The organism is Microcystis wesenbergii FACHB-1317 (genome assembly GCF_014696875.1).
Classification (GTDB): domain Bacteria; phylum Cyanobacteriota; class Cyanobacteriia; order Cyanobacteriales; family Microcystaceae; genus Microcystis; species Microcystis wesenbergii_A.
Genome location: NZ_JACJQV010000196.1, coordinates 1 through 45,826 on the forward strand (window position 1 = coordinate 1; position 45,826 = coordinate 45,826).

The 45,826-nt window shown below is 42.4% G+C and carries 48 protein-coding genes and 2 pseudogenes; 22 read left to right on the plus strand and 28 right to left on the minus strand.

All coding sequences use genetic code 11. The features are described 5' to 3' along the window. Positions 1-182: 182 nt before the first annotated feature. Entirely contained in the window at positions 183-428 is a 246-nt protein-coding gene (locus H6F92_RS19740; protein ID WP_190359173.1) for a UPF0175 family protein, read from the minus strand. 710 nt (positions 429-1,138) lie between these two features. Here H6F92_RS19740 and H6F92_RS19745 point away from each other — a divergent pair. Then, positions 1,139-3,784, plus strand: a complete 2,646-nt coding sequence (locus H6F92_RS19745) for an efflux RND transporter permease subunit (RefSeq protein ID WP_190359174.1) — start codon at positions 1,139-1,141, stop codon at positions 3,782-3,784. A 182-nt stretch (positions 3,785-3,966) separates the two neighbouring features. On the opposite strand, the gene H6F92_RS19750 is transcribed toward H6F92_RS19745, so the two are convergent. The 5 genes from H6F92_RS19750 to H6F92_RS19770 all read right to left on the minus strand — a co-directional run bounded on the left by H6F92_RS19750 (position 3,967) and on the right by H6F92_RS19770 (position 9,735). Then, entirely contained in the window at positions 3,967-5,391 is a 1,425-nt protein-coding gene (locus H6F92_RS19750; RefSeq protein ID WP_190359175.1) for an FAD-binding domain-containing protein, read from the minus strand. A 211-nt stretch (positions 5,392-5,602) separates the two neighbouring features. After that, the gene (locus H6F92_RS19755; protein WP_190359176.1) at positions 5,603-6,295 is read right to left on the minus strand and encodes a Uma2 family endonuclease; all 693 of its coding nucleotides are present in this window, start codon (positions 6,293-6,295) and stop codon (positions 5,603-5,605) included. A gap of 130 nt (positions 6,296-6,425) precedes the next feature. Beyond that, positions 6,426-7,097, minus strand: coding sequence for a ParB N-terminal domain-containing protein (locus H6F92_RS19760; RefSeq protein WP_190359177.1), 672 nt, complete (start codon positions 7,095-7,097; stop codon positions 6,426-6,428). Continuing rightward, the gene (locus H6F92_RS19765) at positions 7,098-8,447 is read right to left on the minus strand and encodes a ParA family protein (RefSeq protein WP_190359178.1); all 1,350 of its coding nucleotides are present in this window, start codon (positions 8,445-8,447) and stop codon (positions 7,098-7,100) included. A 346-nt stretch (positions 8,448-8,793) separates the two neighbouring features. Continuing rightward, complete coding sequence (locus H6F92_RS19770; protein ID WP_190359179.1) at positions 8,794-9,735, minus strand: serine hydrolase; 942 nt, start codon at positions 9,733-9,735, stop codon at positions 8,794-8,796. A gap of 110 nt (positions 9,736-9,845) precedes the next feature. On the opposite strand from H6F92_RS19770, the gene H6F92_RS19775 reads away from it, so the two are divergent. From H6F92_RS19775 to H6F92_RS26235, 6 genes and pseudogenes are all read left to right on the plus strand, one after another. Further along, positions 9,846-10,508 (plus strand): 4'-phosphopantetheinyl transferase family protein, encoded by a 663-nt coding sequence (locus H6F92_RS19775; protein WP_190359180.1) that lies wholly within the window; start codon positions 9,846-9,848, stop codon positions 10,506-10,508. A gap of 95 nt (positions 10,509-10,603) precedes the next feature. Beyond that, positions 10,604-11,737 carry a glycosyltransferase family 4 protein gene (locus H6F92_RS19780; protein WP_190359181.1) on the plus strand — a complete coding sequence of 378 codons (1,134 nt, stop codon included), beginning with the start codon at positions 10,604-10,606 and terminating at the stop codon, positions 11,735-11,737. Between the two features lie 55 nt (positions 11,738-11,792). Further along, positions 11,793-12,086 (plus strand): ATP-dependent Clp protease adapter ClpS, encoded by a 294-nt coding sequence (gene clpS, locus H6F92_RS19785; RefSeq protein WP_002765336.1) that lies wholly within the window; start codon positions 11,793-11,795, stop codon positions 12,084-12,086. 2 nt (positions 12,087-12,088) lie between these two features. After that, positions 12,089-12,373, plus strand: coding sequence for a DUF2103 domain-containing protein (locus tag H6F92_RS19790; protein WP_002732155.1), 285 nt, complete (start codon positions 12,089-12,091; stop codon positions 12,371-12,373). A gap of 5 nt (positions 12,374-12,378) precedes the next feature. Next, entirely contained in the window at positions 12,379-14,325 is a 1,947-nt protein-coding gene (locus tag H6F92_RS19795; protein ID WP_190359182.1) for a pentapeptide repeat-containing protein, read from the plus strand. A gap of 69 nt (positions 14,326-14,394) precedes the next feature. Next, positions 14,395-14,610 (plus strand): annotated as a pseudogene (locus H6F92_RS26235) (DUF2442 domain-containing protein); the annotation flags it as partial. 107 nt (positions 14,611-14,717) lie between these two features. Here the strand turns inward: H6F92_RS26235 and H6F92_RS19805 are convergent. From H6F92_RS19805 to H6F92_RS19825, 5 genes are all read right to left on the minus strand, one after another. Beyond that, on the minus strand, positions 14,718-15,758 hold the full coding sequence (locus H6F92_RS19805; protein ID WP_190359183.1) for a sulfate/molybdate ABC transporter ATP-binding protein: 1,041 nt from the start codon (positions 15,756-15,758) through the stop codon (positions 14,718-14,720). 80 nt (positions 15,759-15,838) lie between these two features. Further along, entirely contained in the window at positions 15,839-16,681 is an 843-nt protein-coding gene (gene cysW, locus H6F92_RS19810) for a sulfate ABC transporter permease subunit CysW (protein WP_002797969.1), read from the minus strand. A 41-nt stretch (positions 16,682-16,722) separates the two neighbouring features. Beyond that, entirely contained in the window at positions 16,723-17,565 is an 843-nt protein-coding gene (cysT, locus tag H6F92_RS19815; RefSeq protein ID WP_190359184.1) for a sulfate ABC transporter permease subunit CysT, read from the minus strand. A gap of 19 nt (positions 17,566-17,584) precedes the next feature. Beyond that, positions 17,585-17,926, minus strand: a complete 342-nt coding sequence (locus H6F92_RS19820; RefSeq protein WP_002768372.1) for an NIL domain-containing protein — start codon at positions 17,924-17,926, stop codon at positions 17,585-17,587. Between the two features lie 11 nt (positions 17,927-17,937). Beyond that, a complete protein-coding gene (locus H6F92_RS19825) occupies positions 17,938-18,981 on the minus strand; it encodes a sulfate ABC transporter substrate-binding protein (RefSeq protein WP_190359185.1) in 1,044 nt (347 codons plus the stop codon). 170 nt (positions 18,982-19,151) lie between these two features. Between H6F92_RS19825 and H6F92_RS19830 the strand changes: the two genes are divergently transcribed. Next, the gene (locus H6F92_RS19830) at positions 19,152-19,931 is read left to right on the plus strand and encodes a Crp/Fnr family transcriptional regulator (protein ID WP_190359186.1); all 780 of its coding nucleotides are present in this window, start codon (positions 19,152-19,154) and stop codon (positions 19,929-19,931) included. Positions 19,932-19,950: 19 nt separating this feature from the next. Here the strand turns inward: H6F92_RS19830 and rnc are convergent, their stop codons facing one another. Then, positions 19,951-20,628: a ribonuclease III gene (rnc, locus tag H6F92_RS19835; RefSeq protein ID WP_190359187.1), complete on the minus strand. Its 678-nt coding sequence runs from the start codon at positions 20,626-20,628 to the stop codon at positions 19,951-19,953. Between the two features lie 58 nt (positions 20,629-20,686). Between rnc and H6F92_RS19840 the strand changes: the two genes are divergently transcribed. From H6F92_RS19840 to H6F92_RS26850, 10 genes are all read left to right on the plus strand, one after another. Continuing rightward, positions 20,687-21,253, plus strand: a complete 567-nt coding sequence (locus H6F92_RS19840; protein WP_190359188.1) for a hypothetical protein — start codon at positions 20,687-20,689, stop codon at positions 21,251-21,253. A gap of 459 nt (positions 21,254-21,712) precedes the next feature. Next, on the plus strand, positions 21,713-22,741 hold the full coding sequence (locus H6F92_RS19845) for a chlorophyll a/b binding light-harvesting protein (protein ID WP_002787228.1): 1,029 nt from the start codon (positions 21,713-21,715) through the stop codon (positions 22,739-22,741). Positions 22,742-23,007: 266 nt separating this feature from the next. After that, positions 23,008-23,520 (plus strand): flavodoxin FldA, encoded by a 513-nt coding sequence (gene fldA, locus H6F92_RS19850; protein WP_002760221.1) that lies wholly within the window; start codon positions 23,008-23,010, stop codon positions 23,518-23,520. A gap of 132 nt (positions 23,521-23,652) precedes the next feature. Beyond that, positions 23,653-24,396, plus strand: a complete 744-nt coding sequence (locus tag H6F92_RS19855; RefSeq protein WP_190359189.1) for an alpha/beta hydrolase — start codon at positions 23,653-23,655, stop codon at positions 24,394-24,396. Between the two features lie 19 nt (positions 24,397-24,415). Next, positions 24,416-24,775 carry a hypothetical protein gene (locus H6F92_RS19860; protein WP_002787222.1) on the plus strand — a complete coding sequence of 120 codons (360 nt, stop codon included), beginning with the start codon at positions 24,416-24,418 and terminating at the stop codon, positions 24,773-24,775. Positions 24,776-24,865: 90 nt separating this feature from the next. Next, a complete protein-coding gene (locus tag H6F92_RS19865; RefSeq protein WP_190359190.1) occupies positions 24,866-25,225 on the plus strand; it encodes a hypothetical protein in 360 nt (119 codons plus the stop codon). 164 nt (positions 25,226-25,389) lie between these two features. Then, positions 25,390-25,695, plus strand: a complete 306-nt coding sequence (locus H6F92_RS19870; RefSeq protein WP_190359203.1) for a hypothetical protein — start codon at positions 25,390-25,392, stop codon at positions 25,693-25,695. Positions 25,696-25,827: 132 nt separating this feature from the next. Further along, entirely contained in the window at positions 25,828-26,388 is a 561-nt protein-coding gene (locus tag H6F92_RS19875) for a Crp/Fnr family transcriptional regulator (RefSeq protein WP_002742223.1), read from the plus strand. Between the two features lie 11 nt (positions 26,389-26,399). Continuing rightward, the gene (locus H6F92_RS19880; RefSeq protein ID WP_002742221.1) at positions 26,400-26,651 is read left to right on the plus strand and encodes a hypothetical protein; all 252 of its coding nucleotides are present in this window, start codon (positions 26,400-26,402) and stop codon (positions 26,649-26,651) included. A 48-nt stretch (positions 26,652-26,699) separates the two neighbouring features. Continuing rightward, entirely contained in the window at positions 26,700-26,888 is a 189-nt protein-coding gene (locus H6F92_RS26850; RefSeq protein ID WP_265795866.1) for a hypothetical protein, read from the plus strand. Here H6F92_RS26850 and H6F92_RS19885 read toward each other — a convergent pair. The 9 genes and pseudogenes from H6F92_RS19885 to H6F92_RS19925 all read right to left on the minus strand — a co-directional run bounded on the left by H6F92_RS19885 (position 26,858) and on the right by H6F92_RS19925 (position 35,048). Further along, positions 26,858-27,841: a methyltransferase domain-containing protein gene (locus tag H6F92_RS19885; RefSeq protein WP_190359191.1), complete on the minus strand. Its 984-nt coding sequence runs from the start codon at positions 27,839-27,841 to the stop codon at positions 26,858-26,860. The two genes, H6F92_RS26850 and H6F92_RS19885, sit on opposite strands and share 31 nt — an antisense overlap. 116 nt (positions 27,842-27,957) lie before the next feature. Beyond that, positions 27,958-28,266, minus strand: a complete 309-nt coding sequence (locus tag H6F92_RS19890) for a DUF5132 domain-containing protein (protein ID WP_002742215.1) — start codon at positions 28,264-28,266, stop codon at positions 27,958-27,960. A gap of 237 nt (positions 28,267-28,503) precedes the next feature. Next, positions 28,504-28,668, minus strand: a complete 165-nt coding sequence (locus H6F92_RS19895; protein ID WP_002742213.1) for a hypothetical protein — start codon at positions 28,666-28,668, stop codon at positions 28,504-28,506. Beyond that, positions 28,665-29,690, minus strand: a pseudogene (locus tag H6F92_RS19900) (HAD-IC family P-type ATPase); the annotation flags it as partial. The gene H6F92_RS19895 and the pseudogene H6F92_RS19900, both read right to left, overlap by 4 nt. A gap of 77 nt (positions 29,691-29,767) precedes the next feature. Beyond that, a complete protein-coding gene (locus tag H6F92_RS19905) occupies positions 29,768-31,012 on the minus strand; it encodes a P-type ATPase actuator domain-containing protein (protein WP_242030199.1) in 1,245 nt (414 codons plus the stop codon). Positions 31,013-31,023: 11 nt separating this feature from the next. Then, the gene (locus tag H6F92_RS19910; RefSeq protein ID WP_002742210.1) at positions 31,024-31,572 is read right to left on the minus strand and encodes an HMA2 domain-containing protein; all 549 of its coding nucleotides are present in this window, start codon (positions 31,570-31,572) and stop codon (positions 31,024-31,026) included. A gap of 124 nt (positions 31,573-31,696) precedes the next feature. After that, positions 31,697-31,936: a FeoC-like transcriptional regulator gene (locus tag H6F92_RS19915; protein WP_002742208.1), complete on the minus strand. Its 240-nt coding sequence runs from the start codon at positions 31,934-31,936 to the stop codon at positions 31,697-31,699. Positions 31,937-32,045: 109 nt separating this feature from the next. Continuing rightward, entirely contained in the window at positions 32,046-34,370 is a 2,325-nt protein-coding gene (gene feoB, locus H6F92_RS19920; RefSeq protein ID WP_190359192.1) for a Fe(2+) transporter permease subunit FeoB, read from the minus strand. Between the two features lie 42 nt (positions 34,371-34,412). Further along, positions 34,413-35,048: a FeoA family protein gene (locus H6F92_RS19925; protein ID WP_190359193.1), complete on the minus strand. Its 636-nt coding sequence runs from the start codon at positions 35,046-35,048 to the stop codon at positions 34,413-34,415. Between the two features lie 113 nt (positions 35,049-35,161). Here H6F92_RS19925 and H6F92_RS19930 point away from each other — a divergent pair, with 113 nt between their 5' ends. Both H6F92_RS19930 and H6F92_RS19935 read left to right on the plus strand, forming a co-directional pair. Continuing rightward, positions 35,162-35,476 carry a hypothetical protein gene (locus H6F92_RS19930; protein WP_190359204.1) on the plus strand — a complete coding sequence of 105 codons (315 nt, stop codon included), beginning with the start codon at positions 35,162-35,164 and terminating at the stop codon, positions 35,474-35,476. Next, on the plus strand, positions 35,469-37,334 hold the full coding sequence (locus H6F92_RS19935) for an ABC transporter ATP-binding protein (protein WP_190359194.1): 1,866 nt from the start codon (positions 35,469-35,471) through the stop codon (positions 37,332-37,334). The genes H6F92_RS19930 and H6F92_RS19935 overlap by 8 nt, the downstream gene beginning before the upstream one ends. A gap of 239 nt (positions 37,335-37,573) precedes the next feature. On the opposite strand, the gene H6F92_RS19940 is transcribed toward H6F92_RS19935, so the two are convergent. Continuing rightward, entirely contained in the window at positions 37,574-38,971 is a 1,398-nt protein-coding gene (locus H6F92_RS19940; protein ID WP_190359195.1) for an amidase, read from the minus strand. A gap of 154 nt (positions 38,972-39,125) precedes the next feature. Between H6F92_RS19940 and pyrR the strand changes: the two genes are divergently transcribed. Next, positions 39,126-39,659 carry a bifunctional pyr operon transcriptional regulator/uracil phosphoribosyltransferase PyrR gene (gene pyrR, locus H6F92_RS19945; protein WP_190359196.1) on the plus strand — a complete coding sequence of 178 codons (534 nt, stop codon included), beginning with the start codon at positions 39,126-39,128 and terminating at the stop codon, positions 39,657-39,659. Positions 39,660-39,869: 210 nt separating this feature from the next. Here the strand turns inward: pyrR and H6F92_RS19950 are convergent, their stop codons facing one another. The 3 genes from H6F92_RS19950 to H6F92_RS19960 all read right to left on the minus strand — a co-directional run bounded on the left by H6F92_RS19950 (position 39,870) and on the right by H6F92_RS19960 (position 43,543). Further along, a complete protein-coding gene (locus H6F92_RS19950; RefSeq protein ID WP_190359197.1) occupies positions 39,870-40,652 on the minus strand; it encodes an endonuclease/exonuclease/phosphatase family protein in 783 nt (260 codons plus the stop codon). A 205-nt stretch (positions 40,653-40,857) separates the two neighbouring features. Beyond that, positions 40,858-42,474 (minus strand): ABC transporter substrate-binding protein, encoded by a 1,617-nt coding sequence (locus H6F92_RS19955; protein ID WP_190359198.1) that lies wholly within the window; start codon positions 42,472-42,474, stop codon positions 40,858-40,860. 529 nt (positions 42,475-43,003) lie between these two features. Continuing rightward, on the minus strand, positions 43,004-43,543 hold the full coding sequence (locus H6F92_RS19960) for a pentapeptide repeat-containing protein (RefSeq protein ID WP_190359199.1): 540 nt from the start codon (positions 43,541-43,543) through the stop codon (positions 43,004-43,006). Between the two features lie 69 nt (positions 43,544-43,612). On the opposite strand from H6F92_RS19960, the gene H6F92_RS19965 reads away from it, so the two are divergent. After that, positions 43,613-44,230 carry a DedA family protein gene (locus H6F92_RS19965; RefSeq protein WP_190359200.1) on the plus strand — a complete coding sequence of 206 codons (618 nt, stop codon included), beginning with the start codon at positions 43,613-43,615 and terminating at the stop codon, positions 44,228-44,230. A gap of 56 nt (positions 44,231-44,286) precedes the next feature. On the opposite strand, the gene H6F92_RS19970 is transcribed toward H6F92_RS19965, so the two are convergent. From H6F92_RS19970 to H6F92_RS19980, 3 genes are all read right to left on the minus strand, one after another. Beyond that, complete coding sequence (locus H6F92_RS19970) at positions 44,287-44,589, minus strand: RNA recognition motif domain-containing protein (RefSeq protein ID WP_190359201.1); 303 nt, start codon at positions 44,587-44,589, stop codon at positions 44,287-44,289. Positions 44,590-44,885: 296 nt separating this feature from the next. Next, the gene (locus H6F92_RS19975; RefSeq protein ID WP_190359202.1) at positions 44,886-45,527 is read right to left on the minus strand and encodes a PEP-CTERM sorting domain-containing protein; all 642 of its coding nucleotides are present in this window, start codon (positions 45,525-45,527) and stop codon (positions 44,886-44,888) included. A gap of 98 nt (positions 45,528-45,625) precedes the next feature. Beyond that, on the minus strand, positions 45,626-45,826 hold a 201-nt coding region (locus H6F92_RS19980; protein ID WP_190356372.1), incomplete at its 5' end, for a transposase.

Here is a 45,826-nt window from a genome sequence, read left to right on the forward strand (position 1 = left end):
AGACTTAATAGAAGGGATTGAATTGGCTATGTTAGAAGTTACTCAAAAAGATATTCGCAATTGGTTTACTCACTGTTGCTACTGTACCTCATAAGTCAGAGAATTGCTATAAATATCTTTTAAGATTGACAGATAACCAACAAGAGCAAGACTGCTGAGAGGAGAAGTATCGCTAATAATAATCATAGCCAACCTGTCTCTTTTAAATGCTTAATATCTTCCTGAAACTCAGCAACATCATAGTGAATACAAATTCCTCGTTCAGAAAGCAGCCGTTGAAACCTGATTTGATTAATACCTAATAACTCACTTGCTTTTCCTAAGCTAATCTTATCTTGTTGGAATAACATAATAACAATTTCCTTCAACAGTTCATCCTCTGATAAACCACTTGCTTTAATCACTTCTTGGGAAATAACTAGAGTCATATTTTCTCCGTATTTTGATAAGAATTATACAAATGCTATCCTATGTACCCCTTGCAAGTCCAGAAAACGGGTTTCTCGAAGAAACCCGTTTTCTAAATAAAGGCAATCACTCTCCCCAATTCATAATTCATAATTCCCCTCTCCCGTATCATACTTTGTGCTTTTTGTCAAAAAAACTTTTTTTTTGCAATAAAAATACACAAAAAAAAGATCATCGTTGTGGGTGAAAATGACTGATTTACCCGTCTTAATTAGGATCACCTTCTAGGTGTGGCAAGGGTTTCAACCATTGCTGCCCAAAAAAGCACAGAATAACCCACTATGAAATTCTATCAAATCGCTGTACCCAGCATAACGTCGTTGTTAAATAAAAATCTTTCTCAATTAATTCTTAAGAATCTATAAATATTGCGGAATGTTAATTTAAATATTCTCAAGTTTTTGCAGTCAATAAATAATTTTTACTTATCTTTGTCGGAAAATAGAACTCCTGCAAAAATCCAACATCTACCATGGGGTTAGGAGTCAGTTATCAGTTATCAGTTATCAGTTATCAGTTATCAGTTATCAGTTATCAGTTATCAGTTATCAGTTATCAGTTATCAGTTCACTGAGAAAACTCCCCACACCCCACACCCCACACCCCACACCCTACACCCCACACCCTACACCCTACACCCTACACCCCACACCCCACTTATTCAACAAAGATGAAAGAATCATGGCGAGAACGTCTGAATATCTCTCGAATAGCGATTAATGCACCGAGGTTAACCATTGCTTTCTGGTTAGCGGTGGCCATGGCGGGAATTTTAGCTTTTAGTTCCTTAAAATACGCTCTTTTCCCCGATATCAGCTTTCCAGTCGTAATAATTAACGCTCAAGCGGATTTAGCTACTGTCATCACCACGGAACAGCAATTAACTAAACCCCTAGAAAATCCCCTTTTCTCTCTCCCCGGTCGTCGTGATATTTCTTCGACTACTGCCCCCGGACAGTCAGTAATCAGTATTTTCTTTAAAATTGGCACAAATTTAGACAAGGCCACCGCAGCAGTTAAACAGGCTATCTCGCAAGTCCCTTTACCCCCTCAAGCTACTACGGAAGTTATCCCCGTTGATTTAAATGAGTCGGCAACAGTCACCTATGCGCTGGTGAGTGAGCAGAAAACTATAGAAGAATTAAGCCAAATCGCCCAAGATAATTTAATTCCACCCTTAAAAGCTCTCCCAGGTACGGCTAAAGTTAATTTACTCGGTCAAGGTACAGTTAGGGAAGATAATCCCCATAAAAGCTTAACCCGACCATTACCCACGCTGGTGCGCTTTAATGGCCAAGAAGCGATCGCAGTGCAGGTAATCAAAAAAGGTGCCGCCAATAGTCTCGATCTGGCCGCGGTCGCAGAAAAACTGGTTAAAGACATAGCACAAAAACTGCCCGATGTCAAGATAATTTTAGCTGAAACCCAAGCGGAATATATTCGCGCTGCCCTACAAGGCACGATCGATGATTTACTCTTGGCAGTTTTGCTGTCAGTGCTGGTGATATTGATATTTTTAGGCAGTTTCGCCGCTACAATCATTTCTGCTCTGGTTATCCCCCTATCTCTTTTGGGGACTTTCATTATCATGGCCATCTATGGGTTTAATCTGGAAACCCTGACGCTGCTGGCTCTCGCTTTGGTGATTGGCATTGTCGTGGATGATGCGATCGTGGATGTGGAGAATATTTCCCGTTTAATCGACGCGGGGGAAACCCCGAAAAATGCGGCACTCAAGGGGACAAGGGAGATCGGATTAGCTGTGACTGCTTCCACTTTAACCATTGTTGCCGTGTTTATACCCGTGGCTTTTATGGGGGGTGCGGTGGGACAGTTTTTTCAACCCTTCGGTTTAACTGTCTCGGCTGCGGTGATTTTTTCTCTGTTGATCGCCAGAACTTTATCGCCAGTTTTGGCAGTATATTGGCTGAAACCGCAGTCACGGGCAAAAATGACGAAACAAAAGCGACCGATTGAAAACGCCTATCGACGGCTCTTAAACTGGTCACTGCGTCATCGTTTGCTGGTCATTGCTATTGCCCTAATTACCTTTTTTGCGGGTATTGCCTTGATTCCTTTCATTTCTAGGGGATTTATTCCCCGACTCGATCGCGGCGAGTTTAATCTGGTTTATACGTCCCCTTTGCCGAAAATAACGCAAATTAGCCCTAATAAACCGACGGCTAAGAGTTCTAGCGATAGTTTCGCTTGGATTTCTCAGTTAGCGAGTTCTCCCGAAAGTTTTCTTTTGCGTCGCACTATCCGCGATGGCAGCAAATTAGAAGCGCCGATTTTGCAGGATGGGGAAGTGGAATCGACTTTTATGATCGCCGGTTTACGGGGTGAGCCGAATCGTGGCAAAATTCACGTTAAACTGAAGAGCGATCGTAAATCTCACACCAGTGCGGTGCAGCAACGGATTCGGCAAATTTTACCGACAATTAGAGGGGTGAATGTCAGTGTCGAGGACATTCCTTTTGTGCAGACGGAAGCGGAAAAGCCGATCCAAATTGCGATTAAAAGCGATAATTTGCAGCTATTGCGCGATAGCGCCGAGAAATTGCGGGTTGAGGCTGCTAAAATCGCCGGTTTAAAGGATATTTCCCTATCATCTAGATTAAATGAGCGGGGGGATTTTTTGGCGATCGAGCGTTTAAATGGTCAACAGGCGATTTTTCTCAGTGCTAATCTTAGTCCCGATTTAGGATTAGAAGATGCGGCGATTAAAATTGAAGGGATTCCTTTACCGGAAGGGATAACTTTACAGCGTTGGGGTACTTCTTCTCAAAGTAGCGATGTTTTGGGCAGTTTTGGTCGCACTTTAATCCTAGCGACAATTTTAATGTTAGGAGTTTTATGGTTATTATTCAGAAGACTGCTAGAAACTATCGTCATCGCTTTATGTTTACCTTTAGCGATTGTGGGGGCAATGTTGGGGTTATTGGTAACGGGTAGTGAGTTTAGTATGATTTCTCTGATCGGGTTTATCTTCCTCTTGGGACTACTCGATAAAAATGCTGTGTTATTGCTGGATTATACTAACCAATTGCGTCAACAGGGTTGGAGTCGGGAGGAAGCGGTTTTAGAAACGGGAATGATTAGGTTAAGACCGATTTTAATGACCACTTGTTCGACAATTTTAGGCATGATTCCGATCGCTTTGGGATTGGGTACTGGTGCGGAATTGCGGCAACCCATGGCGATGGTGATTGTGGGAGGTTTAGTCACTTCTTCCCTGTTGAGTTTAATTGTTGTGCCTGTGTTATATCTAAGTTTAGAGGATGTTTGGAACCAGATTAAAGCCGGTCAAAAGTAGCTAGTTTTACCGTCGCTTTAGTTAAGTAGGGAGGCACAATTATTTGTAGGATGGGTTAGCGGTAGCTTAACATGAGCGGGCGTTGTTTCATGCTTCAACCCAACCTACGTTCTACATCCTACACCCCACACCCCACACCCCACACCCTGTCCCCACGAAAAACTTTTTGCCGCAAACCCTAGTTACCGTTTTGGCTTCTGATTGCTATAGAGTCGTTTGAATTCTTTTTGTTGTTGATTATGATCGACAATTGGCTCAGGATAACCACAACGATGTCTTTCTAAACGGGGGATTTTCCCAGTTACTAAATATTCCGTATCTACGGAAGCTAATTCCGGCAACCATTGACGAATATATTCCCCTTCCGGATCGAATTTTTGTGTCTGACTAGCGGGATTAAAAATTCTTAAGGGTTTCGGATCCATGCCACTAGAGGCACTCCACTGCCAACCACCATTATTAGCGGCTAAATCGCCATCAAAAAGTTTCTGCATGAAGTATTTTTCGCCTTTTTGCCAGTTAATAATTAAATCTTTGGTTAAAAAACTCGCCACGATCATGCGACAACGATTGTGCATCCATCCCGTTTCATTTAATTGTCGCATCGCCGCGTCAACGATCGGATAGCCGGTTTTTCCCTGGCACCAAGCTTGAAAATGTTCTTCGTTATCCTGCCAAGGAAAATGACGAAATTCTTTTCTATAAGCACCGACCGCCAATTCTGGGAAAAAATAGAGACAATGCTGGTAAAATTCCCGCCAAGCTAACTCTTGCTGCCAAGTGATAATACTATTTTTTGCTTCCTCAGCCCGGCAATTTTCTAATAATTCTAGGGTTGCCGTCCAAATTGCGCGAATGCCAATCGCCCCAAATTTTAAAGCGGCACTCAAGCGCGAGGTGCCATCGAAAGCGGGGAAGTTACGATCTTCTTGATAATTGTTAATAACCCCTTGACAAAATTCTTCTAATCTGCTGTGGGCGGCCTTTTCTCCGGGGGTGAGGGGTAAGGGGTTTTGCCAAGTAAAACCTAAATTTTCTAGGGTTGGTAAGTTAATAGTTTCTGTGAGTTTCTCCCCCTCATTTTCGTCTAATCCTTGCAGGTTTTCTAGGGTTTTGGGGCTGGCTTTGGTTAATTGGCTCCAATTTTTCCAAAAAGGAGTATATACGGTGTAGGGACTTTTTGAGAGGGTGAGGACTTGTCCGGGGGCATGGAGAAGTTGATCCCAGAAGGTTTCTACTTCAATTCCTTTTGTTTGTAAAGCGGCGATTACCTGTTGATCCCGTTGACGCGCGTAGGGTTCGATATCGAGGTTAAAAAAAACTGCTTTTGCCGATAAATCGCTGGCTAAATTGACCAGTGTTTGACTGGGGTTGCCGCGAATAATCAGTAATTGACTACCTTTTTGGCGATAATTTTTTTCTAATTCCTCTAGACAACCGAGGAGATAGGCAACTCTAGCCGGGGCGATATCATCCCCTTCTAAAATAGCAGGATCGAGGCAGAAAACCCCGATAATTTTCGGACTGCGCTCCCTAGCTTTACTCAGTCCAATATTATCCGAGAGACGTAAATCGCGACGATGCCAGAAAAGGATTAGATTTGACATAAATAAGCTGCCCGCGCATTTAAATTGCTGGTTGAGATGAGGCAAGAGGCAAGAGGCAAGAGGCAAGAGGCAAGCCCCCCCGACGTCGGGGGGGTTGGGGGGGGCGGGGAAAATTCGGCTAATCTAAGGATAGGCGGTTTAAATGCGTCTTAGCTCACTCTTTCTGTAATTATACGACAGTGGATCAAGAATAATTGTCTAATTTTAAAATCTAGCTGTGATTGACAGTTAGTTTATTGACAAAATCTCGATGTTCTGCTGTTTCTAAACCCCGCTGCAAAATCACTAAAATTTTTCCTAAGTCGCCCATTAATAAAGCGTTTTTATCTAGCCATAAACCAGGGAAGATTTGGGAGCGTATTATGGCATCACTATCGGGTTCTAGTTTAATATATTCTCCTGCCTGTAGCCGAAACCAATCAATTTCTTGTTCATAAAACCGCCAGACTAGGTATTCTTGGACTTGATTGCGACGGTAAACATTTAATTTTTGATGAACATCGTAGGAAGCACTAGAAGCGGCAATTTCGACAATTAATTCCGGCGCTCCTTCTACATAATCATCTTGACTAATTGTCGATTGTCCTCCCTTGTCAATTCTTAATAGGGCATCCGGTTGGGGTTCGTTATCAATATCTAATCTCACGGTGGCATTATCACCCAATCTAACAGCGGGAGTCGCCGCTTTATAGAGAGCTAACCATCCGACAATATTAGCATGAGGCTCGGCGTGACTTTCAAATCTGAGGGGAGATGCCATATAAACAATTCCTTCAATTAATTCCGCTTTTTTGAGATGGGGCATCCCTTGATAACGTCGTTCAAATTCCCATCGAGTTAATTTATCGCCGTTTTCTAGGGGAGGAATTGTTAAAGAAGCAGTAATTACTGGGGTAGTTGTCATAATTTTTCTCTTTTCACCCGTCTTCTAGTTAATCTTTGCCGGCTATCGGATCGGGATTTTTTCCTGATCTTCCATTATTATAACACCCATCGGTAGGGTGTGTTAAAGCATCTCAACACACCCACAAAAATCAATTAGAAGTCAATAAATAATCCATTAATTTGATCAGAGTTGCTGCCCCCATTTTATCTACTCGCTCAGTGATATCATTAAGAGAAACAAAGGGCTTCTCCTTTAGAAAATTTGCGGTAACTGTTCTATTTATTCCCGCTTTTTTAAGTTGATTAGCATCACAGCTATTCAAAAGCTCTAAAATCGACTTAGAAGGAGGAGGAGGAGGAGAAATAATTTTTTCTTCCAGTCTTTTGATTTCTTTTTGGTACTCCTCTCGGATTGCTTGTAGCTGGGTTTCTAATCGTTTTTCAAGATTACTCATCCTCAATTCTAGAGGATTATCTGTTTTTTCAGGCGTGGTAATTAACCCAGGAGAAGGAGATAATAACTGCATTTGCTGTAAAGCGATATTCTCCGCTTCTTTATCAACTACAAAAGCGTTAATCATCTCGATGTCAGGAACTTTCTGATTGGCGATGACAGAAGCATAATATTCTAAATCTCCACTGATAATATTATAACGTTCATCAACTTTTTTATTATCAGCTTTTTTGAGAATAGCAGGGCGAATAAGTCCACCCATTTCAATAATAAGATTGGCTAAATTCTCCAATTCAGTTTCGGAGAAGGTTTCTCTGGCAACGGAAGGATTAATATCAGTGATATCGACTTGTAAAAATTTACACATCTACTTAACTCCTATTTTAGCTAAAACTTCCAATGCTAAGGCTTCAAATTCTGCTGCTGATACTCCTGCATCAGCTTGATGTTCGGCATAATCGATTATAGATTGGGGGGCAGGAATTTGTAAATCTCCCACGGTAACGTATTGATTTATACAGCGAGATAAAGGCATTCTTTCCGAGATAGTCGATTCCATCAAAGGTAAATTATATTTGTCTGGAATCACTTGTTTTTGTTTGGGAAAATTATATCTTAAGTATTGAGCATGGGTGGAAATTTTGGAAGGTAAAACGCCTAAAATTTGTAGGGTTGGTTTACCCAAATCTCCACGACTTTCATTGATTTCTTCTTGAACAAAGTTTTTAACGCTATCTAATCCTTGATTAGAAAATGGTTTAAGATCTGAAGGAATTATTAGATAGTCAGCTGCAATTAAAGCAATGCGTGCATATAAATCAAGTGCGGGAGGTGCATCAATAATTACAATATCGTATTGATTATTTACTTTCTCTAATTTTCTTGCCAATCTAGCAAATACCGCTGCATTATCTTTAATTTTAGCTTGGTTAGCAATTAAAGATATGTGAGAGGGAATAACATCAATTTCTGGATGATTGAATCCTTGAGACTTTCTGACAATATTCTCAATAAAAATGCGGTTACTGTTATCTAGCAAATGAAAGACATTTTTATCTTTTAAATCATCGTCATCGTCGAATTGAAACTTAATTAAACCAACGGCAAAGGTACTATTAGCTTGAGCATCAATATCAATTAATAATACTCGCTTACCTTTTTTACTCAAAGCTGCCGCTAGATTGGTAGCGACGGTGGTTTTACCAACACCACCTTTATGATGATAAATTGCGATGGTTTTCATGGGGTTTCTGTGGTTGATTATTGGAGAATTGAGCGGTGGAATGCCTAGGGATAAGGTTTCGTAGCCAATCAGAGATTTTAACTGTTCTAAGTGAGAGGAAATTTCTAACCCAGAACATCTAAAAACCAAATAAATTTTATCGGGTTTTCTTTGATAAAGTTGAATCTCATAACCATTGGTTAATAATCCCCACTGCACTTTAAAGTAGTTGAGATAATAACCTAAGCGGTGACGATGATTGATGAGCTTTTCTCTGGGATTTTTAGCCTCGATAATTAGACAGTGAGAGGATAAAAACTGCTTTTTGTTGATAGGTTTTTGAGCGGAAACAAGGAAATCTAAGCGTACTTTACCGAAGCTAACTTGTTGATACCAATGTTCGGGATTGTAGCCTAGTTTGGGGAGTAAATACTGGACAATTAATTTACTCTCCACTTCCCTTTCGTTATGACAATAGTGAGGATTAAAAGTCACAGATTTGAGGAAATACTTAAAAATAACTTATTGTTAGTTTAAATGATGACAGCCATTCTCGTCAAGGTGAAGCACAGACTAAATCCTCATACTAAATCTGGTTATTAAAGACTGATTATTTATTCCCCTTTTTGCATGAGTGCATGAGGAGAAAACGGGTTTCTCCGAGAAACCCGTTTTCTGTGAGTTACTCAACGGATATTTCAGCTGCAAGAACAAACCCCATCTATCCCAGAAAAGCTATATATTGAGATGCACATCTGTAAATTTACATATCTATGGCAGTAGGATGTTTATCTAACACTTTTGACAATGACAGAGAAAACTATCCTACCCACAGGTTAAATTAATTAAACTGCATAATTTTCTCGGCTACTTTCTGGGAAATAAAAGGTAAAATTGAGCGATTTTGACTGTTATCTTTTCCCTCGGTAAATACCACCAAGAGATAGGGAGTATGATGGGGAATTTCAATATAAGCTGCATCGTGACGTACTTGACTTGTCCAACCAGCTTTTGACCAAATTTGACTATTTTCTGGTAATCCCTGTCCCAAAAATCCTAAGATTTGTGTATCATCTCCTTGACTTGTCCAATCAGCAGGATTAAGACTTCGTTTTAGTAAAGACATCATCATTTGAGAACGTTGGGAAGAAACAGCAATCCCCCCGATAATAGTATGAATTAAACGCGCCACTGCATTGCTAGTTAACATATTGCGATTCTCCATTAATTCCCCTAAAAAAGCGCGTTCACGTCCATAGGGACCATCAGACCAAGTTTTTTGATTAACGTTAATTGTCGCTAATTCTGGCCAATTTAAGGATTGAAAATAACGATTAACTATGTTGCGTTGTTGCTTCCAAGTTTCAAAGGGACCGGCGGAAATTTCTGGACCGCTAGTGGTTCCCGTAACCAGATCTACAACTAAACTGGTAGCATCATTACTAGAGTCAACAATCATGTCACGAATGGCGCGATTTAATTCGCGGCTTTCGGCAATCATCCCCCCCTCTAACCACTCATGAATCGCTACTAGATAAAATAATTTCACTAAACTAGCGGGATAGGTTCTTTCTTGTCCGCGATAGCTAAATCCGCGGGGGGAATATTTCCAGAATTCTTCGTGAGAAATTGCTCCCCCCGTGTTGACGATAACAGGAGGATCATATACTATCCAAGTTAGGGCAATTTGTTCTTGAGCTAATTGGGTAAATTCTCGCCAAGTTGTTTCTAAAATATCTGTACCGAACTGTTGGAGGTGGTCTTCAGTATGAAAAAAGTTCATAGGTGTGCTGCAAAGTCAAGAGTTAGAAGGTGGATAAATTCTTGAGTCGGCAATTCTCATTTTACGGTAAAATTTACCGATAATTAATTATTTGATCGCTTCTGAGTTTAATGTTTATATCTACCGATGAGGTTCATCTCTATTTTATCAGTCTTGATCCCTCTGGGGATAGACTAGAAAAACTGGCTTCTTTGCTCTCGGAAGATGAAATAATTAGAGCTAATCGTTACCATTTTCCCCAACACAAGCGGCGTTTTTTGGTGGCTAGGGGATGTTTACGGGAGATTTTAGGGTCATATTTGACCATAAGTCCCGAAAAAATCGAGTTTATCTACAGTGAACGGGGAAAACCGAGTATTAACTACCAATTGCAGTTTAATCTCTCCCATTCCGAGGAGATGGCCATCTGTGGCTTGACTTTAACCGCTCGCATCGGGGTAGATTTAGAGAAAATGCGCGAGGTGAAAGATTTAGATAGCTTGACAAAAAGGTTTTTTTGTGCTAAGGAACATGAGCTTGTTGAAAAGTCCGCAGAGAAGGAAAAGTTATTTTTTCAGTTATGGACGGCAAAAGAGGCTTATTTAAAGGCAGTGGGAACGGGAATTAGCGGGGGACTCGATCGAGTGGAAGTGGGCCTTAATCCCTTAAAATTAGACAATGTGGCGGGGGAATGGCAATTATGGACAGCAGCAATCGGCGATAATTATCGAGCGACGGTGGTTATCGAAGGTAGCGATCGAGTGATTAAAACCTTTGGCCTTTCTGATCTATGATTAATTGGGGAGTTAATTGCCTTGAGAAATTCAGTAATTATTCCTAGCTATCTCAAAAAGCTTGCCCTTAATTATTACTTAACCTTGTTTTCTCTATGCGAATTGCTCTTTTTACAGAAACTTTCTTACCAAAAATCGATGGCATTGTCACCCGTCTTAAACATACCGTTGAACACCTACAAAGATTAGGTCATCAGGTATTGGTTTTCTCTCCCGATGGCGGTTTAAAAGAGTACAAAGGTGCTAAGATTCATGGAGTTACAGGGATTCCCTTACCCCTATATCCGGAATTAAAAATGGCTTTCCCCCGGCCTTCAGTCGGTCAAGCTTTAGAGAGGTTTAAACCTGATATTATTCATGTGGTTAACCCGGCTGTTTTAGGATTGGGAGGTATTTATTTTGCCAAAACGATGAACATTCCTCTCGTCGCTTCCTATCATACCCATCTCCCCCAATACCTACAACACTATGGATTAGGTTCCCTAGAAGGATTACTCTGGGAATTATTAAAATTGGCCCACAATCAAGCAAGTTTAAATCTCTGCACTTCCACTGCTATGGTACAAGAATTATCTAGTCGTGGCATTGAAAAAGTAGAGCTTTGGCAAAGGGGAGTCGATACGGAATTATTTCAACCTCATTTAAAATCCCCGGCCATGAGACTGAAATTATCCCAAAATAACCCCGATAGTCCTCTCTTATTATACGTTGGTCGAGTGTCGGCCGAAAAAGAAATCGATCGCATTAAACCAGTATTAGAAGCGATTCCCGAAGCAAGATTTGCCATTGTGGGAGACGGTCCCCATCGGGAAGCTTTAACAAGTCATTTTGCCGATACAAATACCCATTTTGTCGGTTATTTACAGGGGTTAGAATTAGCCTCCGCTTTTGCTTCCGCAGATGCTTTTCTGTTTCCCTCACGCACAGAAACCCTCGGTTTGGTACTCTTAGAATCCATGGCTGCCGGTTGTCCGGTGGTGGCGGCAAATTCGGGGGGAATTCCCGATATTGTCACCGATGGAGTTAATGGTCATCTCTTCGATCCTAGGGATGAAAAAGGTTTAATTAGTGCCACCCAAAGATTACTAACCGCCAAGGCAGAAAGAGAGGAATTACGACGAAATGCGCGCCTAGAAGCGGAAAAATGGGCATGGCAAGCGGCCACCAAACAATTATTAAATTACTATCGCCGGGTTTTGAATAATAATTCTGTGGCTTTTGCCGCTTAATTGTTGTCAAAATGCTCGAATTTAACCGCAAAAACCTTGACCTATTGTAACTTTTATGGCCAGCGCACCTAGTACCACCTTAGATAAGTCCACCCAAGTTGTCAAAAAGACTTATCCCAACTATAAAGTTATTGTTCTCAACGATGACTTTAACACCTTCGATCATGTGGCCAATTGTTTAATTAAATATATCCCGGATATGACCACCGATCGAGCTTGGGAATTAACTAATCAAGTTCACTACCAAGGACAGGCAATTGTCTGGACAGGTCCCCAAGAACAAGCGGAACTTTATCACCAACAATTGCGACGGGAAGGATTAACCATGGCTCCCCTAGAGGCCGCATAATTATGAATAATGGTCGCTTAGTTTGGAATCATTCTACTCATATACCGGGGTTGATTGCGGTATTAGAAAAGTTAATTACCTATCAAGGAATCACCACTGTCACCCCCGGGGTACTTTCTCGCTCAAAAGGTCATTGTCCGCGGTTACAATTGCGGATATCGGTGCCGATTCGTGGTGGTTTTAAGCTGATTGCGAGGACAGGAAAAAGTGTTCAGGAAGTCTTTGTTATCACCGATTTAAACCAAGAGGACTTAGAAATGGCTATCCAAGCTTGTTTAGGAAAATAACTGTCGTGGGTGCGTTGTTGAAAGGCTGCTGGTTACTAATCATTGTTTTTCTGTTTTTCTGTTTACATTCTCTCCCTAGTTTGGCAGTAGTGGATAGGGTTCCTTTAACAGTAACTTTATTGCAGGAACGTTTAAGCGCACCCGTCCTTAAAGAAGGGATGACTACCATTAATTTAGCCAATTTAGTTATCGATATCCGCGATGAAAATAAGGAGCTGCAAGAACAATTTTATCAACAGATTCAAGGTCAAATTAATCGCGCTAAACAACCCCTAGGTTTAGATTTTAGTAATTCCTTAATTCAAGGCAATTTTATCGCTTCCCGTCTGGGTTTACCGACTCCTTTAACAAAAGTGGCTCTGGCTACCTTATTATCACCCACGGAAGAACAGTTATTACAACAGGACGAAAATTTTTTATTCGATAGCGATGAACCGGTTTTTAATGTCACAGTATTTCGTGGACCTGTGAAGTTGCAGAGAACCGTATTTATGGGAGAAGTGGACTTTTCTAAGACTTTTTTTCTGCAAATTGTCGAAGCAATGGCAGCAAAATTTAGTCGTGAAAGTAATTGGGTAGAATCTCGTTTTGCTAGGGTAGCGAAATTTACCAAAGCCACTTTTATGGGAGATGTAAATTTTAGTCAAAGTCAATTTTTAAATAAAGCCATCTTTCGCACGGCCCATTTTAAAAGTATTACTAACTTCCATGGCAGTCATTTTACTGCTGAAGCTTATTTTGATCAAACCAAATACGATAAAACCGCAGATTTTACCCGTACTTTCTGGGAAAAGGAAGCCAATTTTTCCCAAAGTCAATGGCGAGATCGTCCGCTATTTTCTAAGAGTAGATTTTTAAGTTTATTAACCTTTAGAAATGCCACTTTTGAAAAATCGGGTGCTTTCCGGTCTAGTTATTTTAATGGTGTGGTTAGTTTTCAAGATGTGAAACTTTTAGATCAGGTAGATTTTAGTAATTCCACTTTTACTAAAAATAGTTATTTAAGTGTATCAGGATTAGCTTTTGATTCCGATAAAGCGAAAATACTGGGAGATAGAGGAGTAATTGGTCAAGCAATTTATTTACCAACCCTAGCAGGAAATGAAACAGTTTTAAGAAATTTAGTTCGTAATTTTCGCTCCCTAGAACAAATTGCCGATGCTAATCAAATTGAATACAAAACTGAAAAATTGCGAGTTCAACAGTTAAAACAAAAGCTAAATAATATCTCATTTATTCGCCTAATTAACCTCACTTGGGTAGCTGATTTTCTGCATACTTCTTTCCTTGCTTTACTATTGCTATTAAGTCAAGATGGTACAAATTTTAGTTTAGTTTTCGGCACAGGAATCATAATTTTTGCCTATTTTGGCTGCTTATTTTGGTTAATTGATCGCGTGCGTCGTCTGACTCCTAAACCAGTAATTCCTAATCGTTATGAAATCTTTTGTATGGTAACTAGCTATATTATTCTCACCCTTTCCGGTGTGTTTAATATCCTGCAATCTGCCAGTCGTCCTCTACTAACTTTAACAGCTATTGCCCTAATTCTTGTCCCCTTACCCCTAATTTTAATTATCGAACTTTATCGTCGGGGACGCTATCACGATTTAATGGATAGTTCCTATTTCCTACAAGATGGTAGTATGCGACAATTACGCTTATTAATCACCCGTTTACCCGTGGTTCCCCAATTTCCCCTCTTTCGCGATCGTTATACTCCCATTCCCTGGCAAAAGCGTTGGAATTGGTTAAATTATTACGATTTAAGTCTCAATAATTTGCTAAAAATAGGCTTTAATGATTGGCGAGTTCGCGATCAAGAATTACCCGCTATCATTTCTTTTTTAGTTTGGTATCAATGGGGTATCGGCATCTTTTATATCACTCTCCTTATCTGGACTCTCTCGCGCACAATTCCGGGGTTAAATCTCTTGATTTATTTAAAATAAACTGTAAAAATTTAAATACAAATGAACTTATAAACCCTTGGACAAAATACTTCTCAAGCTGAAGTAACTCATATTTCTTCTCATGGAATATGGATTCTTGCAAACCATGAAGAAATGCTTCTTTCTTATCAAGATTTTCCTTGGTTTCAAGATGTCCCTATTAGACAAATTTTAAATATACAAGAGCCTTTTCCTAATCATTTTTATTGGCCAGATTTAGATGCAGATTTAAGCACAGATAGCAAAGCTTTTAACTTAGTGTCAGCAGAAGTCCCTCGCTTTTAACGATCGGATGAATGTTGACACTAAATTAAAATACACCAACAGCCGCCTAAGCCTCGCCTAGGTTGTACTTCATCTTTATGAGAAATGCTCTAATAAACCTAAAGTTTTTAAATTGAATAATCGATAAATTTCTCACTTTTATTGTCAAAATCAGTGAGTAAGGTCGCTTTTCTTGGTTTTAAATTTACCGTTTGTTCTGGTTGTAACTGTAATTGCTTGTACTCCTCACGATTGAGATAAGCCACCACCATTTCCCCATCGGCTAACATTAATTCTACTTGTATTTCCCAGCCTAAATGAATAACTCTTTTCACCACTGCCCAACTATTCAACCCATCTTGATTGGGCATAATTTCGAGGTCGTGGGGACGGATAAAAACGGTGGAATTATCACCTGGATGATGTCCATTTCCTAACCCTGCTAAACTGGGTAAGATATTCACTTCCCCAATAAACTGCATCACAAAAGCTGTGGCAGGATGATCGTAAATTTCGACGGGAGAACCCACCTGTTCAATTTTACCATGATTCATCACGACAATCGTATCAGCTACCTCCATTGCTTCCTCTTGATCGTGGGTAACAAAGACACTGGTAACGTGAACTTCTTCGTGTAAATTTCTCAGCCATACCCTTAATTCTTTTCTGACTTTTGCATCTAAAGCTCCAAAGGGTTCATCTAATAATAATACATTTGGTTGAATGGCTAAAGCGCGGGCTAAAGCTACTCTTTGCCGTTGTCCTCCCGATAATTGGGCGGGATAGCGATCGCCTAATCCTTGTAATTGAATTAATTCTAATAGTTCCTCAACTTTTTTCTTAATTACTGGCGATTTTTGCTGGCGAATTTCTAGACCAAAAGCAATATTTTGACGGACATTTAAATGTTTAAATAGGGCATAATGTTGAAAAACAAAGCCGATATTTCTCCGTCTAGGATCCAGATGGGTGGTATCTTGTCCGTTAATGATAATTGCGCCACTGTCGGGAGTTTCTAATCCCGCAATTGAACGTAATAAGGTAGATTTTCCCGATCCCGATGGTCCGAGGAGGGCAACTAATTTGCCTTCAGGAATGGTTAAATTGATATTATCTAAAGCTTGAAAATTGCCGAAACGTTTAGAAACTTGCTGGATGGTAATACTCATATTTTTAGGTTTTTTGTAGAACGTAGGTTCGGTTGAAGCATGAAACCCAACGCCCGCTCATATTTTTAGGTTAATTATAGTTAAGTAGTGTGAATTTTGTGGGCGGTTTTACGTTCGAGAATTTCTTTAATAATTAAAGTAACTCCGGCTAGTAAGGCGAGAATAGCCGCCGCACTAAAAGCGGCAGGAGTGAGATAATTTTTATAAGCCTGTTCTACGAAAATTGGCAGGGTGGCAGTTCTCCCTAAAATACTGCCAGAAACCACAGAAACCGCCCCAAATTCTCCCATCGCCCGGGCATTAGTTAACAGCACTCCGTACATCAATCCCCAACGAATATTGGGTAAAGTTATGCGCCAGAAAATCTGCCAATCACTTGCCCCTAAAGTGCGCCCCGCTTCCTCTTGTTCCAAACCAATTTCTTCTAAGACTGGGATAACTTCTCTAGCCACAAAAGGCATAGTAACAAATATAGTTGCTAATACCATTCCGGGTAAAGCAAAAAGTATTTTTATATCGAAAAATTCTAGGAAAGAACCTAACCAACCATTGCGCCCATAGAGCAGTACAATCATTAACCCCGCTACCACGGGAGAAACGGCAAAAGGTAAGTCAATTAAACTAATTAATAAAGTTTTGCCACGAAATTGATTGCGAGCAATTACCCAAGCTGCACAAAGTCCAAAAATTGTGTTTAAAGGTACAGTAATTAGGGCAATAATTACTGTTAATTTTACCGCTTCGATAAAGTCAGAAGTTCCCGCCGCTTCTAAAAAAGCTTGGAATCCATTGCGAAAAGCATAGTAAAATACTGCCGCTGCTGGAATAAATAATAATAGTGCCAGATAAACAAGGGCGATGATAATTAGTAGGGGTTTGTAATCCCACTCTTTCGGTTTAGTTGATTTTTTTAGACTCAGCATTTTTGATCTGTCTCCAGTTATACCCTAATATTTTTTACTCTTTACTTAACTCTGTATTTTTGCCCCCATTGCTGCAGGAAATTAATTACTACTAACATGAACAAAGAAACCAGCAATAAAACCATGCCGATTACTGTCGCCCCTGTGTAATCATATTCCTCTAGTCTTTGGAAGATTAAAACTGGGGCAATTAAATCCTTAAAGGGGATATTAGAGGAGATAATTACCACGGAACCATATTCACCGATCGCTCTGGCAAAACCGAGGGCAACTCCTGTTAAAATAGCGGGTAGTAATGGGGGAAAAATAACTCGCCAGAAGATTTGCCAAGAGGAAGCACCTAAAGATAAAGCCGCTTCTTCTACTTCTTTTTCCATTTCCTGTAAAACTGGCTGTAAGGTGCGGACAACGAAGGGTAAAGCGATAAATAACATCGCCACAAAAACCCCTAAGATGGTAAAAGATATCTTAATGCCAAAGGGGGCAAAAAATTGACCGATCCAACCGTTATCACTGTAAACCGTGGCTAGGACTAAACCAGCAACAGAAGTGGGTAAAGCAAAGGGCAAATCCACACAAGCATCGACAATTTTTTTACCGGGGAATCGATACCGCACTAATACCCAAGCGATAATAGTGCCAAAAACTCCGTCAATTAATCCGGCGATTAAGGAAGTAAAAAAAGTGACTTGGTAAGCGGATAAAGAAATCGGTAAAGTGGCAATGCGCCAAAATTCGGCAAAACCAAGGGTTAGGGATTTAGCAAATAGTGCCGCTGCTGGTAAAACCAACAAAACCACTAGATAACTAATGGTAATTACCCAAGGAATAGAAACTTTTTTCAGGGGTTGACTGGGAGATAAAGATAATTGTGGGTTAGCCATTGTTAATTATTGCTAGAGATTACCAATTGTCTGCTTCTTCAAGAACTTGTGCTGAATCATACCAAACTTCTACATCTAAATCTGCCAGATAGGAAAGGGCATTTTCTATCCCTTGGGAGTTGCCTTGTAGTTGTAGATCGAACCAGCCATCTTGATTATTATTGGCAGCTAACAAAGCGGAAAATATATTCACTTTTAGACCAGGAAAAGACCCTAAACGTGCTATGATTGGCTCGTTAATATATTGTTTAGGAATCCGAATTTTTATTCTTCGGGACGTGGGGCGATCGAGTCCAGATTGATCGAGATGTAAGTCACTTTGGGGATGATTAATAGTTTGCCATTGAGGTTGATTGTCCATGGTTTTTCTCCTTAAGATTTACCAGCTTTAGTCAAAATTTTATCGAAGACGGCTCCACTATCAAAGAATTGTTTTTGTACCTGATCCCAACCGCCTAAATCCTGTACGGTAAAGAGATTTTTTATCTGAGGAAATTTACTCTCAAACTCTTTAACTACCGTCGGTTCAACGGGACGAAAACCCACCTGAGCAAATTCTCTTTGGGCTGCGGGAGTAAATAAAAACTGCACAAAAGCCTCGGCCACTTTTCTCGTACCTTTTTTATCCACATTGGCATCAACAACCGCCACGGGATTATCAATAGAAATATTGTAATCGGTGGGAACAGTGTAGGACAACTTCTCGCCTTTTTGGTTAGCGAGAATCATCTCATTTTCGTAATTAATCAGCACATTTCCCTGGCCTTGTTTAAAAAATACATCACTAGATTCGCGAGCATCTCTAGGTAAAACTGGCGCATTTTTAAACACTTTTTCGACAAAAGTTTGCGCCGCTTGTTCACTGCCTCCCGCTTGCGTCACCGAACCCCAAAGAGCGAGAAAATTCCAGCGCGCTCCGCCAGAAGTCTTGGGATTAGCGGTAATAACTTTAATATTATCCTTGGCTAAATCTGACCATTTATTAATTTTAATATTGGCATCACGAGGAACAAAAGCCACTACAGATTTATGAACAATAGAGTCATTGGTTGCTTCTTTTTCCCAACCGGGTTGAATTAATCCCGCTTGCTCAATTTTCTTGGTATCCAAAGCTAAAGCCAACGCTACCACATCCGCTTCTAAACCATCGATAACGGCGCGAGTTTGGGAACCAGAACCACCATAACTCTGTTCAAAAGTTACTTTTTGCCCCGTTTTTTCTTGCCATTCCTCGACAAATTTAGGAATGATTTTTTCGTAGGCACTTTGGGTAACAGCATAGGAAACAAGCGTCACAGTCACGGGTTTTTGGCTGTCATTGCCGCTATTGGTGGGGGATGGGGTGCAAGATGCCAGCATTCCTCCAGTCAGGACAGTTGCCATGAGTAGGGATAAACAAGACTGGGATGACGGCATCGGCGGCGCTCCTAAGATTTACTCTGAGGTTGTATCTGTTTTCAGGTCTGCTTTAATCCTACAGCACAGGAAACAAAATTTCAATACATTTATAAAACAAATTGGGAATAAGGCGATAACAAGGGAAACTGTGAGAAGATAAAATCAGTGCTACATCTAGGTTTGAGACTATGGGCAAGAGCGTCAAGGCCAAAAAAACAACCCTCCTACAACAACTGATTAACCAGAGTTTTCTCTTTCGCGGACTAGAGGAAGCTTGGTTAAGTCAGTATCTCGATGCCGACAATCTCAAGCTAGAGAGGCTATTTTCCAATCGTCCCGTCTATACGGCTTTTCTCCCCGATGAATTTCTAGATGTTTTGTATGTGATTTTGGATGAGGGTGTAATCGTCGTCCGCAGCACTCCCCTCGACCGGATTATTGCCATTAGCTACCCCGGTGGCTGTTTTGGCATGAGGAGTTTACCCTTTAGTTATGGTTTAGCCAGTCGCGCCTTTCCCTGTTTGGTGGAATCCTATAAAACTACCCACGTCCTGAAAATTCCCCTATCGGCCCTAGAAAAGATTTACAACGATAACGAAAGTTTTCGTCAACGGTACTGTTTTTTATTTGAATTACAGCAAAAATTCGAGTATCATTTGCTTAATTGCAGTAGCTATCCACCCCAAGCTGTAGCCACTTTACTGAGAGCTTTAATCTATCAAGAAAGAGAATTAGGCAGTCAACCAGATGCCGAAAATATCTATACTTTTGATTTATCCGTCGATGTGATTGCTCGCGCTTGTCAACTCAATCAACGCACCGTCGAACAGGTATTAAAAGGATTGCAAAACGTGGGACTAATTGCCTCAGAATCGACGGGGGATTTAATTCGAGTACTGGATGCCGAGGGTTTAAAAGAAGTTTACAGTGCCACCAGAGATAAAGTTAATTGGTGGCCCCTAAGATAAGTAGGTTTGGCCCTATTTATTATTGCCATTGACAGCGCTTTAAGGCATCTTCGGCAGCCGCTTTGGTGGCATCCTGTTTCCGTTTACCTTTACCTGTACCATAGAGAAGGTTATTAACCCGCACTTCAGCAGTAAATTCCCTAGCGTGGGGGAGTCCGGTAACATCAATGATCGCATATTCTGGATTAGAGGCGAAATTGGCCAGCGCCCACTGTTGAAAGAGATTTTTGGCATCGATAAAAGATGGCGATTCCGATTGTTGAGAGACTAAATGAGAGGCTACAGGGATAAAAAGCCCGTGCAGATAGTTTTTAACCGCATTTAACCCCGAATCTAGATAATAAGCCCCAATTATCGCTTCAAAAGTGTCCGCTAATAGGGTAGGATTTGATCGCCCCCGATCTTTAATTGCCCCCTTACCTAAACGCATTAACTCCCCCAGGCCGATTTCAAAGCCCAATTGCGCTAATTGTTCTTCTTTGACCAAATTTGACCGCAAACGGGTTAATTCTGCCTCGTTCATGGCGGGATATTTTTGATACAATAGTTCGCCCACCAAAAAAGCCAAAATCGCATCGCCCAAAAATTCTAGGCGCTCGTTATTTTCCGTCAATTCCGACTGTTCATTGACATAGGAACGATGGGTTAAAGCTTGGGTGAGAAGGAGAGCATTTTGAAAAGGAGGCAAACAAGACATTACAGAAATGATCAAGTCAAGAGCATTTCTTATCTTAATCCGACCCCACCCCGAATAGATGAGACGAACGATGCTTTTTTTACTGTTTTTTCCGGCTAGTTTAGGCATAATCTCCCAAATCTTCTCACCGGAAAACCTATCCGCTGCTATTCTTGCCCTAGGTACCCTGGGGATGTGTATGGAACAGGCACGCATGGCAGCGGTGGACTTGGGAGAAATTGCCCAATTTCAGCAAAAAACCAGCGATCCTCGCCTCGATCGCTTTTTTATCGTCACAATTAGTACAATTGTTTTAGAATTATCGGGCTTTTATCTGGCTGCCCTCTGGATAGGATGGGGAGCTTTAATAGTTTTAGTTAGTCAAATTTGGTTTCATTGTTTAGCCAAAATTCAACTGCAGCCAAGCACAGAAAAAATCATTGACCATGGCATAGTGCCACGTTTACCCATCTTACTCGCCGACGGAATCGGCATAATCTTCGTGGCTTTCTGGTTAGCCAAAATCGCTCCCCTAATTATGGCCATAACTTTAACGACAATGTTATTAATCTACGGCTCTATTAAGTATCTTTTCAGAACTGGGGAGGGGGGAGAAAGTAACCTCCAGAGGCGGCAATCCCTATAAATGGGCGCTCAGAGACTCTGACGCAGTTTAAATTCAGTACAGCTTACCACAACCGACAGCGAGGCGAGTGGCACCAGTGGGTATTTTATCGAATAAAAAAGATATTTCAGGTTAAAAATGAAATAAAAAGCGTAAATAAGCTTAAATATGCTCTTTAATGCCTAATTATAGGCTTGTTTAAGTGATGACAAGCTAATTATCCTCTAGTCTTCGTTAAAAATTAATTAGTAATTATTCTCAATTATTTGAGGCGATTACTCTAGCTGCGATCCAAGATTCATGCTGAAAAGCCTTGATTGTCAAAGGCTGATCAGGCTAAAAATACTGAGGCATCAAAGGATACCGAGCAACTGTAACAATTCTTAACTTGACTTTATTGAGAATTATTCTAGACTAAGACTTAAAGCTTATTGCATATAATTATTAATAAGCTTGGTTCTATTTCCGTTAAAAGATGCCATGCAGACCTACGATAATCCTCAGATCGAATACGACTGGTGGGCAGGAAATGCCCGTTTTGCCGATAAATCAGGCTTATTTATCGTTGCTCACGTTGCTCAAGCTGCTTTAATCGCTTTTTGGGCAGGAGCCTTCACCTTATTTGAAATTTCCCAGTATCGCCCCGATATAGCCATGGCAGAACAGGGCTTAATTTTACTGCCGCACCTGGCCACTTTAGGCTTTGGAGTTGGAGAAAAGGGGCAAATCATTGATATCTATCCCTTTTTCGTGATTGGCTCAATTCATCTGATTTCTTCGGCAGTTTTGGGAGCAGGAGCCTTATTTCACCTGTTAAGAGTCCCAGAAACCCTGAAAGATTCCTCCGGTCCAGGGAAAAAATTCCATTTCGATTGGAGTGAACCCCGACAATTAGGAGTTATTCTCGGTCATCACCTGCTCTTTTTAGGTATAGCTGCATTATTGTTAGTGGCCAAAGCTATGTACTGGGGGGGATTATACGACGCAACTATCGGCGCTGTCCGAGTCGTTAGTGAACCAACCCTCGATCCTTGGGTTATCTATGGCTATCAAACCCACTTTGCTACTGTGGACAATCTCGAAGATTTAGTCGGTGGTCATATCTACGTCGGTTTAATGTTAATTGGGGGCGGTATCTGGCATATTATCGTTCCCCCGCTTAAATGGGCGAGAAATGTGCTGATTTTCTCTGGAGAAGCCATTTTATCCTATTCTTTGGGCGGAATTGCCCTAGCTGGTTTCGTGGCCGCCTATTTCTGTGGGGTAAATACCCTCGCTTATCCAGTCGAATTTTACGGGCCAATTTTAGAAGTGAAGTTAGGAATTGCTCCCTACTTTGCCGACACGGTGAAATTGCCCTTTGGAGTACATACGGCGCGCTGTTGGTTAGCTAATGCCCACTTTTTTCTCGCTTTCTTCTTTTTACAAGGTCATCTCTGGCACGCTTTACGCGCGATGGGTTTTGACTTTAAACGAGTAGAAAAAGCCTTAAATGCGATAGAAGCCTAGTTTTTTTGAGGAAAATTAGGATAAATTATCGATTTTCCTAATTTTCCCCGCTGATCAATCTTTCTAACTGTCCCTTATGCCTTACTGTACCTGTTGTAACACCAAATTGCTGCATCACATTGGACGCTCTCGCTCTTATTGGTACTGTAGTTCTTGCCGGCAGGAAATGCCAGTTTCAGAGGGAGAAAACTGTAATCAGGGGCTTTATTCCCTATCAAGGAGAATTAAGAGTTAAACTCACTTATTTCGCAACAAGGACAAATTTTATGGCAAAAATTGGCTTATTTTTTGGCACGCAAACCGGCAAAACCGAAACGGTGGCGGAAATGATTCAGAAAGAATTTGGAGGTGAGGCAATTGTAGAATTACACGATATCTCCTCCGCTTCTACCGAGGATTTTGCCCCCTACGATGCCCTGATTATCGGTTGTCCCACCTGGAATATCGGCGAATTACAAAGCGATTGGGAGGGTTTTTACGATGAATTGGATGACATTGATTTCGTCTCCAAAAAGGTCGCCTATTTCGGGATGGGGGATCAAATCGGTTATGCGGATAACTTTCAAGATGCTCTGGGGATACTGGAAGAAAAAATCGCCTCCCTGGGGGGTAAAACCGTCGGTTACTGGCCGACAGAAGGTTACGATTTTAACGAGTCGAAAGCCCTAAAAAATGGCAAATTTGTCGGTTTAGCCCTCGATGAAGACAACCAATCCGATTTAACTGAACAACGGATCAAAACCTGGGTCGCGGGACTTAAGGGCGAATTTGGCGTTTAGTTAGCTATCAATCAGTTATCAGTTATCAGTTATCAGTGAATAGTATTAAGTGGCTAGTTCGCAGCTTTCTTTTCACCAATTACTGATTACTGTTTACTGATCACTGAAAAATCCCCTATATCCTTGATTATTATGTCTCGATTACCTGATGCAGTTTGGATTAATGTTAACCCCAGTTTTCGCCGTTTTGATCGCCCGGTGTTGGATTTTTTAGCCAGGGAAGTTGCGATCGCTGATTGGCAATACTGTCAATCTCTTGATCAGCCAGCTTCTCTTGATATTGCCTTGGTATTAATACAAGATTACCTGAAACAATGCGAGCGACCGCTGCATTTAGTCGGCCACGGCACGGGGGGATTAGTAGGATTACTGTATGCGCGTCGTTATCCGGAAAGGGTAAAATCCTTAACTTTGCTCTCTGTGGGAGTCTATCCGGCGATCGATTGGCAAGCTCATTATTATGTGCTATCAAAATTACTGCCTTGTTCTCGTCAAACTTTGCTCAATCAATCGGTTCACAATCTTTTTGGTCATCAATCCTGCGCTTTAACCCAAGAATATCGCTATCTTTTGGAAGAGGATTTATTATTGTCCCTTTCTCCCCATAATCTCTATCAGAATGCCCATTTCGCCCCGGGGACAGTTCCCGTACCCCTGTTAGTCTGTGGAGGAGATATCGATACGATTATCGATCGGCATTTATTGCAGGGATGGCAACCCTGGTTAAAGTCAGGCGATCGCATTTGGAGTTGTCACAAAGGGCGTTATTTTTTTCACTATTCCCACCCCTACAGCGTCAGTCAAGAGATTTTTAGTTTCTGGCGATCTCTAGTTCCACAGGAATTTCTTTCTGAGCAAACTGTAATTATTCCTTAATTGACAAAAATCGAGATTTATGTTAAGGCTAATACCGCTCTTTTGTCCGATCGCAATCTGGATAACGCTGCTGTTCTTTTTTACTGCTCTTTTTCTTGCTGTTGCCCAAGGGCGCCGGCAGTTGCAAAAGCTGCATCGGATTCCCTGTAGTCGCTGTGTTTTTTGTACTGGAGATTATCGCTTGAAATGTGCGGTGCATCCAATGCGTGCCTTTTCGGAAGAGGCGATCGATTGTCGGGATTTTGAGCGAGAAATTCAGGAAAATCCCCTTAATTCTCTCCCCTTGCTGACGGTAACTTTTCACTGGCTATGGAGTGTGTCTAAGCAGAGTATAGTCAGTCTAAAAAATAGGGGGGATGATTACGGACTCAACCCTTGATATACATGGCTTATAGATATTGACACAAAATCAAAAAAGGATGCTAGGCTAAAGGAGTCAGGTAAATTGTCTAGAAATGGAGCGTGAATTATGTCAGGAAGAGGTGGATGGCGCGGTGGCGCAGGACGTAAAAGAGCGTGGCAAAATGGAGAAACTCAGACTATCCGGGTTCCCATTGCCATTAAAGACCAAATACTCGATTTTAGCCAACAATTAGACCGAGGAGAGGCATTTTCCCCCAGAGACTTGCCGCTATTGCTAGAGGAAATTCTCGCTCAGTGGGAAGTTAAATGTCAGGAGAACAATAGCGCAGAATGGCAACCAGTGCGTCAACTATTGGCAGAAATAGAAGCACTACTCGCTCAAGAAACAGAGTTTAAGAGAGGACACGGGAGAAGTAAAGCCCATTGTGGCGTTTTTCGTCATTATAACCTAGATTCTGGCTGTTAAGTCGAGAATATCGTCGATAATCCCTGCTTTTAAAACGGGGAAACCTCCAGTTTGAGCGGTAAGCTATCAGCGTTGAGCTTGCCGCTAGAGGATTTGAGCGCATTTTTTTCTCAGACATCAGCCCTCCTTTGCTAAAATGATAATGATTATCGTTTTAACTAGCAATGGTCAATCAGATTGAGTATCCCCGAGCAGAAAGCCCCGTTATCGAGGAAGATTCGCAAAAAATCGTAAAAATACGCCATACTTGCGCCCATGTCTTAGCAATGGCCGTACAAACTCTCTTTCCTGAAACCAAAGTCGCTATTGGTGACTATTCATGGTTGCGGGGGAAATCTCATAACTTCATTATCACACAGTTGCAAATAATTATCAATTGGTTGAAAGCTAATCGCGATCATTCTCAGTCTCGATCGAGGGGATATTTCGAGGTGAAATCTTGGTCTTTGGCTGTTGACAGCTTTGAATGAGGGGTATAAGGAAGCTCATCTTTGGTAAGTCCCATCAGTTGGAGGAAATTTTTCTGGAAGATCCCTGTTGATTTTATTGAGAAAATTATGCAATAATTAGAGGAGAAGGTAATTCTACTAGCGGTGGTACTTATGCGGGAACCTCTCGTCACTCGTCTATTTCAACCCCGTGACCCCCTACCCTCGCGTCTGGATGCTCTTTGGTTAATCAATCGCGGTGTGGTTAAGGTGATGACGTGGGATGAGGAAGGAGAAATCGTCATCCTCGGCTATTGGGGAGAAAATGATGTGGTCGGCCGTCCCCTATCGCAGATTCAACCCTACGAGATGCAGTGCTGCACTAGCGTTGAAGCTACTTGTCTTCCTCTTGAACGGGGTAGCAGTCTTTCCTCGGCTCTCTGTCGTCACGTTCAACAAACTGAGCATTGGCTCTGTTCCCTGCGTCGCGATCGGCCTAGGCTGCGTTTTCTGAAAACTCTAATTCAATTATCGCAAAAGTTCGGTCGTCCCGCAGAAACGGGCCAGCGTATCGATATCCGTTTCACTCATCGGGAATTAGCCGAAATGGTCGGGATGACCAGAGTGAGCATTACCCGACTCATCAATGAATTCGAGCAACAAGGTCTGATTTCTCGTGCGGGAGGACATATTATTGTTTTACCTTCTGCTGACACCCAATTTCATCCTTATTAGGAGATAAACCTATGGCGATTATTCACTGGGATAAATCGATTCTGACTTTTCATCTCAAAGAAATTATCGAAGATCACGAATCAGGAGATCGAACGGCTCTCTTTGGTTTGGGAACAATTGTTATCGGTGCGGTTGTGCTGCCAGCTGCGGTCAAATTAGGCCGACCAATTCTCAAACAAATTATCAAAAGTGGCCTATCTCTCCAAGCTCGATCGTCACTGATCAAAACTCCTACTATTCCCCACAACCCGATCAATAATTAATTGGATTGCCTCTAGTTAGGGTTTGTGGCAAAAAGTTTTTCCTGTGGGGTGTGGGGTTTTATCGATTTTGAGGGGGTCAATTACCTAATTTTCAGGGAAAAAGTCCAGGGATTTTACCCCCGATCACTCCAAGGGTTGGCACTTTTTGAAGAAAAAAAAGTCCAAAAGTCTTACCCAACAAGATTTTTAGATTTATTCAGCAAACCCTACATAACTGAGGTAAGAGACTCTTGCTGACTTGGTTGCAGATTCGATTTAGCGCGAACAGCGCGGAACATCCCAAAACGACATAAACCCGTGCCAAAGGCCAAACGCATCAGCAGAATTGTCGGCACTTCTCGGACGGATTTAACCAACCCAGTTAGACCAAATTGCCACCAACCTTGGGGACGAATCACCCCCTGCCAAATGGTATCAATCCAAGAGGGTAGAGTGGCTGTTGTCCAGTCAGCAGTCATCACTTCCCCATCTACCAATCCCGTGGCCGCTAACTGTTCGGCAAAACCTTCGATACTGGCAAAAGCGGGGTGAGACCACTGATCCAAAAGTTGGCGCATTACGGGACGTTCCCAGAAATTAAGCGGTTTTTGACGGTCATCTCGCTGATTCCAGTCCGCTACCACCAAGACTCCCCCTGGTTTGAGAACTCGCAGTAATTCCCCAGCAAAAACGGCTTTGTCCGGCATATGGGGACCGGCTTCAATTGACCAGACCACATCAAAACTCTCGTCAGGAAAAGAAAGGTCCATGGCATCATCGACCAAAAAGCGAGCATTTAAATCTGGGGGTGTTAGTTCTTTGGCCCGTGCCACTTGTTTGGGACTAATAGTGACACCGGTAACGGCAAATCCGTAGTCGCGGGCCAGAATGCGACTGCTGCCACCAATACCACAACCGACATCGAGGAGAGTTGCACCGGCGGGTAATTTATCCAAACCTCCCCAAGAGACCATTTCCGCCACAAAGTCGGCTTTTGCCGCTAGAAAGTCTTTTTTTTCTGGTGGGGAACCGTAGTGACCTAAATGGATGTGTTCCCCCCAATAATATTCTAAAATCCCGTCCTCAGTCCATTGGTCGTAGGAATTGGCCACCGAGTCTGATGATTGGTACTTGCGAGAGGAAACAAAATAGACGACGATAGCGATCGCTAGGAGTAACCCTAAAGATGATGTCACCAAAAGTATATTCATTCAATCCTGCTGGGCAAACTGACACAAAGCTTAATAACTCTTAAAGATTATATAACTTTGAGGTTCTGCGGGTTGAGGGCCAACAGGGTTGAGTGACTTTGGTTACTCACCAGAAATTAACTATCGCGTAATGAGGGTTCCGAATTAACCCCACTGGGTAGAACCACTTGATGATCGCGTTCGGCTATGACTTCTGCTTTGGCCTCGGCGACGATATCCCCCAGCACTTCTGCTGTTTCGGCCAAGGAACTCTTAGTTTTTTCGTAGAGAACAACGCCAGTTTTAATCGTTGCTTTGGCGACCGGTTTCAGTAAAGAAATCACGGTGGGGGCCAACAGCAGCGCACCGATTCCGAAAACGATCGCTTTCCCTGGAGTAATTTGTGCTAGTTTTCTCGTTTGTTCTAACATCTGTGTTTTTTCCATGAGCTTTAAACCATTGATTTTGTTGCCTTCAGTCTGTAGATAGCAAAAGTTTTTAACTTAGAAGCATTATCTACCTACGAGTACCATTATAGAATAGTTTTTGAGGGAATATTATTAAGTTTTTTTTCAAGAGAATATAGCCTAGATATTCACCTATCAGTTATTAGTGGATGGGTCAAGACTTCCCCAGATACCGACTCTTAAACCATCATAACAATCTTTGATTTTTATGATGGTTTAATGTCTATTATCACCTCGCTCGAATTCTTCTAATGGAAAAGAACGGGAGGAGAGAATATTTTCTAAATCCAGTCGGTTATAGATGGCTTTAATTAACTTTTTGCTCAATTTTTTAGTAACTTTTTTGGCAATTTTATTAGCTAATTTATCATATTTACTCATGGAGTCTCCCTTTGACCTTGTAGTTGATGAAAAACCAGAGGACGCAAACTATTTAAACCGGCAATAATTGCTGTCCCGTTATGAATTGCGGTGGCTAAAAGTGGATTAAGACCGATGCTAGTGGCCAAAACGAGGGCGACTAAATTCGGGGCGACCACTAGAAAAATATTTTGTTCAATTAAAGCTTTAGTTTCTTGGGCAATAGCGATCGCCTCTAGTAAACTGCTCAGATCATTATTCATCAGTACCACGTCGGCGGTTTCTCTTGCCACTTCCGAACCCTTCTCGAAAGAAATCGACACATCTGCATAGGCCAAAGCCACGGAATCATTGAGACCATCGCCAACAAAAGCGACTGTATGGCCAGAGCGATGCAATTCTCGAACTATTTTAGCCTTTTGTTCGGGAAAAGCCTCAGCATGAACCTGGCCAAAGGGAATATTTAACGCTTGCGCCACTTCTTTCGCCCTTTGTTGATTATCCCCCGTCAACAGATGCACAGTCATGCCATAATCTTGCTGTAGGCGATCGATTAACCAACGACTATCGGCACGCAAAGGGTCAGTATAGTGGATTACCCCCTGAAATTGCCCATTACAGGCGAGATAATTGCGAGACACCCAAGCACTGGCGGGGTTGGCTAAATCACCGCCAAATTCGTCTAAATTGACCCCTTGCTGGCGTAAAAACTTGTCACTGCCCACCAATACCTGATTACCATCAATTTCTGCCCGCATTCCTAGTCCTAACTGGTAATCCCAATCTCCCCTCGGTAAGATTTCCACACCCTGGCGCTGGGCATAATTAGCGATCGCCATAGCGACGGGATGGGTGATCCTTTGTTCGGCCGAGGCCGCTAATTGGAGAATTCGTTCTGGGGATAAGCGGCCAGGGATAGTTTCCACTCCCACCACCATCACTTCCCCCGTGGTCAAAGTTCCCGTCTTATCAAAAACAATCGTATCGATATCTGCCAATAACTCCAAAGTTCTGCCACTGCGTACCAAAACCCCGTGACGGGTAGGGCTGATTCATTCTCTAGTTTGATTCCTTGTTTGTCTGTCTTCAATCGCTTACGGGGCAAGCAAAGCAAGGCATTTTAAAAATTTTTCAGATATTTGTTCTGAGAAATTGACTGAAAACCTTGCCAGATAAGGATTTGATTGAATGACATTTGCGAGAATGAAACGACCCTACCGTGACGGGTGGTATGATTCAACGCACCTAAAAAAGCTGTAGGTAAAGATACCCGAATCCCCGTGACAAAATCGAGGGTGAGAATAGCGGCGGCCCGGGCAGCATCTCGGGTGGTGAGAAAAATTAGTGATGCTAACCCTAAAGAAGGCAAAATCAGGCGATCAGCCAGATTAGCGGCATAATTGGCCATGCGGGTATCATGGACAGGAGCTTTTTGCAGAAGTTCGATACTGGCAGCGGCGCGAGTTTGTTGACCGACTCGTTCACAGGTGAGGCGGATCTGACCGGAACGAACTAAGGTGGAGGCATAAACGAGAGTTCCTTTTCGGGCGACAATAGGCAAGGATTCCCCGGTTAGTTGCTGTTGGTCGATTACCGCTTCCCCTTGCCAGACTGTGCCATCAACGGGGATGCTTTCCCCGGGATAAACCACCACTGTCTCGCCAATTTGGACAGCATCACTGGTAATTTGCTTGATTTCGCCGTCTTTTTCCACCCAAGCGTAATGACCGATTGTATCTAATAAATTAGCCGTTCGTTTTTCCGTTGCCCTAGCGGTACGATCGCGAATAATGTCCCCCAATTCATGGAGGGTGATAATCAGGGAAGGTGTCAATAATTTCCCTTGAAAACCGCTAAAAATCAGGGCTAAGAGGTCTAAACAATCGATATTTAGTTTACGCTCTCCGAAGATACTTTTCAGCGCCCGGGCTGCCACGGGAAAAGCTGCGGCTAAAAGGACGCTTCTGGCCAAGATGCTCAAACCGGGTTGGGGAAAACGTTGACAGGCGATCGCAAGGAGGGTGGCGGCGGTAGGAAGGGCAAGGTTAGACCATTCTTCTTTACCTAGTTTTTGGGGCTTGTCTGGCTCGATCGAAGACTCGTTGGGCTGATTGAGCATTTTTTGCCAAAGCGAGCCAAAATCCCTGTTTATTTCAGGGGTGAGGGCGGGAGCATACTCGATCACCAGAGAGGCGGCGGCGGCGTTGATGCGGAAATGGGTAATGGCGGGATGGGAAGTTAATTTTTGTTCTAAGGTCTTGACAAAATGCCTATCAGATGCTAGGCGGGAAATTCGCAAGCGCAGCCGACCAGGGAGAGAGTGAACAACGCTTACGGAATTGAGGGAAAGTTTGCTTAAGTTCATCGGAGTAAAATCTAGCTAGTTTCAAGATTACTGTCAGAATTGGCTAAATTAAGTAGATTGATCAGACGAAAGCCTAAATCTAACTCGGAGAGGCCGGCTGCTTCGTAGGTAATTGCCAGAGAGGCAGCGGTAGGATTAAGGCGATGACTAAGAACAATTGTCTCAGCTGCGAGGAGGTGGTTTAATCTTTTAGCAAAGGCAGCATCTTGACTTAAACGGTCGATACGAAGGCGAATTCGTCCCGGTACCGAGTGAACAATGCGACAACCCGGTATTATTTCCTGATTGCTATAATCTGGGCTTTTTTCGGCAGTTTTTGGGTCACTGGTGAAGGGAGATTTTAACTGTTGGAAAATTTGTCGCGAGATACTGGCTACGGCTAAATTAACTAATAGTGCATTGGCCCCTCGCAGTTGAAAACGACTGGTAATAAATAATCCCATTAAAACTGGAATAATCATCTCCACTTCATTATGTTCTCGCAGAAATTCGGCCAATTGTATTTGCGGATCCTCGCTGGTGGCCGATTGTGTCGAGACAATTTCTGTGTTAGTGATCATAATTTTATCTCCTACAAAAAGATAGTAAGTAGTCGTGCAAAATAAATTTCCTAGTGAAGATGGGCAAAAGGCAAAAGCTTTATCGAAATGTGTAATTAATTTTGCCTAGGTACTTATTCAACTCTTAGTTGTTTGTCCCTGTGGAATTGCCCTCAATCCATTCGTAAAAAGCCATAGATTCCGGGGAACAACGGCTGCATCCTCCGCATTTTTCTAGGGAAATCAGGCGAATTCGCCCTTTTTTCAGCAAGCGATCGAGCATGGGACTTAAGGCATCCGCTGACATCCGAAAGTGTGTAGATAAGTCAGACAGAGATGCTTTCTGATTTTTGGCAAGATAAGCCTGTATATCGGTTAAAATCATGGTTTATAAGCGAAAAAAATCGAGAAAAGTTACTTGATTGCGGTGGGTTACGGCGAATCTAAATAATTAATTAGTTGCCTAGCTTTTTGTCGCCTAACCCACCCTACTTTTAAATTGCCGGACGGTTGATTTTTCGGGGAGGGAGATTTTTTAAGGTGAATAAAACCCCGACTACGGTTAAACCCATCAAGACTATCCAAAAGAGAGAAAACCCCGGATGTCGAGAAAAAGTGGCGATTTGATAGAAGGAAGTGGCAACAATATAGGCCATTCCTGTGGTCCAGAGGGCAATAAAAACAGTCCAACCGGCATTAGTTTCGCGATATACGGCCGATGTGGCCGAAACACAGGGAAAATAGAGCAGAACAAACAAAAGATAGGCAAAAGCACCCGCTTGACCATCAAATCTTTTCGCCATCGCCCCAAAGATTCCTAAATCTACCTCTTGCTTCTCGGCAGCCGTTTTTTGATCTTGCACATCACCAATATTCAAACCCAAGGGATCAAGTAATTGATTGGGTAATTGCGCTAAATTGGCGGGAATAGTGGCGATAGCTGCCTTAATTTGCCCCCAAAAGTCGAATTTTTCGGCTGCTACCCCCTGATTAGGGTTATCTTCCCCCGCTAGTTGGCTGTAAATTGAGTTTAAGGTTCCTACCATCGCTTCTTTGGCAAAAACTCCCGTAAAAATGCCCACCGTTGCCGGCCAATTTTGCTGCTCTAGTCCCATGGGTGAGAAAATAGGAGTTACAGCTTTACTGGTGGCACTTAAAACCGATCGCTCGCTGTCTTGATTACCAAAAGAACCATCAAAACTGACGGAGTTGAGTAGTCCCAAAATCATCACCATTAAAACGATAACTCGTCCAGCTTTCCATAAAAACGCTTGCAGACGTTCCCAAGTGCGAATTAAAACCCCTTTTAGACGCGGTAGATGATAGGGAGGCAATTCCATAATAAAGTGACTGACTTCTCCCTTGAGTAGGGTTTTTTTCATCACCAATCCCGTCAAAATAGCGGCGAGAATTCCTAAGATATAAAGACCAAAAACGATGTTTTGACCACCTATAGGGAAAAAAGCCGCCGCAAATAGGGCATAAACAGGTAATCTGGCCCCACAGGACATAAAAGGGTTCATCATAATCGTCATTAAACGATCGCGGGAATTTTCCAGGGTCCTGGTGGCCATAATTGCCGGCACACTGCAACCAAATCCCACTAGCATGGGAACAAAGGATTTACCAGGCAATCCCACCAAACGCATCAATCGGTCCATGACGAAGGCTGCCCGGGCCATATAGCCAGAATCCTCTAAAATTGACAAAAAGAGGAACATAAAGCCAATTACGGGGATAAAAGTGGCGACGGTTTGCACACCTCCCCCCGCTCCATCAGCGAGCAGAGCAATTAGCCAACCCGGGGTATGAATTGTTTGTAAAACTTGGGCAAAACCATCGACAAAGATAGTCTGGGCAGTTAAATCGAAGAAATCGATAAAGGCAGCACTAACATTGATGGTAAACAAGAACATTAGGTACATTACGCCCAAAAATATCGGAATTCCCCACCAGCGATCGAGAACAATCCGATCAAGGCGATCGGACATGGTATCATTTATCTGTCCAGTCCGTTGAGTGGCTCCCTGGGTAACTTGCTGAATAAAGCCATAACGAGTATCAGCAATTAAAATATCGAGGTCTTCCCCTAAAACTTGGTGTATTTGTCGTCTATGCTTGACGATAATGCTTAATAGTTCCTGTGAACTCAATTCTGGGGCGATGCGATCCTCGTATTGCAGTAGATTTAAAGCGGTCCATCTTGGCTCAACGATCCTTTTACTGCTATGGTCGTTAATGTAGGTAACAATCTCGTTCAGAGCTTCTTCAATTACCGCAGGATAAGCCACATAAGCAGCAGTATGGCTAATATTACTGACTAATTGCCCAATTTTTTGCTTTAATTCTCCGATTCCTTCCCCTTTAACCGCACTAATCGGCACGACAATTGCATCCATGCGAACGCTTAAGAGTTGCGGATTAACCACAATACCCCTAGTTTTGGCCACATCCATCATATTCAGGGCAATCAACATCGGTAAACGCATCTCCATGATTTGGGTAGTCAGGTAGAGATTGCGCTCTAAATTAGAAGCATCGACGATATTAATCACTAAATCCGCTTCTCCTGACAGTAGATAGTCCCTAGCGACTAATTCATCCATTCCCGTTTCCCCTTCTTCCACATCGAGGGAATAGACTCCGGGTAAATCCACAAGGGTGATATCTTCCCCGTTAACTTGAAATCGTCCCTCCTTGCGATCGACTGTTACTCCCGGCCAGTTGCCGGTCCGTTGATTGGCCCCTGTGAGAGCATTAAAAAGGGTAGTTTTGCCACAGTTAGGATTGCCAATTAAGGCGATAATCGGTTTGACCATAATTTAGGATATTGAGTGACGAATAGGCTGAGATGATTAAATTTAGCTTTCTGGGTCTATTTCTTCGACGATTAAAGTGTCTGCCTCCTGTTTACGCAGACTGAGATGAAATCCCCGCACTCGAATCTCGACGGGATCCCCCAAAGGTGCCACACGAATGACGGTAAACTCTGTCCCCGGAGTTAATCCCATTGATAACAATTTTCCTTTGTATCCGCGCAATGCTCGGTCATAACCGACGACTTTACCCGCTTTTCCTATGGGTATCTCCCGCAGAAATGTTCTTACTTCAGTTAGGTCTTTTTTAGGTTCCAGTTTTTTCGGTTGACTGTCACTAACGAGGATTTTTTCGGCCATTTCTGCCCCGATACCGATACGATTGTCTTGAATGCCAATTAAAACTGATCCCCTCGGTTGGGAGCTAATTACCTGTAATTGAATGCCGGGGTTTAATCCCATACCTAGGAGTCGATTAATCCCTCCTGTCCCCTGAAATCCCACTAACCAGACGGTTTTTCCCATTTCCACTTGTGCGAGGGGATAGGTGGCAGCCAAGTCATTACCCGTGGGAGTGACATTATCTAATTCTGTCTTTTTACCACCCCAACGAAAAAATTGGGCTTTATTTGCCGATTTTTCTGGTTTTTCTGGTTGATTAGGTCTAATTTTATCGTCCATGCTTTTCTTATCTCCAAAGGTAAGGCAATGAAGGTCTTTCATTCAAGAGTGACAATAATTTCTTGATAGCTCATCGAGTTTACTGAAGTAGCCAAAGGGTGAGAACTGCGCTAATGTCAGCCTCAGTCAACGGTTTTGAAACTGTCTCGAAATTGCGATCTCTAAAACAAATGCTAATTATTCTCAATTACCAGTGTAATCCCAAAGGGGAGACAGAAAAGAAAAATATTTCTTTAAAAAAGTCACAAGTCTCCGATAAATGGCGATCGCTCAGAGACGAAAATCTTCTTAATGCCGAAAAATTCTCCCTTGCAAGGGAGATTCCCCCAGCTATCTACCAATTAATTGCATCCAGCTACTGGGAACAGAAAAAGCTATATTTAATAAGTAAATCGAATCTGTCTTTCTGTTTAAAGACCTATGGATAACAAAATTCTCGACGTTCACCATCTCACCGTTGAATTTTCTAATCAGAAAAGAACAACAGTCGCCGTTAATAACATTAGTTTTAGCTTGCAGAAAGGTCAAGTTCTCGGTTGTGTGGGGGAGTCGGGTTCAGGAAAATCTGTCACCTCCCTCGCACTCATGGGATTGGTTCCCTCTCCGGGAAAAATTACCGGGGGAGAAATTTGCTTTCGTCCGGCAAAAGGTCAGTCAATGCAAGTAGTAGATTTATTATCTATTCCCCCAGAAGAATTGCGTTATTATCGCGGGGGAGAAATGGCGATGATTTTCCAAGAACCAATGAGTTCTCTTAATCCAGTCTATAACATCGAGTTTCAACTCACCGAAGCAATTTTACTGCATCAAAAAGTCACACCCGAACAGGCAAAAAATCAAGCCATCTCTCTACTGCAAGAAGTGCGCTTATTACCCAGTGATGAACAGTTGGAGGAGCAGTATATAGAAACTTTTCCCTTAGAAAATAAAGGTCATGTCAGAGAAAAAATTAGAACTTATATTCAGGAACAAAAAGAGGCAATTCTCAAGCGTTATCCTCACGAATTATCGGGGGGACAATTACAAAGGGTAATGATTGCCATGGCGATTTCTTGTAATCCTACCCTATTAATTGCCGATGAACCAACCACCGCTTTAGATGTGACTGTCCAAGCAGAAATATTAAGATTATTACGCGATTTGTGTAAAAGCGATCGAGAAATGTCAATGGTTTTTATCTCCCACGATTTAGGAGTTATTAACGAAATTGCCGATCAAATTGTCGTGATGTATCAAGGAGAAATTGTCGAACAGGGACCGAAAGAAGAAGTATTAAATTATCCCCAACATCCCTACACAAAAGGTTTACTTGCCTGTCGTCCCCGCTTAAACTCTCGTCCAGAAAAATTACCCACCGTCAGCGATTTTTTACAAGTGGAAAAAGACTCTCAAGGTAAGATTATTGACTTACAGGAAATTACTCCACCAGCAGTTAAATTTATTACTCTCCAAGAAGAAGAAAGCAGAATCGCAGGTTTACAGAATCACGAGAATATTTTATCGGTAGAAAATTTATCGGTTAGATTTCCAGTTAAGGGAGTTTTCGGGCAAGTAAAGACCTTTTTTAATGCCGTAGATCAGGTCAGTTTTGCCGTTAAACGGGGGGAAACCCTGGGTTTAGTCGGTGAGTCGGGCTGCGGAAAATCTACCTTAGCAAGGACAATTCTGCGCTTAATTCCTGCCACTTCTGGAGATATCTATTTCCAAGGAGAAAATCTCGCTAAATTAAACCCCAGCGATCCAAAATTAAGACTACTGCGCCGGGAATTACAGATAGTTTTTCAGAATCCCTACAACTCCCTAAATCCCCGTTTATCCATCGGTAAAGCAATTTTAGAACCGATGGTTATTCATCATACCGGCGGCAATTCCCAAAAACGAGTAAAATATTTATTAGAACGAGTTAAACTTGATCCTAATTGGTTTGATCGCTATCCCCATCAATTATCAGGAGGACAACGACAAAGGGTTTGTATTGCCCGCGCTTTAGCCTTAAATCCTCAGTTTATTATCTGTGATGAATCTGTCTCTGCTTTAGATGTTTCCGTACAAGCGGGAGTCTTAAATTTACTCAAAGAATTACAGCAGGAATTTAATCTCACTTATATCTTTATTTCCCACGATTTAAGTGTCGTCAGATTTATGAGCGATCGGATTATGGTGATGAATAAAGGTAAAATTGAGGAAATGGGTACAGCTAACCAAATTATTAACTCTCCCCAAAGTGATTACACGCGTAAACTTATCGCTTCTATTCCCCAATTTACCGAAAGTCTTGCTAGTTAAGTAGCTGGTTATAATTGAATTAAAAATGGATTTTAGCTTCGATCCCCCCTGCCCCCCTTGATAAGGGGGGTGCCGATAGGCGGGGGGATCCCCCTTGATAAGGGGGGTGCCGATAGGCGGGGGGATCCCCCTTGATAAGGGGGGTGCCGATAGGCGGGGGGATCCCCCTTGATAAGGGGGGTGCCGATCCCCCCTGCCCCCCTTGATAAGGGGGGTGTCTGACAACTTTTAACACCTACCTACTTAAAATTAGCCATCAAACCTAAAGGATTAGCTGCCTCTAATTGTGCCGATAAACCTAACAAAGTGATTTCATCAGCAGGTTTACCCACTAACTGGATTCCCACAGGTAAACCCTGACTATCAACTCCCGTTGGTAAAGCAATTGCGGGCAAACCACTCGCATTAGCAATCGGGGAAGGGGCAATCCAACCAATCATCTTATTAACCGCTGCTTCCGGTGGTAAATTTTCCCACTCACCAATTCCGGGAGGTTGATGTAGGAAAATAGGCAAAAGTAAGACATCAAAATTATCAAACATCGCCACAATTTGCCGCGAAATAACGTGCATCTGCTGCACTGCTTGCAGGTACTCCCCCGCGCTGCCAGAATTCTCTAATAACCATTGATTAAGAGGACTTAATAACTGCTTAGGAATTCCCGTCGCTGCCGTTCCCGCTTGCCAAATACGGCGAAAAGGAGCGATTAAAGCCTGTAAATCGGGAGAATACTCGGTTAAGTGATGCCCCATACCCTCTAAAATTTTAGCCGTAGCGAGGACAGCATTTTTATAAACGGAAGCCGCCTCGCCGAAGGGGGATACGGAAGTAGAAAAAGCGATTCTTAGGGGTTTTATGCCTCTCTGAGTGGCTTCTAGGAAAGAAAAGGGCGGATCGGGTAGCCAGTAGGGATCGCCCGTCGTATAGCCCGAAATCACGGTAAGCAGCGCCGCCCCATCTGCCACCGTCTTAGAAAGAGTGCCGTTAGTGGCGATACCGCTTTGAAATTCCCCCACCGGGGCATAGGAAACGCGCCCACGACTGGGTTTTATCCCCACCAAACCGCAACAACCCGCCGGAGTACGCACCGAACCGCCACCATCGGAACCCTGGGCAATCGGGCAGAAACCCGCCGCTACCGCCGCCGCCGCACCGCCACTGGAACCGCCTGCGGTATAATCGCGGTTGAAGGGGTTACGAGTCGGCAAAAAACCCGGATTTTCGGTGTAGGGAAAGGAACCTAACTGGGAAGTGGCAGTTTTGCCCAGAAGGATAAAACCCGCCATTTTCATTCTGGTGACGATTCCTTCGTCGTATTGGGCAATATTTCCCTGTAAAGCGGCGACTCCGTAACTAACTGGCATTCCGGCGACGGCATTTAAGTCTTTAATGGCGGTGGGAACTCCAAAAAAAGGCGGTAATTCGGCAGTATCGGTGATTTGACTTAATTGTTCTGTTTGGGCGCTGGCGGTTGCCAGGGCGCTTTCCCCGGCGACATGGACAAAACTACCGATTTGACTGTCAAATTTTTCAATTCTGTCGAGGTATAAATGGGTTAATTCTAGGGGGGAGATTTGTTTAGTGCGAATCAGTTGGGCTAATTCTAGGGCAGATTTTTGCAATAATTCATCACTCATGAGCGATCGAGTTAAAATAGGTAAGTGAAGATAATTATATTCGTTAGTGGGAAGATGGTTTTAAAGGAAAAAAGAAAAAGCAAAAAGCAAAGAAGACATTGAAGTAAAAATTTCCCCGTTTCCTATCCCCTATCCCCCCTTGTCTTTGAAAATTATGACCCCACAGTTAATTGAAATTCTCTCGGCTGAAGAAATTCGTCGCACTATTACCCGTTTAGCTTCCGAAGTTATCGAAAAAAGTGGCGATTTAAATAACTTGATTTTGATCGGTATCTACACGCGAGGAGTGCCTTTAGCTAATTTAATTGCTAATCAAATTGAGAGCTTAGAAGGGGTAAAAGTTCCCGTAGGAGCGATCGATATTACCTTCTATCGCGACGATCTTGATCGCATTAAAACTCGCACTCCTGCCAAAACCAAAATGCCCCTAGATGTCACGGGAAAAACCGTGATTTTAGTCGATGATGTTATCTATAAAGGTCGCACGATCCGCGCCGCTTTTAATGCTATTATTGAGTATGGCAGACCGCAAAAAATCCGCTTATTAGTCCTCGTTGATCGTGGTCATCGGGAATTACCAATTCACCCAGATTTTACGGGCAAAAAACTACCCACCGCAGCCGAGGAACAGGTAAAAGTTTATCTACAAGAGATTGACGGCAAAGATGGGGTGGAATTAATCAAATAAACAGAGGATTGGTAACTAATCCCCGGAGGAAAATAATAATCGCCCCTTGATAAGGGGGGGGGGCCGATCCCCCCTTAATCCCCCCTTATTAAGGGGGGCATCTGATAATTTTTAACGCCTACCTACTTAACAAATTTAACCATCGAATTACTAAAATCTGCTGAAGCTTTTACCCTCTATATATTTGCTAAATAAAAAAATCATCTATTTTTAGGGCAAGGTAAAAGCAGCAATTACGGGATAATGATCGGAGGGAATAAGATTCAGCCAACGGCAAGGATCGACTTTTGCCCAATCTAACTGCAAACGGCTATCATAATAAATGGTATCGATGGCTAAATAGGGGGTATCGGTGTAATTATTAAAGCTCATTTGTTCTGCTAATTCCAAATCGGCTAAAGCGTCCTTTAATTGAATTTCTGACTGGAGAGGTTGAGTTAAAATCTGACGGGGTAATTGCTGAGAATTAACATTAAAATCCCCCGTTAAAAATAGGTAATCTTCTGTTAAATCTAGTTGACAAAAACGCTCCTGTATGCACTTAGCACCTAAGTCCTTAGCTTTGTCGCTATAGTAATCGAGATGGGTGTTATAAAACTGCAAAGTTTGCCCCTCAAGAGTGCGAAATTTAGCACCTGTTACCATGCGGGGATAAGGATTACCCCAAGCTTCGGTAATACTGCCAACAATATCGGGAGTTTCTGATAGCCAAAATTCGTATATTTCTAAACATTTTAACCGACTTGGTTGATATAAAATCGCACAATGTTCATCTAATCCTGTCCCCCTGCGATCACTACCTAAACTTTGGTATTTTGGCAATAAACGGTGTAGATCCAATAGTTGATTAGCGCGAGCTTCCTGAGTACCAATTATATCGGGAGAATAGTGAGCAATTAGAGCCGCTACTGCTTCCCTTCTTACTCGCCAATTACGCTCATCGGGATCGGGTTTATCGTAGCGAATATTAAAGGACATTGCTGTTAGTTTCATAGAAAAATGGAGAATGGGGAAGGAAATTATGAATTAGGGAGTGGAGAGTTTTGTCAGTGAACAGTAAACAGTAAACAGTAATCAGTGAACTGAAAACTCACATCTGATAACTGATAACTGATCACTGATAACTGATCACTGATAACTGATAACTGATCACTGATAACTGATCACTGATTCAAGACTGACTCCTAATAATTAATTATCAGGATTTTTTGGCAATTGTCCAAAAGGGAAAAGTCTGACTGGGATTGATGATAACTCCCGTGATGCCATGGCGAGCAAAAGCGTATTCCTTGGTTTGCCAAAGGGGAATATAGGGAACTTCATCGGCGAGAATTTCTTGAATTTTGCCAAAAATCTGCTTTCTTTTGGCTGGGTTACTTTCCCGACGGGATTGTGCGATTAATTGATTCATTTCTTGACTGTAAAAAAATGAGCCTTGACTTTGCGATCCTCCTTCTTCGCAGCCAGTTTCTGTGGAACCTTTAGCACAATCTAAAAAGGGATAAATATAGTTATCTGCATCCAAAAAATCGGGATACCAATTAGATAGAGCAGTGGTATAAAGTCCCCGGCTAATATTACGGAAAAATGCCGCTCCTAGGATACTATTGGGTTCAAATTGAATCATATTATCTAAATCCCGTTTTGCTAGAGCTTTCATCACTGCCGCCACGCTGCTGGAAGTGATCGATCCCGAGGAGTGCCAAACTTCTACAATTGCGGGTTTTTCTGGACTATAACCAGCAGTTTTTAGTAATTGTTTTGCTTGCTCTATATTATGGTTGCCATAGCGCTCTTTAAACACCGGTTGTGACTCGGAAAAAGTAGTAGGAATGAGACTAAAAAGAGGTATCCCTTGACCTTGTAAAATGCGATCATTAAGTAGATCTCGATCGACTAGAGAAGCAATTGCTTGTCGCACTAAAATATTATCGGTGGGTTCACTTTTGAGATTGACGCTCATAAAGTTAATTGCTGCCCCAGAAGATTCCAGTGCTTGCCATTTTCCCTGGGCTGCTTCTGTGCGTAATTTTCTCACTTGAGGAGGGAGTAAAGATTGATAAGCAATATCCACCGCACCTGTTTGAAAACCGTTAAATAAATTGGCAGGATTCGAGAGATAAATTTGCACATTAACTCCCTTATTTTTGGCCGGTTCTCCCCAATAGCGATCAAAGGCTTCTAAACTAAAAGAATCGCTAGTAACTGCTTTTAATTGATAATGTCCTGTGCCGATAAATTCTTCGGGTTTAAATTTACCCTCGCCAATTTGATAAAATTTGGGTGAAACTGCACAGGCTCCGGGATAAGCTAAAAGAGCAGGAAAGGCGGCAAAAGGTCTGGTTAATTTAATAGTAATTTCGTCTTCTTTGGTAGCAGTGATTTTATCAATTGTATCCCGGAGAAGAAAGGAAGGTTCACCACCATTTTTGATAAATCTTTCTAGGGAAAACTTCATCGCCTCTGCGTTAAAAACCGTGCCATCATGAAAAATAACTCCTCGACGTACTGGGATAGTATAAGTCAAACCATCGGGGCTAATTTGGGGTAATTCCGTGGCCAGGAGAGGCTTTAAATTAGTGGTTCCTTCGGCGTAGGTGTAGAGAGTTTCACCGAGATTATAAATAATAAAAAGTCCCGCTAACTCATAACTATCGGCAGGATCGATCGAGCGTGGTTTTAGGGTTGTTCCGATTATCAGGCGATCGCTATCCCGTGGGGGTAAATTGGAATTAGTGGACTGACAGCCCACGGTCAGAAGAAGACAGAGGCAAAATAAACTTAAATAGCGATAAAGTTGGCGTAAAGGTCTCATCGATAGCGATTAACGGCAGCTAGGTATCAATCAATCCTATCATTTTTGTGCATAATCTTTTCCCCTAGGTCCCCTTAAGGAACTAGGTTGATTGCTTAATTGGTTGGGAAAAATTCTTCAATAACTGCACTAATTACCCAGACAATTAAACTAAATTTTCCGGTGGAGGATGACAAAAACTTGATCAATTTGGACAAGAAGAAGACCCTGGACAGCAAAGGGTTTAAATGGTTCAGAATAGCTGGAGCTATGGAGGCAGATAAACAGGGGAATGGGTCAGATTTTTCCACCTAGATCAGGTTCCAGCAACGAATTAGAAACTCATCTTCTTTTATAAACCTCTTGCATCATTAATTTTTCAGAGTTCAAAAACGGCAGAAATAAGGATTAAATGGCATAAAGTTTATAAATAGACTATTTAACTGATTATTATTCATTCTTAATTCTCCTGACTACTGACTACTGGCTACTGACTCCTAACCCTAACAACAATTTTTGATTTTTACAAGAGGTCTTATCTATCAGCCATTTAGGTTAATCCTGTCCCTTCTAAACAAGCTCGATCGAAAATTGCCCCCGGGGTTACTGCCGAGGCTAAACTAGCACAAAGAAGATTGGCATCAGTAAAATTTGTTCCCCGTAAAACCGCCCCGAAAAAAATTGCTTCCTCTAAATCGGTTGCCGACAGATCTGCTCCGGACAGATTAGCGCTAGTAAAATCCGCTTGGGTTAAAATCGCCCCGACAAAACTCGCTCCCCGGCCATCGACACCGCGAAAATCCGCCCCAGACAAATCTAGATGATTAAAAACCGCCCCGGCTAAAAAAGCGCCGGCCAAACTTGCCCCAGTGACGATCGCATCGAGGAGAATTGCCCCGCGTAAATCGGCATTCCGAAAATCTGCTCCCCTTAAATTTGCCCCCGTCAGGTCAGCACCGCGTAAATTTGCCCGTAAATTCGCCCCGGCTAGGTCTGCACCCGCTAAATCAGCCCCTGACAAGTTCATGCCCGCTAAATCTTTTATCTCACCCTGACGAATTGCTAATAAATCAATACTGGGAAAAGTCATGTTCAGCCACGGTTAAATACTGTAAAAATATCTTAGAATATTCGTAAACCTTTGTTAAGAAAGCGCTCCATGTCCCTAGAGCTATTATCCCTAGAAAATATTGAAGAAATCGCCCACCAATACGGGTACTGGGCAGTATTTATCGGCATCACCCTCGAAAATACCGGGATTCCCATCCCCGGGGAAACCATCACCATTGTCGGCGGCTTCCTTGCCGGTGGCGGTGATTTGAACTATTGGTTAGTTTTAGTCAGCGCAATTACAGGAGCAGTTTTGGGCGATAATTTTGGCTATTGGCTCGGTCGCGCTGGAGGTTGGCCGTTTTTGTTAAAAGTTGGCAAATTCTTTCGGATTCCGCCTCAAAAACTAGAATTAGCCAAGGAACAATTTAGTAAAAATGCACCCCGGGCGGTCTTTTTCGGTCGCTTCGTGACCCTGTTAAGAATCTTTGCAGGTCCCATGGCGGGAATTGCCCGAATGCCCTACGGTCGCTTTTTCCTCTGTAATCTCGGTGGGGCGACGGTGTGGGCGACGATTATGGTGACATTATCCTTCTTTTTAGGCCGTTTGTTCCCCTTGCACCAGTTAGTCAGTTCTATGGCTCGTTTTGGTATCTTGGCTTTAATTATCCTCCTGGCCTGGACAATTATCCACCCCATCCTTGAGTCACGGAAAACGGCGGTTTAAGGCCAGAAAAAGCGGTTATCAGAAATAACCGCTTCTGCAATTTTACAAGAATCTCTTTAACGTTCGCGGCGCCCGAAGTTTTTGCGCTCACCGCCGCCGCCACCACCAAAATTATCTTCTCTGGGACGAGCTTTATTGACTTTCATCTGTCGTCCCATCCATTCGGCCCCGTCAAGAGTTTCGATCGCCTTTGCTTCTTCCTCATCGGAGGACATTTCCACAAAACCAAAACCGCGCATTTTACCCGTTGCTTGATCTACGGGCAAGTAAACGCGACTAACCGTGCCGTATTCAGCGAATACGCCGTACAAGTCCTCTTTCGTGACTTCATAAACCAGATTACCAACGTAAATCGTCATGGATTGTCTCCCAATATCACAGCCATTTCGAGAAGGAGATCGGACACAACCCAGTCAAGGCCATCAGGGAAAAACCGCTTCTGTTTGAAACCAATGCTGCTACCGAACCTAACTACTCTCTCTAAACTAGCATAGCTTATCAGTGAGCAGTGAGCAGTGAGCAGTTATCAGTAGGAGTATGGAGTATTAATACCATTTTTCTTTATTCGTCGCCCTCACCCCCTACCTTCTCTCCCAGAACGGGAGAGAAGGTGAGGGCAATTAACCATCTCTGGCATTACTTGTCAAAAATGGCCTTAGACGGCAGTATCCTGGAAATTTTTAATCCCTGAGGGCTGAGATTTTTTCTTTAATGTGGCCATGGCACCACCAAGAGTTAAAATTGCCAACACTGTGCTAGGCTCTGGTATAGGTTTAAATGCTTGTGAACCGATACTTGTTCCGTTTAAATTAAGAGAAGCAACAATCCCATCCCCTGCAACTAAACCATCGGTTTCCAATTCAAAGGATAAATTGGCGGCTAATATATCTGAACGAGTAATTCCGAAATCAAAGGGTACAAAGCTATTGGTTATAGCAAAAGCATCGGGACCAGCTAAGATCAGATCGGCACCATTTGGAGAGGTTGAGCCAGGGGCGGTTGTAAAATTAGAAGACGATCCCGGTGACAATTTTTCAAAGAACAATGGAATGAATATAACTATGTCCCGATGAATAACGATAACAATATAGATGATCCTGCTAAGAGAAATTGGTTGAGTTCCCTTAGGATTAATAGCACTGAAACTCAAATTAAAAGTATCGCCTGGATTAAAAGTAGTAGGCAAAAAGCGAGAAAACTCAGTTTGATAACTGACAGTAGCGGCATCTGCTTTGGCACTATTAACCAATGCCAAGCTAACACCCAGTGCAAGACCTAGTGCGGAGAGTTTTTTCATGCTGGTATGAAGTTGTTGTAAGTCGATGTGACACGACCATATAAGTTTTTATTCAATCTGTCAAGCAATTTTGGCTCTTCGTTACTCTTTATACTAAATCAACAGACAAGATGCCAAGATAACATACTTCTAACCCAAAAATTCCGAAAGTTTCTCAAGCCATAGCCTCTCCGTTTTATTAGTTTCAGTTTATTGTTGATTCCCTCGACCACCCCATTCGTTGTCCTTTGCTCGAAATAACTAATTATTTCTCCAAACCAGTTTCGGATTGTTTGACAACTCTTGGTAAAAACACTGGA

What these genes read in the sequence shown, in the direction of transcription:
- H6F92_RS19740 (WP_190359173.1), bottom strand. Translation starts at nt 428, where the DNA reads ATGACTCTAGTTATTTCCCAAGAAGTGATTAAAGCAAGTGGTTTATCA.
- H6F92_RS19745 (WP_190359174.1), top strand. Translation starts at nt 1,139, where the DNA reads ATGAAAGAATCATGGCGAGAACGTCTGAATATCTCTCGAATAGCGATT.
- H6F92_RS19750 (WP_190359175.1), bottom strand. Translation starts at nt 5,391, where the DNA reads ATGTCAAATCTAATCCTTTTCTGGCATCGTCGCGATTTACGTCTCTCG.
- H6F92_RS19755 (WP_190359176.1), bottom strand. Translation starts at nt 6,295, where the DNA reads ATGACAACTACCCCAGTAATTACTGCTTCTTTAACAATTCCTCCCCTA.
- H6F92_RS19760 (WP_190359177.1), bottom strand. Translation starts at nt 7,097, where the DNA reads ATGTGTAAATTTTTACAAGTCGATATCACTGATATTAATCCTTCCGTT.
- H6F92_RS19770 (WP_190359179.1), bottom strand. Translation starts at nt 9,735, where the DNA reads ATGAACTTTTTTCATACTGAAGACCACCTCCAACAGTTCGGTACAGAT.
- H6F92_RS19775 (WP_190359180.1), top strand. Translation starts at nt 9,846, where the DNA reads ATGTTTATATCTACCGATGAGGTTCATCTCTATTTTATCAGTCTTGAT.
- H6F92_RS19780 (WP_190359181.1), top strand. Translation starts at nt 10,604, where the DNA reads ATGCGAATTGCTCTTTTTACAGAAACTTTCTTACCAAAAATCGATGGC.
- clpS (WP_002765336.1), top strand. Translation starts at nt 11,793, where the DNA reads ATGGCCAGCGCACCTAGTACCACCTTAGATAAGTCCACCCAAGTTGTC.
- H6F92_RS19790 (WP_002732155.1), top strand. Translation starts at nt 12,089, where the DNA reads ATGAATAATGGTCGCTTAGTTTGGAATCATTCTACTCATATACCGGGG.
- H6F92_RS19805 (WP_190359183.1), bottom strand. Translation starts at nt 15,758, where the DNA reads ATGAGTATTACCATCCAGCAAGTTTCTAAACGTTTCGGCAATTTTCAA.
- cysW (WP_002797969.1), bottom strand. Translation starts at nt 16,681, where the DNA reads ATGCTGAGTCTAAAAAAATCAACTAAACCGAAAGAGTGGGATTACAAA.
- cysT (WP_190359184.1), bottom strand. Translation starts at nt 17,565, where the DNA reads ATGGCTAACCCACAATTATCTTTATCTCCCAGTCAACCCCTGAAAAAA.
- H6F92_RS19820 (WP_002768372.1), bottom strand. Translation starts at nt 17,926, where the DNA reads ATGGACAATCAACCTCAATGGCAAACTATTAATCATCCCCAAAGTGAC.
- H6F92_RS19825 (WP_190359185.1), bottom strand. Translation starts at nt 18,981, where the DNA reads ATGCCGTCATCCCAGTCTTGTTTATCCCTACTCATGGCAACTGTCCTG.
- H6F92_RS19830 (WP_190359186.1), top strand. Translation starts at nt 19,152, where the DNA reads ATGGGCAAGAGCGTCAAGGCCAAAAAAACAACCCTCCTACAACAACTG.
- rnc (WP_190359187.1), bottom strand. Translation starts at nt 20,628, where the DNA reads ATGTCTTGTTTGCCTCCTTTTCAAAATGCTCTCCTTCTCACCCAAGCT.
- H6F92_RS19840 (WP_190359188.1), top strand. Translation starts at nt 20,687, where the DNA reads ATGAGACGAACGATGCTTTTTTTACTGTTTTTTCCGGCTAGTTTAGGC.
- H6F92_RS19845 (WP_002787228.1), top strand. Translation starts at nt 21,713, where the DNA reads ATGCAGACCTACGATAATCCTCAGATCGAATACGACTGGTGGGCAGGA.
- fldA (WP_002760221.1), top strand. Translation starts at nt 23,008, where the DNA reads ATGGCAAAAATTGGCTTATTTTTTGGCACGCAAACCGGCAAAACCGAA.
- H6F92_RS19855 (WP_190359189.1), top strand. Translation starts at nt 23,653, where the DNA reads ATGTCTCGATTACCTGATGCAGTTTGGATTAATGTTAACCCCAGTTTT.
- H6F92_RS19860 (WP_002787222.1), top strand. Translation starts at nt 24,416, where the DNA reads ATGTTAAGGCTAATACCGCTCTTTTGTCCGATCGCAATCTGGATAACG.
- H6F92_RS19865 (WP_190359190.1), top strand. Translation starts at nt 24,866, where the DNA reads ATGTCAGGAAGAGGTGGATGGCGCGGTGGCGCAGGACGTAAAAGAGCG.
- H6F92_RS19870 (WP_190359203.1), top strand. Translation starts at nt 25,390, where the DNA reads ATGGTCAATCAGATTGAGTATCCCCGAGCAGAAAGCCCCGTTATCGAG.
- H6F92_RS19875 (WP_002742223.1), top strand. Translation starts at nt 25,828, where the DNA reads ATGCGGGAACCTCTCGTCACTCGTCTATTTCAACCCCGTGACCCCCTA.
- H6F92_RS19880 (WP_002742221.1), top strand. Translation starts at nt 26,400, where the DNA reads ATGGCGATTATTCACTGGGATAAATCGATTCTGACTTTTCATCTCAAA.
- H6F92_RS19885 (WP_190359191.1), bottom strand. Translation starts at nt 27,841, where the DNA reads ATGAATATACTTTTGGTGACATCATCTTTAGGGTTACTCCTAGCGATC.
- H6F92_RS19890 (WP_002742215.1), bottom strand. Translation starts at nt 28,266, where the DNA reads ATGGAAAAAACACAGATGTTAGAACAAACGAGAAAACTAGCACAAATT.
- H6F92_RS19895 (WP_002742213.1), bottom strand. Translation starts at nt 28,668, where the DNA reads ATGAGTAAATATGATAAATTAGCTAATAAAATTGCCAAAAAAGTTACT.
- H6F92_RS19905 (WP_242030199.1), bottom strand. Translation starts at nt 31,012, where the DNA reads ATGAACTTAAGCAAACTTTCCCTCAATTCCGTAAGCGTTGTTCACTCT.
- H6F92_RS19910 (WP_002742210.1), bottom strand. Translation starts at nt 31,572, where the DNA reads ATGATCACTAACACAGAAATTGTCTCGACACAATCGGCCACCAGCGAG.
- H6F92_RS19915 (WP_002742208.1), bottom strand. Translation starts at nt 31,936, where the DNA reads ATGATTTTAACCGATATACAGGCTTATCTTGCCAAAAATCAGAAAGCA.
- feoB (WP_190359192.1), bottom strand. Translation starts at nt 34,370, where the DNA reads ATGGTCAAACCGATTATCGCCTTAATTGGCAATCCTAACTGTGGCAAA.
- H6F92_RS19925 (WP_190359193.1), bottom strand. Translation starts at nt 35,048, where the DNA reads ATGGACGATAAAATTAGACCTAATCAACCAGAAAAACCAGAAAAATCG.
- H6F92_RS19930 (WP_190359204.1), top strand. Translation starts at nt 35,162, where the DNA reads ATGTCAGCCTCAGTCAACGGTTTTGAAACTGTCTCGAAATTGCGATCT.
- H6F92_RS19935 (WP_190359194.1), top strand. Translation starts at nt 35,469, where the DNA reads ATGGATAACAAAATTCTCGACGTTCACCATCTCACCGTTGAATTTTCT.
- H6F92_RS19940 (WP_190359195.1), bottom strand. Translation starts at nt 38,971, where the DNA reads ATGAGTGATGAATTATTGCAAAAATCTGCCCTAGAATTAGCCCAACTG.
- pyrR (WP_190359196.1), top strand. Translation starts at nt 39,126, where the DNA reads ATGACCCCACAGTTAATTGAAATTCTCTCGGCTGAAGAAATTCGTCGC.
- H6F92_RS19950 (WP_190359197.1), bottom strand. Translation starts at nt 40,652, where the DNA reads ATGAAACTAACAGCAATGTCCTTTAATATTCGCTACGATAAACCCGAT.
- H6F92_RS19955 (WP_190359198.1), bottom strand. Translation starts at nt 42,474, where the DNA reads ATGAGACCTTTACGCCAACTTTATCGCTATTTAAGTTTATTTTGCCTC.
- H6F92_RS19960 (WP_190359199.1), bottom strand. Translation starts at nt 43,543, where the DNA reads ATGACTTTTCCCAGTATTGATTTATTAGCAATTCGTCAGGGTGAGATA.
- H6F92_RS19965 (WP_190359200.1), top strand. Translation starts at nt 43,613, where the DNA reads ATGTCCCTAGAGCTATTATCCCTAGAAAATATTGAAGAAATCGCCCAC.
- H6F92_RS19970 (WP_190359201.1), bottom strand. Translation starts at nt 44,589, where the DNA reads ATGACGATTTACGTTGGTAATCTGGTTTATGAAGTCACGAAAGAGGAC.
- H6F92_RS19975 (WP_190359202.1), bottom strand. Translation starts at nt 45,527, where the DNA reads ATGAAAAAACTCTCCGCACTAGGTCTTGCACTGGGTGTTAGCTTGGCA.